This window comes from Microvirga sp. M2, from assembly GCF_047497095.1.
GTDB lineage: Bacteria > Pseudomonadota > Alphaproteobacteria > Rhizobiales > Beijerinckiaceae > Microvirga.
Window position 1 is genome coordinate 3,359,176 of record NZ_CP134063.1, and the last position, 57,671, is coordinate 3,416,846.

Annotated in this window: 47 protein-coding genes and 1 pseudogene (1 of these 48 running past the window's edge); 32 read left to right on the plus strand and 16 right to left on the minus strand. The window is 66.0% G+C overall.

What is annotated here, in order from left to right; genetic code table 11:
* Window positions 1–323 precede the first annotated feature (323 nt).
* The 3 genes from RE429_RS15995 (at window position 324) to RE429_RS16005 (ending at window position 5,654) form a co-directional block, all read left to right on the plus strand.
* Window positions 324–2,450, plus strand: coding sequence for a S9 family peptidase (locus tag RE429_RS15995; RefSeq protein ID WP_414471710.1), 2,127 nt, complete (start codon window positions 324–326; stop codon window positions 2,448–2,450).
* A 61-nt stretch (window positions 2,451–2,511) separates the two neighbouring features.
* Window positions 2,512–4,881, plus strand: coding sequence for a PAS domain-containing protein (locus tag RE429_RS16000; RefSeq protein WP_414471711.1), 2,370 nt, complete (start codon window positions 2,512–2,514; stop codon window positions 4,879–4,881).
* Between the two features lie 218 nt (window positions 4,882–5,099).
* Complete coding sequence (locus tag RE429_RS16005) at window positions 5,100–5,654, plus strand: hydrolase (protein WP_414471712.1); 555 nt, start codon at window positions 5,100–5,102, stop codon at window positions 5,652–5,654.
* Here RE429_RS16005 and RE429_RS16010 read toward each other — a convergent pair.
* Complete coding sequence (locus RE429_RS16010) at window positions 5,647–6,639, minus strand: hypothetical protein (RefSeq protein ID WP_414471713.1); 993 nt, start codon at window positions 6,637–6,639, stop codon at window positions 5,647–5,649. The two genes, RE429_RS16005 and RE429_RS16010, sit on opposite strands and share 8 nt — an antisense overlap.
* Before the next feature lie 174 nt (window positions 6,640–6,813).
* On the opposite strand from RE429_RS16010, the gene RE429_RS16015 reads away from it, so the two are divergent.
* On the plus strand, window positions 6,814–7,413 hold the full coding sequence (locus RE429_RS16015) for a superoxide dismutase (RefSeq protein ID WP_414471714.1): 600 nt from the start codon (window positions 6,814–6,816) through the stop codon (window positions 7,411–7,413).
* Between the two features lie 59 nt (window positions 7,414–7,472).
* Here the strand turns inward: RE429_RS16015 and RE429_RS16020 are convergent, their stop codons facing one another.
* On the minus strand, window positions 7,473–8,315 hold the full coding sequence (locus RE429_RS16020) for a ChbG/HpnK family deacetylase (protein WP_414471715.1): 843 nt from the start codon (window positions 8,313–8,315) through the stop codon (window positions 7,473–7,475).
* A 282-nt stretch (window positions 8,316–8,597) separates the two neighbouring features.
* Between RE429_RS16020 and RE429_RS16025 the strand changes: the two genes are divergently transcribed.
* Together RE429_RS16025 and murJ are read left to right on the plus strand one after the other, a co-directional pair.
* Window positions 8,598–9,614: a glycosyltransferase family 2 protein gene (locus RE429_RS16025; protein ID WP_414471716.1), complete on the plus strand. Its 1,017-nt coding sequence runs from the start codon at window positions 8,598–8,600 to the stop codon at window positions 9,612–9,614.
* A gap of 3 nt (window positions 9,615–9,617) precedes the next feature.
* The gene (gene murJ, locus RE429_RS16030) at window positions 9,618–11,144 is read left to right on the plus strand and encodes a murein biosynthesis integral membrane protein MurJ (RefSeq protein ID WP_414471717.1); all 1,527 of its coding nucleotides are present in this window, start codon (window positions 9,618–9,620) and stop codon (window positions 11,142–11,144) included.
* On the opposite strand, the gene RE429_RS16035 is transcribed toward murJ, so the two are convergent.
* Both RE429_RS16035 and RE429_RS16040 read right to left on the minus strand, forming a co-directional pair.
* Window positions 11,110–11,313, minus strand: a complete 204-nt coding sequence (locus RE429_RS16035; protein ID WP_414471718.1) for a hypothetical protein — start codon at window positions 11,311–11,313, stop codon at window positions 11,110–11,112. The two genes, murJ and RE429_RS16035, sit on opposite strands and share 35 nt — an antisense overlap.
* 130 nt (window positions 11,314–11,443) lie before the next feature.
* The gene (locus tag RE429_RS16040) at window positions 11,444–12,328 is read right to left on the minus strand and encodes a branched-chain amino acid aminotransferase (RefSeq protein ID WP_414471719.1); all 885 of its coding nucleotides are present in this window, start codon (window positions 12,326–12,328) and stop codon (window positions 11,444–11,446) included.
* Between the two features lie 168 nt (window positions 12,329–12,496).
* Between RE429_RS16040 and RE429_RS16045 the strand changes: the two genes are divergently transcribed.
* Complete coding sequence (locus RE429_RS16045; protein ID WP_414471720.1) at window positions 12,497–13,171, plus strand: haloacid dehalogenase type II; 675 nt, start codon at window positions 12,497–12,499, stop codon at window positions 13,169–13,171.
* 107 nt (window positions 13,172–13,278) lie between these two features.
* On the opposite strand, the gene RE429_RS16050 is transcribed toward RE429_RS16045, so the two are convergent.
* Window positions 13,279–14,673 (minus strand): M20/M25/M40 family metallo-hydrolase, encoded by a 1,395-nt coding sequence (locus RE429_RS16050; protein WP_414471721.1) that lies wholly within the window; start codon window positions 14,671–14,673, stop codon window positions 13,279–13,281.
* A 206-nt stretch (window positions 14,674–14,879) separates the two neighbouring features.
* A complete protein-coding gene (locus RE429_RS16055; protein ID WP_414471722.1) occupies window positions 14,880–16,418 on the minus strand; it encodes a helicase HerA-like domain-containing protein in 1,539 nt (512 codons plus the stop codon).
* 132 nt (window positions 16,419–16,550) lie between these two features.
* Between RE429_RS16055 and RE429_RS16060 the strand changes: the two genes are divergently transcribed.
* From RE429_RS16060 to RE429_RS16090, 7 genes and pseudogenes are all read left to right on the plus strand, one after another.
* Window positions 16,551–16,931, plus strand: coding sequence for a DUF2267 domain-containing protein (locus tag RE429_RS16060; RefSeq protein WP_414471723.1), 381 nt, complete (start codon window positions 16,551–16,553; stop codon window positions 16,929–16,931).
* A gap of 43 nt (window positions 16,932–16,974) precedes the next feature.
* Window positions 16,975–17,130 (plus strand): hypothetical protein, encoded by a 156-nt coding sequence (locus tag RE429_RS16065; RefSeq protein WP_414471724.1) that lies wholly within the window; start codon window positions 16,975–16,977, stop codon window positions 17,128–17,130.
* Window positions 17,131–17,205: 75 nt separating this feature from the next.
* The gene (locus RE429_RS16070; RefSeq protein ID WP_414471725.1) at window positions 17,206–19,065 is read left to right on the plus strand and encodes a methylmalonyl-CoA mutase family protein; all 1,860 of its coding nucleotides are present in this window, start codon (window positions 17,206–17,208) and stop codon (window positions 19,063–19,065) included.
* 45 nt (window positions 19,066–19,110) lie between these two features.
* Window positions 19,111–19,500 (plus strand): hypothetical protein, encoded by a 390-nt coding sequence (locus RE429_RS16075; RefSeq protein WP_414471726.1) that lies wholly within the window; start codon window positions 19,111–19,113, stop codon window positions 19,498–19,500.
* A 127-nt stretch (window positions 19,501–19,627) separates the two neighbouring features.
* Complete coding sequence (locus tag RE429_RS16080) at window positions 19,628–19,996, plus strand: hypothetical protein (protein WP_414471727.1); 369 nt, start codon at window positions 19,628–19,630, stop codon at window positions 19,994–19,996.
* Window positions 19,997–20,198: 202 nt separating this feature from the next.
* Window positions 20,199–22,374, plus strand: a pseudogene (gene scpA, locus RE429_RS16085) (methylmalonyl-CoA mutase).
* Window positions 22,375–22,492: 118 nt separating this feature from the next.
* Window positions 22,493–23,860: a M10 family metallopeptidase C-terminal domain-containing protein gene (locus tag RE429_RS16090; protein ID WP_414471728.1), complete on the plus strand. Its 1,368-nt coding sequence runs from the start codon at window positions 22,493–22,495 to the stop codon at window positions 23,858–23,860.
* Window positions 23,861–24,177: 317 nt separating this feature from the next.
* Here the strand turns inward: RE429_RS16090 and RE429_RS16095 are convergent, their stop codons facing one another.
* A complete protein-coding gene (locus RE429_RS16095; protein WP_414471729.1) occupies window positions 24,178–25,155 on the minus strand; it encodes an alpha/beta hydrolase in 978 nt (325 codons plus the stop codon).
* 177 nt (window positions 25,156–25,332) lie between these two features.
* Here RE429_RS16095 and RE429_RS16100 point away from each other — a divergent pair, with 177 nt between their 5' ends.
* Both RE429_RS16100 and meaB read left to right on the plus strand, forming a co-directional pair.
* Window positions 25,333–26,088 carry a DUF3750 domain-containing protein gene (locus RE429_RS16100; protein ID WP_414471730.1) on the plus strand — a complete coding sequence of 252 codons (756 nt, stop codon included), beginning with the start codon at window positions 25,333–25,335 and terminating at the stop codon, window positions 26,086–26,088.
* A gap of 248 nt (window positions 26,089–26,336) precedes the next feature.
* Window positions 26,337–27,323 (plus strand): methylmalonyl Co-A mutase-associated GTPase MeaB, encoded by a 987-nt coding sequence (meaB, locus tag RE429_RS16105; protein ID WP_414471731.1) that lies wholly within the window; start codon window positions 26,337–26,339, stop codon window positions 27,321–27,323.
* A 233-nt stretch (window positions 27,324–27,556) separates the two neighbouring features.
* Here meaB and RE429_RS16110 read toward each other — a convergent pair whose 3' ends face one another.
* A complete protein-coding gene (locus RE429_RS16110; RefSeq protein WP_414471732.1) occupies window positions 27,557–28,564 on the minus strand; it encodes an asparaginase in 1,008 nt (335 codons plus the stop codon).
* A gap of 159 nt (window positions 28,565–28,723) precedes the next feature.
* Between RE429_RS16110 and RE429_RS16115 the strand changes: the two genes are divergently transcribed.
* Together RE429_RS16115 and RE429_RS16120 are read left to right on the plus strand one after the other, a co-directional pair.
* Window positions 28,724–30,028 (plus strand): UDP-glucose dehydrogenase family protein, encoded by a 1,305-nt coding sequence (locus RE429_RS16115; RefSeq protein ID WP_414471733.1) that lies wholly within the window; start codon window positions 28,724–28,726, stop codon window positions 30,026–30,028.
* A gap of 98 nt (window positions 30,029–30,126) precedes the next feature.
* A complete protein-coding gene (locus RE429_RS16120; protein ID WP_047189580.1) occupies window positions 30,127–30,363 on the plus strand; it encodes an Lrp/AsnC ligand binding domain-containing protein in 237 nt (78 codons plus the stop codon).
* Here RE429_RS16120 and RE429_RS16125 read toward each other — a convergent pair whose 3' ends face one another.
* The 3 genes from RE429_RS16125 to RE429_RS16135 form a co-directional block, all read right to left on the minus strand.
* Window positions 30,364–31,365 carry a transglycosylase SLT domain-containing protein gene (locus tag RE429_RS16125; RefSeq protein ID WP_414471734.1) on the minus strand — a complete coding sequence of 334 codons (1,002 nt, stop codon included), beginning with the start codon at window positions 31,363–31,365 and terminating at the stop codon, window positions 30,364–30,366.
* Between the two features lie 253 nt (window positions 31,366–31,618).
* The gene (locus RE429_RS16130) at window positions 31,619–32,065 is read right to left on the minus strand and encodes a Crp/Fnr family transcriptional regulator (protein ID WP_370438386.1); all 447 of its coding nucleotides are present in this window, start codon (window positions 32,063–32,065) and stop codon (window positions 31,619–31,621) included.
* The gene (locus RE429_RS16135) at window positions 32,062–34,707 is read right to left on the minus strand and encodes an ABC transporter transmembrane domain-containing protein (protein WP_414471735.1); all 2,646 of its coding nucleotides are present in this window, start codon (window positions 34,705–34,707) and stop codon (window positions 32,062–32,064) included. Before RE429_RS16135 ends, RE429_RS16130 begins: the two co-directional genes overlap by 4 nt.
* Before the next feature lie 214 nt (window positions 34,708–34,921).
* On the opposite strand from RE429_RS16135, the gene RE429_RS16140 reads away from it, so the two are divergent.
* Genes RE429_RS16140 through RE429_RS16180 form a run of 9 tightly spaced genes read left to right on the plus strand, consistent with a single transcriptional unit; the run spans window position 34,922 to window position 47,425 of the window.
* Window positions 34,922–36,199, plus strand: a complete 1,278-nt coding sequence (locus RE429_RS16140) for a glycosyltransferase family protein (RefSeq protein WP_414471736.1) — start codon at window positions 34,922–34,924, stop codon at window positions 36,197–36,199.
* Window positions 36,200–36,208: 9 nt separating this feature from the next.
* On the plus strand, window positions 36,209–37,480 hold the full coding sequence (locus RE429_RS16145) for a glycosyltransferase family 4 protein (protein WP_414471737.1): 1,272 nt from the start codon (window positions 36,209–36,211) through the stop codon (window positions 37,478–37,480).
* Window positions 37,477–38,619, plus strand: coding sequence for a glycosyltransferase family 4 protein (locus RE429_RS16150; RefSeq protein ID WP_414471738.1), 1,143 nt, complete (start codon window positions 37,477–37,479; stop codon window positions 38,617–38,619). Before RE429_RS16145 ends, RE429_RS16150 begins: the two co-directional genes overlap by 4 nt.
* Window positions 38,607–40,532, plus strand: a complete 1,926-nt coding sequence (locus tag RE429_RS16155) for a glycosyltransferase (RefSeq protein WP_414471739.1) — start codon at window positions 38,607–38,609, stop codon at window positions 40,530–40,532. The genes RE429_RS16150 and RE429_RS16155 overlap by 13 nt, the downstream gene beginning before the upstream one ends.
* Window positions 40,533–40,564: 32 nt before the next feature.
* Window positions 40,565–42,430, plus strand: coding sequence for an ABC transporter ATP-binding protein (locus RE429_RS16160; RefSeq protein ID WP_414471740.1), 1,866 nt, complete (start codon window positions 40,565–40,567; stop codon window positions 42,428–42,430).
* Window positions 42,430–44,355 carry an ABC transporter substrate-binding protein gene (locus RE429_RS16165; protein WP_414471741.1) on the plus strand — a complete coding sequence of 642 codons (1,926 nt, stop codon included), beginning with the start codon at window positions 42,430–42,432 and terminating at the stop codon, window positions 44,353–44,355. The genes RE429_RS16160 and RE429_RS16165 overlap by 1 nt, the downstream gene beginning before the upstream one ends.
* Window positions 44,352–45,371, plus strand: a complete 1,020-nt coding sequence (locus RE429_RS16170; protein WP_414471742.1) for an ABC transporter permease — start codon at window positions 44,352–44,354, stop codon at window positions 45,369–45,371. Before RE429_RS16165 ends, RE429_RS16170 begins: the two co-directional genes overlap by 4 nt.
* Entirely contained in the window at window positions 45,368–46,531 is a 1,164-nt protein-coding gene (locus RE429_RS16175; RefSeq protein WP_414471743.1) for an ABC transporter permease, read from the plus strand. Before RE429_RS16170 ends, RE429_RS16175 begins: the two co-directional genes overlap by 4 nt.
* A 12-nt stretch (window positions 46,532–46,543) precedes the next feature.
* A complete protein-coding gene (locus RE429_RS16180) occupies window positions 46,544–47,425 on the plus strand; it encodes an FkbM family methyltransferase (protein WP_414471744.1) in 882 nt (293 codons plus the stop codon).
* Between the two features lie 114 nt (window positions 47,426–47,539).
* Here RE429_RS16180 and ltrA read toward each other — a convergent pair whose 3' ends face one another.
* From ltrA to RE429_RS16195, 3 genes are all read right to left on the minus strand, one after another.
* Window positions 47,540–48,547 (minus strand): group II intron reverse transcriptase/maturase, encoded by a 1,008-nt coding sequence (gene ltrA, locus RE429_RS16185; protein ID WP_414471745.1) that lies wholly within the window; start codon window positions 48,545–48,547, stop codon window positions 47,540–47,542.
* The gene (locus RE429_RS16190; protein ID WP_414471746.1) at window positions 48,517–48,783 is read right to left on the minus strand and encodes a hypothetical protein; all 267 of its coding nucleotides are present in this window, start codon (window positions 48,781–48,783) and stop codon (window positions 48,517–48,519) included. The genes ltrA and RE429_RS16190 overlap by 31 nt, the downstream gene beginning before the upstream one ends.
* Before the next feature lie 593 nt (window positions 48,784–49,376).
* Complete coding sequence (locus tag RE429_RS16195) at window positions 49,377–50,870, minus strand: DEAD/DEAH box helicase (protein WP_414471747.1); 1,494 nt, start codon at window positions 50,868–50,870, stop codon at window positions 49,377–49,379.
* Between the two features lie 331 nt (window positions 50,871–51,201).
* Here RE429_RS16195 and RE429_RS16200 point away from each other — a divergent pair, with 331 nt between their 5' ends.
* Genes RE429_RS16200 through glpK form a run of 4 tightly spaced genes read left to right on the plus strand, consistent with a single transcriptional unit; the run spans window position 51,202 to window position 56,209 of the window.
* Window positions 51,202–51,837, plus strand: a complete 636-nt coding sequence (locus tag RE429_RS16200) for an HAD family hydrolase (RefSeq protein WP_414471748.1) — start codon at window positions 51,202–51,204, stop codon at window positions 51,835–51,837.
* Window positions 51,838–51,886: 49 nt separating this feature from the next.
* On the plus strand, window positions 51,887–53,119 hold the full coding sequence (locus RE429_RS16205; protein WP_414471749.1) for an MFS transporter: 1,233 nt from the start codon (window positions 51,887–51,889) through the stop codon (window positions 53,117–53,119).
* A gap of 54 nt (window positions 53,120–53,173) precedes the next feature.
* Window positions 53,174–54,694, plus strand: a complete 1,521-nt coding sequence (locus RE429_RS16210) for a glycerol-3-phosphate dehydrogenase (protein WP_414471750.1) — start codon at window positions 53,174–53,176, stop codon at window positions 54,692–54,694.
* A gap of 18 nt (window positions 54,695–54,712) precedes the next feature.
* Window positions 54,713–56,209, plus strand: coding sequence for a glycerol kinase GlpK (gene glpK / locus RE429_RS16215; RefSeq protein ID WP_414471751.1), 1,497 nt, complete (start codon window positions 54,713–54,715; stop codon window positions 56,207–56,209).
* 47 nt (window positions 56,210–56,256) lie between these two features.
* On the opposite strand, the gene RE429_RS16220 is transcribed toward glpK, so the two are convergent.
* Window positions 56,257–56,679, minus strand: a complete 423-nt coding sequence (locus RE429_RS16220) for an HIT family protein (RefSeq protein WP_414471752.1) — start codon at window positions 56,677–56,679, stop codon at window positions 56,257–56,259.
* A 566-nt stretch (window positions 56,680–57,245) separates the two neighbouring features.
* Between RE429_RS16220 and RE429_RS16225 the strand changes: the two genes are divergently transcribed.
* Complete coding sequence (locus RE429_RS16225) at window positions 57,246–57,440, plus strand: general stress protein (RefSeq protein WP_370438402.1); 195 nt, start codon at window positions 57,246–57,248, stop codon at window positions 57,438–57,440.
* Between the two features lie 77 nt (window positions 57,441–57,517).
* Here RE429_RS16225 and RE429_RS16230 read toward each other — a convergent pair whose 3' ends face one another.
* Window positions 57,518–57,671: the final stretch of a hypothetical protein gene (locus tag RE429_RS16230; RefSeq protein ID WP_414471753.1), read on the minus strand. Its footprint extends 398 nt past the window's final position; only the last 154 of its 552 coding nucleotides appear in the window; the start codon falls outside the window, past its right edge — the gene reads right to left on this strand; its stop codon occupies window positions 57,518–57,520.

Sequence of the window (57,671 nt, forward strand, 5' to 3'; positions counted from 1 at the left end):
GTAAACGCACGGCAATCGTTCCTGTCCGATCAGGTATGTCAAATTCGATTGAAACACAAGATCAATAAAAGGAAAACTTTGGAAAACTTGGGGTCAACTTTCAGTGTGCAATAAACCCAGGTTTAACGGATGGGAAACCCACCAACGCCCCGAAGCAGCACAATATTGAATTCGGTCCTCTCTGAATCAGAAGAAGTAGCTATAATGGCGCCGCCCTGCGGACAAGCCTATTGCCCGGCAACGCCCGGCACGGACCCCGCATGGGGAATCCGAGTTATGTATGCATAATCGCCCTGCCTTAAGCCTCCGATCCGGATGATTTCATGAAACTCGAGCACCCCCCGTCCAATCGCCTTCTGCCCCCCGCGCCGGTCACGCCCGCAAGGCCGCACAGCTTCGACGTGCACGGAGTGGCGATCCAGGATCCCTATGCCTGGCTCAAGGCCGAGAACTGGAAGGACGTGCTGAAGGACCCGGCTGCCCTCGATCCGGCCATCCGCAAGGCCCTCGAGCAGGAGAACGCCTATACCTCCGCAGCCTTTGCCGGATCCGAGGACTTCCAGGCCCGGCTCGTCGCCGAGATGCGCGGGCGCATCAAGGAGGATGATTCCACCGTTCCGCAGCCCGACGGCCCGTTCGCCTATTTCAGCCGCTACCGCGAAGGCGGTCAGCATCCTCTCGTCTGCCGCCAGCCCCGGGACGGCGGCGGCGAGGCCATCATGCTCGACGGGGACAAGGAGGCCGAGGGCTATGCCTTCTTCGACCTGGGCGGCGCGGATCATTCGCCGGACCACAGGCTCCTGGCCTGGGGCTCGGACGTGAAGGGCTCCGAATACTTCACGATCCGGGTCCGCGACCTCGGGTCCGGCAGGGATCTCCCCGGCGAGGTGCCCCAGACCTCCGGGGGCGTGGTGTGGCTCAACGACAGTTCCGGCTTCTATTATGTCGAGCTCGACGAGAATCACCGTCCGGTGCGCGTCAGGCGCCATCTCCTCGGTTCGGATACGGCCGATGATCAGACCATCTACGAGGAGAAGGATCCGGGATTCTTCGTGAAGCTCGGCGTGACCCAGTCGGACGCCTTCGTGCTGATCGAGGCCAGCGACCATGAAACCTCGGAGGTCTGGCTCCTCGACCGGTCCGACGCCGTCGCGCGCCCCCGTCTCGTCGAGGCGCGCACGCCTCAGCTGCAATACGACGTGGAGCATCACGGCGACCGCCTGATCATCCTCACCAATGCGGATGGGGCGGAGGATTTCAAGATCGTGACGGCCCCGGTGGACGCCCCTGCGCGTACGAACTGGACCGATCTCATCCCCTATCGCCCGGGAATCATGATTCTCTCGGTGGTGGCGCTCGCACGCTATCTCGTCCGTCTGGAGCGGGAGAACGCCAGCCCCCGGATCGTGCTGCGCGAGATCGCCAGCGGTCGGGAGGAGAGCATCGCCTTCGACGAGGAGGCCTATTCCCTCGGGTTCACGCCCGGCTACGAGTTCGACACGGACGTGATCCGCTACCATTACTCGTCCCTGACGACCCCGAACGAGGTGACCGACTACAATCTCCGGACGGGCGAGCGCACCCTGCGGAAGCGCCAGGAGGTTCCAAGCGGCCACAACCCGGCCGAATACGTCACCCGCCGCCTCTTCGCCACGGCGCCGGACGGAGAGCAGGTGCCGATCTCGATCCTGCACCGCCGGGAGACCGCGCTCGACGGCTCGGCCCCCTGCCTTCTCTACGGATACGGCTCCTACGGCATGTCGATGCCCGCGAGCTTCCGCACGAGCATCCTGCCCCTGGTGGACCGGGGCTTCGTCTATGCCATCGCCCATGTCCGGGGCGGCACGGAAAAGGGATGGCGCTGGTACCTGGACGGAAAGCGCGAAAAGAAGATAAATACTTTCAAAGACTTCATCGCCTGCGGCGAGGCGCTGGCCAAGGCCGGCTATACCTCCCGGGGGCGGATCGTGGCCCATGGCGGCAGCGCGGGCGGAATGCTGATGGGAGCGGTCGCCAACATGGCGCCGGACCTCTTTGCCGGAATCATCGCCGAGGTCCCCTTCGTGGACGTGCTCAACACCATGCTGGACGCCGAGCTGCCCCTCACCCCGCCGGAATGGCCCGAATGGGGAAATCCGGCCGCCGACGAAACGGCCTTCCGCACTATCCTGTCTTATTCGCCCTATGATAACATAATGCCCCAGGCCTACCCGGCGATTCTGGCGCTGGCCGGCCTGACGGATCCGCGCGTGACCTATTGGGAGCCCGCCAAATGGGTCGCACGGCTGAGAGCAAGGATGACGGGCGGAGGCCCCGTCCTGCTCAAGCTCAACATGGACGCGGGTCACGGAGGCGCTGCAGGCCGGTTCGACCGGCTCGAGGAGGTCGCGCTGGCCTACACCTTCGCGCTCGGATGCACGGAGGGCGCCGGGGGCCGACCGCAAGTCTGACCTAAGCCGGAGTTGCCGCGCGGGGAGTGTGAGCGGCTCCAATCTTCGGGAACGTACATTCATGATGAATCGAGTCGATTCAGACATAACGGACGACGTCACTCCGGAGCAGCGCCTCGCAGAGCTGGAACGGCGCGCGGTGCAGGCCGAAACGGCGCTTCGCCTCAACGCGGCGAAGCTGCGCATGGCGCTCGACGTGAGCCGGCTCGGCGCGTGGCAATGCGACCAGGAAACGGGCGAGGTCACCGGCACCCCGGCCTTCAAGGCCTATTTCGGATTGCCGCCGGATGCGCCCCTCACGTATGACGGGCTGCGGGCGATGTTCCATCCCGACGACGTGGCGCGGATCGATCAGGCGGTTTCCTATGCGCTGAAGACGAGGACCGATTTCAACATCGAGCACCGCATCATCCGCGCGGACGGACGCCCCGGCCGCATTCACGTCCGCGGCGGGGTGATCGCTCAGAACGGCAAGCCGGTCTATACGCTGGGCGTCGTGCAGGACATCACGGAGCGGGACAGAGCCAGGGAGGAGATCACCCTCGCCCAGCGCCGCCAGGAATTCCTGCTGGAGCTCAACGACCAGCTCGGCACCCTGGACGATCCGCACCAGATCATGGAGACCGCGGCGCGGCATCTGGCGCACTTTCTCGATATCGATGCGGCCAGCTACGGCGAGGTCTTCGAGGAGCGCGGCGACATCGTCGTCGAGCGCGAATGGTCGAAGGGCATCATCTCCAATGAAGGCAAGGTGGAGAAGTTCGATCAGCTCGCCGAGTTCGAATTGTCCGCCCTTCGGCACGGCGAGCCGGTGATCGTCGAGGACGTCAAGGCGGATCCCCGCCTGCGCGTCGCCGCCCATCAGGCGCGTTACACCAATATGAACATCAGATCGCTCGTCTGCATGCCCGTGCTCAGGAACGATCATCTCAAGGCGGTGCTCTCCACGAGCTCCGCCGCCCCGCGGGTCTGGACGGGCGAGGACGTGGCGCTCATCGAGGATGTCGCGGAACGGACCTGGCTCGCCATCGAGAAGGCGCGCGCGGAGCGGGGCCTGCGGGAGACCGAAACACGGTTCGGCATCATCGCGGAATCGCTGCCGGCGCTCGTCTGGATCGTCGACCCGCACATCAGCCTGACCTATGCCAACGAACGCTGGGCGAAGTATTCCGGCCTGCCGCCGGAAGAGGCCCTCGGCCACAGCTGGATGCAGGCGATCCATCCCGACGACATGGCGCGCATGCATGAAGAGTTGAAGAGCGTCATGGCGGACCGCACGCCCTATACGACCGAGGTCCGCTACCGGTCCCACACGGGCGCCTATCGCTGGCACCTGATCCAGGCGGAGCCGTTCTACAAGGAGGGCGAATTCAGCGGCTGGGTCGGCACCAGCGTCGACATTCACGACCTCAAGGAAACCGAAGCCGCCCTGCGCGTCAGCGAGGAGCGCCTTTCGCTGGCCCAACGCGCCGCCGGCATCGGTGTCTACGATTACGACATGGTGGCCGGCAAAGTGCTCTGGACAACGGAGCAGGAGCACCTGTTCGGCTTCGAGCCTGGCACGTTCAAGGGGGATTTTTCCGGATGGACGGAAAGGGTTCATCCCGCGGATCGCGCTTCCGTCCTCAAAACGATGGAAGACACCGAATCGCGCCGCGACACAGAATTCAACTTGTCCTATCGGATCGTCAGGCCCGACAAGAGCGTCCGCTTCATCGGCACCACATCGGTGTACTTCTACGACGACAACGGCACGCCGACACGCCTGGTCGGCGTCAATATCGACATTACCCGCTACAAGCAGGCCGAAGAGCGCCAGCACCTTCTGATCCGGGAACTCCACCACCGCGTCAAGAACACCTTGGCGACGGTGCAGGCCATCGTCGGCTCGACCGCGCGCACGTCGTCCAGCATCGACGAATTCTATCAGGGCTTCGTCGGACGAATCGTGTCGCTCGCACGCACGCACAACCTCCTGACGGAGGACCTCTGGCAGCGCGCCGATCTTCATCAGCTCGTGGAGACAGAGCTCGGCCCCTATGAAGACGAGGCCCGCAACCGCATCCTCATCGAGGGACCGCATGTGGACCTCCCGTCGGAGGCGGCCGTGCCCATCGGCATGGCGATCCACGAGCTCACCACCAACGCGGCCAAGCACGGTGCTCTCTCGACGTTCGGCGGGCAGGTGGAGGTTCGCTGGTCCATCGAGACGGACGAAGACGGCCCCATGCTCCACTTCGCCTGGACGGAGAATGGCGGGCCGCGCGTCGCCACGCCGGGCCGGCAGGGCTTCGGCTCGCGCCTGCTGCAGCGCGTGCTGTCGACGCAGCTCCAGGCTCAGGTGAACATGGACTTTCCGGAGGAAGGCCTCCATTTCACGATGAGCATGCCGATTCCGGGAGCGCCGCCCCTTTTCAACCCGGACGCCTAGCGCATCGAACGCGGGACGTGGGAACCGGTTGTGCGTGAAAAGATGCTTGAAAACAGAGACTGACGGCATCGGATGGGGGTTCGGTCTCACACCCGATGCTGGAGCAACGGCTCGCTGGATATCACTGACGCCGCCGTCGGCGACGCCGTCGATCCAGATAGCTTTCAGATGGCGGAGGAAGGCAGTCCGGTCATCCGCCGACGCGATGAGGAGACATCATGTTGTTGAGCGCAAACCGATCGCATCTTCTCGTGGTGGATGCGCAGGCCAGGCTCATGCCCGCCATTCACGAAGGAGAGGCGATGCTCCGGAACATCGGCATCCTGCTGCAGGCGGCCTCCCGGCTCGGCGTGCCCGTGACGGTCACGGAGCAATATCCGAAAGGTCTCGGGCCGACGGTCGAAGCCGTGTCCGAGGCTCTTCCGGCTTCGACGCCGGTTCTGTCGAAGACGAGCTTCTCCTCGGCCGGCGATCCGTCGATCGCGGAGCGTGTTTCGCTGCTTCGCGGGGAAGGACGCGGCCAACTCGTGATCTGCGGGGCCGAGGCGCATATCTGCGTGCTGCAGAGCGCGCTCGGCTTCAAGGAGATGGGTCTCGACATCTACGTGGTCGCCGACGGGGTTTCGAGCCGCTCGCCGCACAGCGTCCAGGCGGCCTGCGCACGCCTGCTTCATGCGGGCTGCCACTGGGTCACGACGGAGATGGTCGCGTTCGAATGGATGGAGAGGGCCGCGACCGAGGATTTCCGGGCCCTCGCGCCGCTGTTCAGGTAGCGGAGCTTTCGCCTTCCCCACCGGACGCGATAAAGGCCTTCAGCTCGTCGAGGGACTGGAAGCGGAAAACGCCCTTGGGGGTCTGAGCCTCGATGGAGCCGTCGGAGAACATGACGTAGGTATTGTCGCCGGAATTGTACGTGCCGACGACGGTGGCGCCGGAGGGCCGGGCCTCACCGGCCTTCTCCTCGGCCGTCTCTTCCCCAGGCGCGGCGGCAGGTTTCTCGCCTCCGGAAAACGGCTCGGGGCCGCGCTCCGCCTCGACGCCTTTCCCGTGCGTGTCCGCGTCCTGCTCGAAGGCCGGCAAGGGCCCGGCCGGAATCTCGCGGGGCTCGCCGCGCTCCCGCTCGTCGCGATGCTCCTCCTCTGGCTCCTCCTCCGGCTCCGCCGGCTTGGGCTCATCGGCGAACAAGGACGTCTCGGCCGGCCTGTCGCGGAGTTCGACGGTGGTCTCCTCCCGGCGTTCGGCGAGCAGGAAATCCGGAACCTTGACCTCGAATTCGTCCTCCTCCGGACGCGCCTTGTCGTCGAAGGTCGTTCCGGACGGACGGGTTTCGCCGGCTTTTTCTCCACCGGCCTCCACGGGGCTTCCGGCTGCGGGCTCGGACCCGTCGCCCTGCGGGAAAAGCGGCAGGTCCGGCTGAGCCTCCTCCGGCTCCGCGGTCTCGCCACGGCCGAACATGCGCCCGCCCAGCAGCCCCCCGGCGAGAGCGGCCGCCGAGAGCCCGCTCGTGGAGGCGGAGGCCTCCTCACGAACCGCTTCGTCGTAACCGATCTGAAGGCGGGCGAGCTCGGACTGAATGCGCGCGAGCTTCGATACCGCTGCCGTGATTCCGAGCAGCAGCGCGCCGCAACCGGCGCTGAAGCTGCCGGCGATCACCATCGTCCAGCCACGTTCTATCAGAACGATGTCCCATCCGAAGAAAGCAGCCAGCAATCCGCCAACGATCATCGCAAAAGCGAGAGCCAGAAGAGCGATGATCATGCAGTCTCCATCATACGCAGAACAAGGTTTTCAAACGGAAAGCTATGCCTCTATAGGCGAAAGGCAACCTCATGAAAAGATTGGGCAGAAAAAAGTCCCGGCCCGGGCCGTTGCTCTTGGGCGCGGGGCGCTTTAACTAACCATCACAGGTCGCTCAATCCAAAGGAGACGCCGATGTCGTTCACTCTGCCCGAACTGCCCTATGCTTACGATGCCCTGCAGCCCTACATGTCGCGCGAAACTCTCGAGTTTCACCACGACAAGCACCATGCGGCTTACGTCAACACCGGCAACAACCTGCTGAAAGGCACGGAATTCGAAGGCAAGAGCGTCGAGGAGGTCGTGAAGGGTTCCTACGGCAAGAACCAGGCTCTCTTCAACAATGCCGGCCAGCACTACAACCACATACACTTCTGGCTTTGGATGAAGCCCAACGGCGGCGGCGCGCTGCCCGGCAAGCTCGAGAAGAAGATCGTCGAGGATCTCGGCTCCGTCGACAAGATGAAGGAAGACTTCATTCAGGCGGGCGTCGGCCAGTTCGGCTCCGGCTGGGCCTGGCTCGCCGTGAAGGACGGCAAGATCACCGTCATGAAGACCCCCAACGGCGAGAACCCGCTGGTCCACGGCGCCCAGCCGATCCTCGGCTGCGACGTGTGGGAGCATTCCTACTACATCGATTACCGCAACCGCCGGCCCGACTATCTCAAGGCCTTCCTCGACAACCTGGTGAACTGGGAGCATGTCGAGGAAATGTTCGAAGCGGCGACGAAGTAATCCCTCGTTTATCGTTGCGTCATGCGGGCCCCCTTGCGGGGCCCGTTCCGTTTGCGGCGCTATGGCCCGGGAACGAGCCTGATCCCCTGCTCCTTCAGCAACGCCCCGAAGGCGTCGGACTTCAGATAATCCAGTTCGGCGACCCGGCTTTCGACCGCCGGATCGAGCCCGCGCAGTTCCTCGTCCACGTAGCCCGGATGGCACATGACGAGCGGGCTCGGCCCCATATGCGAGAAGGCGGCATCGAAGATCCGCCCGGCCGGAACGGACAGGTCGAACGGCGCGAATCCGGAAAAGCCCCGATTGGTCATGAAGCCCGCCGCATGGGCGTCGCGGGAAAAGCCCTGCGCGAAGCCTTTGACGACCAGCGCCTTGGCGCGTCCGACCGGGCGGCGCAGGATCGATGTCGCCGCGTCAGTGGGATCGCGCAGCCAGACGCGCCCGGCATAGCCCCTCTCCCGAAGCGTCCGGAGAAGAGCCCCCCTCACCCCGGGCAGCACATGCACGTGCTGATGCCCGTCGACGAAGGACGGCGGCTCCCCGTGCGCGTCTTCGAAGGCATCGAGCTGACGCGCGATCTCATCCCGGATCTCGGCGCCCTTCAGCCGCCCCCGGACCGCATGGGCCAGCAGCTCCTTGAGCGGGGGAAAGCGCCCGGCGGGGGCAAGCCGTGCCATGGCGCCCAGAGGCGCCCCGGTCGTGAGATTGAGATGAAGGCCGGTCCCGATCCGGCCCTTCAGCGGCGCGAGATCCCGCGCGGCCCGCCGCCAGCCGGGCATGCTGGTCATGGCGCCCGTCGCCGACAGGCGGCCCATCGCCGCGAGTTCCACGATCCCGCGGCTGACGCCGTCGCTCAGGCCATAATCGTCGGCGCAAAGAATGACGTCGCGGAATAAAGACATGGCTTTCCTGAAATCGGCTTTGCCGCACCCTAGAGCCTTTTCCGCGAAAGTGGATGCAGGTTTTGCGAAGAAAAGGCGTCTTTCTCGAACAACAGGAGCCTTTTCCAACAGGAGCCTTTTCCATGAACCGAAGTTCATGGAAAAGGCTCTAGAGCAGCGGACGTGAAAAGTGGGAACCGGTTTTACGACACGATCATGCGGCAACAGGAAGCCCCCGGCACGCGACATTCTGTTCCGAACCGGTCCATAGGCTCTTGAGCAAAGTCCCAAACTCGGCTCTTGATGCGCACAATCATAAAGGGTTTCCCAATCGTGGCCTCGCCCAAGCTCAGCGTCATCATTCCCGTCCACAACGAAAGCGCCAATATCCGGCCGCTCTGCGAGCGCCTGTTCCCGGTGCTCGACCGGATCGGCCTTCCCTGGGAGGTCGTGTTCGTCGACGACGGCAGCCGGGACGACACCCTGGACGCCATCCGCGCCTTGAGCCAGCGGGAGCCCCGGGTCGGAGCGATCTCCTTCAGCCGCAATTTCGGCAAGGAAATCGCCATCGCGGCCGGCCTCGACCACGCGAGAGGCCAGGCGGTCGTGATCATGGACGCGGATCTGCAGCATCCGCCGGAGATGATCGAGGCCTTCGTGGAGCGCTGGCGGCAGGGCTACGACATGGTCTACGGCCAGCGCACCGACCGTTCGGACGAGACCCGGGTCAAGCGCGGCTTCGCGCACCTGTTCTATCGCCTCTTCGCGCGCTTCGGCGAAATCGGGCTGCCCGAGGGCGCGGGCGATTTCCGCCTCATCGACCGGAAGGGCGTCGAGGTGCTGCGCGCCATGGGCGAGAAGGCCCGCTTCTCGAAAGGGCTTTACGCCTGGATCGGGTTCAAGAGCACCGGCGTGCCCTTCGTGGTGGAGGAGCGCCGCTTCGGCACCTCCAAATGGAGCTTCAGGAAACTCTTCCGCTTCGCCTTCGACGGCATCGCGGCCTTCTCGACGGTGCCCCTGCGCGTCTGGACCTATCTCGGCTTCCTGATCTCGTTCCTGTCGATCGCCGCCGCCCTCTACTTCCTGATCCGGACCCTCCTGTTCGGCACCGACCTCCCGGGCTTTCCGAGCCTCATCGTGTCGATCATGTTCTTCTCCGGGATCCAGCTGATGTCGCTCGGGATCATCGGCGAATATGTGGGCCGCATCTTCGCGGAGGTGAAACGCCGGCCGCTCTACGTGGTCGCCGAGCGGATCGGCGGCACCGCCGAGGTCTCGGACAGCCTCGTCCCCGTCCACGACCAGCCGCACCGGGCCTGACCGATGTTCAAGAAGATTCTCTCCGTCGGCGGATGGACGCTCGTGTCGCGCCTCACGGGCTTCATCCGCGACGTGGTGATCGCCGCCGTGATGGGCGTGGGGCCCGTAGCCGACGCGTTCTTCGTGGCCTTCCGCATTCCGAACCATTTCCGCGCCATCTTCGGCGAAGGCGCGTTCAACAACGCCTTTCTGCCCGCCTATGCCCAGGTGCTCGAAACCGGAGGCGAGAAGGCCGCGAAATCCTTCGCCGGACGCATCGTGACCCTGATGCTCATCGTGCAGATCGGGCTGCTCGTCGCGGCCTTTCTGGCCATGCCGGTCGTCGTGCGGCTTCTCGCGCCGGGCTTCTCGGAAGACCCCGCGAAATTCGATCTCGCCGTCTCGCTCACGCGGATCACGTTTCCCTATCTCCTGCTGATCACCATCGTGACGATCTACTCGGCGATCCTGAACGCCCACGACCGCTTCTGGGCCGCCGCGGCCGCGCCCGTTCTCCTGAACGTCGCGATGATCGCGGCGCTCGCGGTCGTGTTCCTGTTCCCGAATGCGGGCTATGCCGCCGCCTGGGGCGTGACGGTCTCCGGCGCGCTGCAGCTCGTCCTCGTCTGGTGGGAGACGAAACGCGCCCTCGCCTCGCCCGGGATCGAGCGCCCGCGCATGGACCGGCCGATGAAGACCTTCTTCAAGGCGCTCGGCCCCGCCGTGATCGGGTCGGCGGGCGTGCAGCTCGCCATCTTCGCGGACACGATCATCGCCTCGTTCCTGCCCACGGGCGCGGTGTCCTCCCTCTACTACGCGGACCGCCTCTACCAGCTTCCCCTCGGCGTCATCGGCATCGCGGCCGGGACCGTGCTGCTGCCGGAGATGAGCCGGCGCATCGCCTCGGGCGACGAAGCGGGCGCCTATGCGGCGCAGAACCGCACGATCGGCCTGACGCTCGCCCTGGCCGCGCCCTTCCTGGTGGCGTTCCTGGTGATGCCGGACCTCATCATGTCCGCCCTCTTTCAGCGCGGCGCCTTCGACGCCGAGGCGGCGCGGCGCTCGGGCGCGGTGCTGGCGGCCTACGGCCTGGGGCTTCCGGCCGCGGTTCTCATCCGCTCGGCCGTTTCGAGCTTCTATGCCCGCTCCGACACCGCGACGCCCCTGATCGCCTCGCTCACGGCGGTCGGCGTCAACGTCGTCGTGAAAATCCTGCTCATGGACACATACGGCGTGGTCGGCCTCGCCCTCGGCACGGCCATCGGCGTATGGGTCAACCTCGCCCTGCTCTTCGTGCTCGCCTATCGGCGCGGGTGGACGGCACCCAACCGCTCCCTCGGCAGGACATGCCTCGCCATCGTCGCGGCGAGCGCGCTCCTGGCCGTCTTCGCCCGGTTCGCGCCTGCGCCCCTCGAGGGCTGGACCGCCCTGCTCCCGGTCTGGCGGAACGAAGCCCTGCTCGGGGTGCTCGGCCTTGCGGGCGCGCTGATCTATGGCGGCGTTCTGCTGGCGGGCCTCAAGGCGATGGGCGTGAGGCTCGCGCGGCGCTGATCCCCGCCTGGCGCGTCGAGCTCCCCGGCCCGCCGATGACGTTTCGGGCGTAGTCATCCTCCAGCGGTTGGCCGCCGGGCCCGCCAGGCCGCCCGCTGCCCGGGCGGCGGATCGCGGGCGCATTGATGTTGAAGCCTTTCGAGAGCGCCTCCGCACGGGCGTGTTGCATTGACCTGCCGTTCCTATTCGGCCCGTCGCCCGACACGTCGATCCTCTGTTCACAACTTCGTTGCGGCTCCTATGGATCCCGGGCTTTCGCCATGCTCGCCCCGGGATGACGGTGGAGGATGGAGCGTCGCTCAAGCCGCCTTGGTCGCGGCCTGCGAATGGGCGTAGGCCCAGTAGAGTTCGCGCGCGCGGCGATAGGACGGGCCGGGCTGGAGATCGCGGGTGTCGATGCGCAGCACCGGCATCACCTTGGAATAATTGCCCGACGTGAAGATCTCGTCTGCCGTGGCGAAATCCTCGTAGCGCAGCGCGCCCTCGACGACCGTCACGCCGTCGTCGCGCAGGAGCTGGATCACGCGCTGACGGGTGATGCCGTTGAGGAATGTGCCATTCGGGAACGGCGTATGGACGACGCCCTCCTTCGCCATGAAGATATTGGTCGTACCGGTCTCGGCCACGTTGCCGAGGGCGTCGAGAACCAGGGCGTTGTCGAAGCCCTTCGCCTTCGCTTCGCGGATCACGCGGGCATTGTTCGGATAGAGGGCGCCCGCCTTGGAATCGGTGGGCATGGATTCCAGGGTCGGGCGGCGGAAGCTCGACTTCATCACCGACATGCCGCCGGGCACCGGCATGGGGGCCTCGAAGAGGGAGAGGCAGAACTGGGTCGATTCCGGATCGGGCGCGATGGTGGCCAGGCCCTCGGCTTCGCCCCAATACATGGGCTTCACGTAAAGCGCCGTGCCGGGAGCGAATTTCTTCACGCCCTCGCGCACCAGCTCGACGATCGCCTGGGGGTCCATGGTGGGTTTGAGACCGATGGTGGTCGCCGAGCGGTTCACGCGGGCGCAATGCAGGTCGATATCGGGCATGACGCCCTCGAACACGCGCGCCCCGTCGAACACCGAGGAACCGAGCCAGGATACGTGGGACCGGGGTCCGATCAGGGGCGGGTTGCCCTCATGCCATGCGCCGTTGAACCAGTTCCAGGTCTGCGAATACCAAGCCACTGTCCTCATCCTTTTGGGTCAGAATACTTTTGGGTCAGAATACCTGCCCTATCGAATCCCTTTGCGTCACCCTCGTCAATCGCCTGAGGAGCTTGGAGAGGATAAAGTCTTGTGATGAAATGCATGAGTGGGGATGATCAGTCCCGATCGACCTCCCCTGGTTCGAGGACCCGGAGCATGTCGCTGCCCCTCATTCCGCCCGGGAGCAAAGCCGTCGTCTTCGACGCCTATGGGACTTTGTTCGACGTGCATTCCGCGGTCGCGCGTCATGCGGCGCAGATCGGTCCGGAGGGGACGCGCCTGTCCGAGATCTGGCGCGCCAAGCAGCTCGAATATTCCTGGGTGCTGTCTCTGGCCGGGCGTTACCGGACGTTCTGGTCGCTCACCGAGCGGGCCCTCGATTACGCTTTCGCCCGCTGCGCGACGGCGGATTACTCGGTCCGCCCTCTCCTGCTCGACGCCTACCGCACTCTCGATTCCTATCCCGAGGTGCGCCCGACCCTGGACGGCTTGCGGTCGCGGGGCCTTCGCACGGCCATCCTGTCGAACGGCGACCCCGGGATGCTCGGCTCCGCGGTGGCCTCGGCCGATCTTGCCGCCCATCTCGACGCGGTGCTCTCGGTGGATGGCGCGAAGGTGTTCAAGACGAGCCCGGATGCCTATCAGCTGGCGATCGAGGCTTTGTCCCTCAACGAGGACGAGATCGTCTTCGTCTCCTCGAACCGATGGGACGTCGCGGGCGCGGCGGCCTTCGGCTTCACGGCGATCTGGGTGAACCGGCTCGGGCTGCCAGACGAGTACGAGGACCTCGCGCCGCACGCCGTCATCGACGCTTTGGACGGGCTCCTGTGAGGATCGTCGGCGGCCGCTTCCTTACCGTCATGCGCGGCCTTGTGCCGGGCACGACGGCAAGGGAAGGAACACCGGCGCGACGCAGGGGGTAAGCCTGCCGGGTGGAATTAACCCGCCAGGGCCGCGAGGATGCGGGCCCAGGAGCGCGTGCCCTTGTGGAAGCTCTGGAGGTCGTATTTCTCGTTCGGCGAATGGATGCGGTCGTCGTCGAGACCGAAGCCCACGAAGAGCGTGTCGAGGCCCAGGATGCGCTTGAAGTCGCCGCCGACCGGGATCGATCCTCCCATGCCGATGACGATCGGCTCCCGGCTCCACTCGTCGTGCAGCGCGGCCTTCGCGACGGTGAGCGCCGGAAAATCGTGCGGCAGCGCGAGCGCGGGCGAGCCCTTGTGCCTGATGAACTCCACCGAGCAATCGGCGGGGATTCGTTCCCGCACGAAGGCCTGGAAATTCTCGGAGATCGTCGCGGGATCCTGATCGCCCACGAGGCGGAAGGAGATCTTGGCCCGCGCCTCCGCCGCGATCACGGTCTTGGTGCCCTCGCCCGTATAGCCGCCGATGATGCCGTTCACGTCGCAGGTGGGGCGCGACTGGATCTGCTCGATGAGCATGCGGCCCTTCTCGCCGGCCGAATGCTTCAGGCCGATCTGGCCGAGGAACTCCTCCTCCGTCAGGTTGAGGCCCTTCCACTGCTCCAGAACCTGCGTCGGCGTCTCGGGAACGCCGTCGTAGAAGCCCGGTATCGTGATGCGGCCGTTCTCGTCATGGATGGCCGCGATGATCTTGGACAGCACGTGGATCGGGTTGCGCGCCGCGCCGCCGAACGTGCCCGAATGGAGGTCGCGGTCCGCGCAGCGCACGATCACTTCCTCGTACACCATGCCGCGCAGGGACGACGTGATGGCGGGCGTGTCCCGGTCCCACATGCCCGTGTCGCAGACGAGCGCCACGTCGGTCTTCAGCTCGTCCTTGTTGGCCTCGATGAACTCGGGAAGAAACTTGGAGCCGTCCTCCTCCGCGCCTTCCACCAGGAAGGTGATGTTGATGGGCAGCGATCCGGTCACCGCCTTCCAGGCGCGGCAGGCCTCGACGAAGGTCATGACCTGGCCCTTGTCGTCGGAGGAGCCGCGGGCGCTGATCGCCTTGCGCCCGTCGGGCAGCGTGATGATGCGGGGCTCGAAGGGCGGCTCGTCCCACAGCTCCAGCGGGTCGACCGGCTGCACGTCGTAATGGCCGTAGAAGAGCACATGCGGCTTCGCCGCGCCCTTGGCATGACCCTTGGCATGAGCCACGACGGCGGGATGCCCGCCCGTCTCGCGCAGGGACGCCTCGATGCCGATGGTCTTCAATTCGTCCACGAGCCACTGGCCGGCGATGCGGCAATGGTCCTTGTAGGCCGGATCGGTGGAGATCGAGGGCACTTTGAGCCACTGGAACAGGCGCTCCAGGGAAGCGTCGAGATCGGAATCGATCTTGGAAAGCACTTGGTCGAGCTGGGACATGGCGGTCCTTTGGGTTGGCAGAATCTGTCCGGTTGCGCCGCAAGGTGCGCCGAAGATGGACAGCCCGCAAGGGGTAAGGAGCGGAGGCGGGCATGCACTCCCCTCACGGATCGTGCCGGAGGCAAGCGGGTGCTGCCGCGCTCTTTCCCTAGACCTCAGCAGATGGATTCCCGCCTGCGCGGGGATGGGAGGAGGGAGCCTGTACGCTACCGCCTCAGCAGCCCGCCCAAGGTCCCCCGCACGATGGCGCGGCCGATGGAGCCGCCCTGGCGGCCGCCGATGGATTTGCCGATCTCCGCCGCGATGGTGCCCATCGTCTGGTTGACGACGGTGCGCGTCACCTCGCGGGTGACCCGCTGGCCGACCGTGAGGCTTCCCTTGCGCTGGCCCGAGGTTCCGAAGAGGCCTCCGAGCATGTCGAGGATGCCGCCTCCGCCCTCGGCCGCCTTGGCGTCGGCGGCCGCCTTCTCGGCGCGCTTGGCGAGCATCTCGTAGGCCGATTCCGGATCGATGGGCTGGTCGTATTTTCCCTTCAAGGGGCTCGCCGCGACGATCTGCTGGCGCTCGGCCTGATCGATCGGACCGACCTGGGCCATGGGGGGCGCGATCAAGGTGCGCTCCACCATGGAGGGCGCGCCCTTGCCTTCGAGCATGGAGACCAGGGCCTCGCCGACGCCGAGCTCCATGATCGCCTTCTCGGTGTCGAAGGCGGGATTCTGCCGGAAGGTCTGGGCCGCGACGCGCACCGCCTTCTGCTCGCGGGGCGTATAGGCCCGCAGGGCGTGCTGCACCCGGTTGCCGAGCTGCGCGAGCACGGTCTCCGGCACGTCGACCGGGTTCTGCGTGATGAAATAGACGCCCACGCCCTTCGACCGGATGAGGCGCACGACGCGCTCCACGGTTTCGAGCAGCGCCTTGGGCGCATCGCTGAACAGCAGATGCGCCTCGTCGAAGAAGAACACGAGCTTGGGCTGGTCGAGATCGCCCACCTCCGGCAGCTCCTCGAACAGCTCCGACATGAGCCACAGCAGGAACGTGGCATAGAGGCGCGGATTGCTCATGAGCTTGTCGGCCGCCAGGATGTTCACGACGCCGCGCCCGTCGCGGTCCGTGCGCATGAGGTCCTTGATGTCGAGCGCGGGCTCGCCGAGGAACTCGTCCCCGCGCTGGTTCTCGAGCACCAGAAGCTGGCGCAGGATCGTGCCGATGGTGGCCTTCGACACGTTGCCGTAGGTCGTGGTGAGTTCGCCCGCATTGTCGGAGATGAGCTGCAGCAGCGCGCGCAGATCCTTCAGGTCGAGCAGCAGCAATCCCTGCTCGTCCGCGACCCGGAAGGCGATGTTGAGCACCCCTTCCTGGGTATCGTTGAGATCGAGCAGGCGCGAGAGCAGCAGCGGGCCCATCTCGGAGATCGTGGCCCTGACGCGGTGGCCCTGCTCGCCGAAGATGTCCCAGAACACGACCGGGAACTTGTCGGGCCTGTATTCGATCCCGATATCCTGCGCACGCTTGACGAGAGGCGCCTTGCCGTTGCCGGGAGCCGCCATGCCGGAGAGATCGCCCTTGATGTCGGCCGCGAAGACGGGAACGCCGGCGCTGGAAAAACCTTCCGCCAGCACCTGCAGCGAAACCGTCTTGCCGGTGCCCGTGGCGCCCGTGATCAGTCCGTGGCGGTTGGCGAGCGCCAAATCCAGGTATTCCGGCTTGGTGCTTTTGCCGATGAAGATCTTGCCGTCCTCGAGCATGCTGTCTCTCCCGATTCCATCGAAGGATCTTAGAAGTCCTGTCGCTAGTTTCCACTCCGGGACTTTTCGATTGGGGTTTTCCCCATAAATAGTTTAGAACTAAACTATCACATCGGAGCACAGGAGAATCGCATGGACGAGCTCATCGAACGGATCACGCAGAAAACGGGCCTCGATCAGGCCACGACCCGCAAGGCCATCGGCCTCATCCTCGGCTATCTGCAGAAGGAAGGGCCCCAGAACGAGGTCAACCAGCTGATCGCCGCCCTCCCCGGCGCGCAGGAAGCCATCGACGAGGCCAATTCCGGCGGCGGAGGCGGCATGATGGGCATGATCGGCTCCCTTGGCGGCGGCGTGATGGCGCTCGGCGGCCAACTCATGGGAATCGGCGTGTCCATGGGCCAGATGCAGCCGCTCGGGAAGGAACTCTTCGCCTATGGCCGCGAGAAGGCCGGCGAAGACGCCATGGGAACCATCATGGGCTCCATTCCCGGCCTGTCGCAGTTCGTGTGAGGCCGGCCGAAGCGCTCATGTCCCAGAGCATCGGACGTGAAAAGTGGAATCCACTTTCGGGATCGATGCGATGCCCCGTCTCGGGGCCGCAGCGCCAAAAAACGTGGATCCCCGGGACGAGCCCGGGGATGACGAGGAGGGCGCGGGACCGAACGCTGCGGACATGCGCGTGACCGCGCCTTTCGTGCTCGCCCTTTAGGGCATTCCCACATCCCGTCCGAGGCACTATCTTCCGGCGCAACCCACGCTGCGCCCTATCCGGACGGGGACCCCCATGGACGATGTGTCGTTTGCCGCCGATTTTCCTGAGGCCACCCGCGAGCAGTGGCTTGCGCGGGTCGCGGGCGTGCTGAAGGGGGCGGATTTCGCCAAGACGCTCGTCGCGCGCAGCCAGGACGGGCTGGCGATCGGGCCGCTCTATCCCAAGGCCGAGGGCGCGGCCGGAATCGCGCGTGCGCAGGCCGGGCGCTGGCTGGTGGCGCAGCGCATGGACCATCCCGATCCCGATGCGGCCCGCGACCTCGCCCTGCGCGATCTCGACGGCGGCGCGGATGCGCTCACCCTGGTCACCCGCCGGGCCCCGGCCGCACGCGGCTTCGGCGTGACCGTCGCGACGGTCGAGGATCTCGACCGGGCGCTCGCCGGCGTGATGCTCGACCTCATCCATCTGCGCCTCGATGCCGGCGGCCAGGGCCGGGTCATGGCCGAGCGCCTCATCGCCCTTGCCGAACGGCGCGGCCACACGCTGGCGGAGCTGTCGCTCGATCTCGGCCTCGATCCGATCGGCGCCCTGGCCTCCCAGGGAAGCCTTGCGGTCGCGTGGAACGAAGTCTCGGCCCGCATGGGCGCGGTGCTCGCGGATCTGAGCGCGAAAGGCTTTGCCGGCCGCGTCTTCCTGGCCGACGGGCGCGCCTATCACGAGGCGGGCGCGAGCGAGGCGCAGGAGCTGGCGGCGGTGCTCGCAACGGGCGTCAGCTATCTGCGGGCGCTCGCGGCGCAGGGCCACGCCCTCGAGGCCGCGCGCCACAGCCTGTCGTTCCTGCTGGTGGCGGATGCGGACGAGTTCCTGACGGTCGCGAAGTTCCGGGCGCTGCGCCGGCTCTGGGCCCGGATCGAGCAGGCCTGCGGCCTGGAGCCGCGCCCGCTGCGGCTGCACGCGGAGACCGCCTGGCGCATGACCACGCGGCGCGATCCGTGGGTGAACCTGCTGCGCGCCACGGTGGCCACCTTCGCGGCCGGGATCGGCGGCGCGGATGCGATCACGGTCGTGCCGTTCACGGCGGCGCTGGGCCTGCCGGATGGGTTGGCGCGCCGGCTGGCGCGCAACACGCAGCTGATCCTGCTCGAGGAAGCCCAGCTCTGGCGCGTGGCCGATCCGGCTGCCGGGGCCGGCGGCTTCGAGGCGCTCACCGAGGGCTTGTGCGAGACCGCTTGGGGCCTGTTCCAGGCGCTCGAGCGCGAGGGCGGCCTCGTCGAGAGCCTGCGGCAGGGCGCGCTGCAGGGCCGGATCGCGGCCGTGCGCACCCGGCGGGACAAGGCCGTTGCCACCGGCCAAGAGCCGATCACCGGCACGAGCGCGTTTCCGAACCTTGCCGAGGCGCCCGTGACGGTGCTGCTGCCGGCCGTGCGGGAGGCGCCGCCGGAGCCCGGCCCGGCCGCCGTGGCGGTCACGCCGCTGCCGTCGCTGCGCACGGCCGAAGGCTTCGAGCGCCTGCGCGACCGGTCGGACGCGCATCTGGCCCGGACGGGCGCGCGCCCGCGGGTGTTCCTGGCCAATCTCGGCCCGGTCTCCGCCTTCACGGCGCGGGCGACCTTTGCCAAGAACTTCTTCGAGGCCGGCGGGATCGAAGCCCTGATGAACGATGGCTTTTCCGATCCAGCCAAGCTTCGCCAAGCTTATATCGAGAGTAAAGCAAAGCTTTCATGCATCTGTTCATCCGATGACATTTATGTGGCACATGCGGAAGAAGCATCGAAGACCTTGCGGGACGCAGGATCTTCGGTTATCTACATGGCCGGCCGCGCGGGCGAACGCGAAGAACAGCTGATCCGCGCCGGCATCACCACTTTTATCTATACCGGGTGCGACACCCTTGAGCTTCTGAGCGAGGCCCTCGAGAAGGCCTGCGCCTGAGCTTACGGCGTCTTCCCGGCTGCGACACCGGGAGGACCACGGTTCATGAACTTCATCAAGTCGACGGCGCTGGGCCTGAGCCTCGGCCTCATCATCGGCGGCGCCGCCGTTGCTGCCCCCAAGCACAAGCATGACGGAACCTGGCAGGTGCAGCTGGTGACGGATTCCGGGATCTGCGGCACGAACACCTACGCCATCACGGTCGAACAGGGCAATGTCCGCTACCAGGGCTCTCCCGGAACCGCTCCGGCCGTGATCAACGGGCAGATCGGCTCCAACGGCGCCATCAATCTCGCCATCCGCAGCAGCGCCGCCCAGGGCCAGGCCTCGGGCAGCCTGTCGACCCAGTCCGGCTCCGGCGTCTGGAAGGTCGACAGCTATGGCTGCTCGGGCCGCTGGAGCGCGCAGAAGCGTTCCAGCTTCGCGCAGAGCTAAAGCCGAACCGGCAGCCTGAGGCCGCCGCATCCGTCCGATGCGGCGGCTTTTTCATGCCGCCTCGCTCCAGGAACCCCTCCCTCGACCTCACGTTATCCAGGCCTGTCTTGGCAGCATGGAGTTTTCGATGCGGATGATGGTTTGGCTCGGCGCGACGGTCTTGGCGGTTTCCGCTCTCGCGCCCGAGGCCCACGCGCAGACGAAGAAATTCGACGGCACCTGGAGCGTGGAGGTCGTGACCGAACAAGGGGCCTGCGACCGCGCCTATCGCTACGCGGTGATCGTGCAGAACGGCCGCGCGCGCTATGGCGGACCGGAACGCTTCGACGTGAACGGCCAGGTCCGCCCGAACGGCTCCGTCTCCGCCAGCATCGTGCACGGCCAGGACCGCGCCCATGTCATAGGGCAGCTCTCGGAGGGCTGGGGCCGCGGCACCTGGACGACGTCGGGCGGGCGGGCCTGCTCCGGCACCTGGAACGCGGAGAGGCGAGGCTGAACCCTCGACCTTGCGCCGATAGCCTCCCGTGAGCGGATGCCCTCCAGCATCGGACGTGACATCGAACCCACATCCGATGCCGTCAGTCTACGGCCGTGAGCATCTTTTCACGCAAAACCGGTACCCACTTTTGCGTTCGATGCTCTAGAATGCCGGAACACCACCCTTTCTGCCGTTCGATGAGGGCATTCGCTTCAGGGCCATGACACGCATACCGGATTTTTCGCAGCTTGGCTGGGCGGGCGCCCCCGAAGTCTCGAGCGTCCTGCCGCCCGCCGGCGAGCCCGAGCCGTGGCTGACGCCGGAGGGCATCGCCGTGAAGGGCTCGTACGGCCCCGCCGACCGGGCCGGGCTCGACTGTCTCGACACCTTTCCGGGGCTCGCGCCGTATCTGCGCGGGCCCTACCCGACCATGTACGTCACCCAGCCCTGGACCGTGCGCCAGTATGCCGGCTTCTCCACCGCCGAGGCCTCCAACGCCTTCTACCGCCGCAACCTCGCGGCCGGCCAGAAGGGCCTCTCGGTCGCCTTCGACCTCGCCACCCATCGCGGCTACGATTCCGACCATCCCCGCGTCGCCGGCGATGTCGGCATGGCCGGCGTCGCGATCGACTCGCTCTACGACATGCGCACCCTGTTCGCCGGCATCCCGCTCGACCGGATGAGCGTGTCGATGACCATGAACGGCGCCGTGCTGCCGATCCTGGCGCTCTTCATCGTGGCGGCCGAAGAACAGGGCGTGCCGGCCGCCAAGCTCTCCGGCACGATCCAGAACGACATCCTCAAAGAGTTCATGGTGCGCAACACCTACATCTACCCGCCGCACGGGTCGATGCGCATCATCGCGGACATCTTCGCCTATACCGCGGCCCACATGCCCAAGTTCAACTCGATCTCGATCTCCGGCTACCACATGCAGGAGGCCGGCGCGACCCAGGACCTCGAGCTCGCCTACACGCTCGCCGACGGCGTCGAGTACATCCGCGCCGGGCTCGCGGCCGGGCTGGCCATCGACCAGTTCGCGCCGCGGCTGTCGTTCTTCTGGGCGATCGGCATGAACTTCTTCATGGAGGTCGCCAAGCTGCGCGCCGCGCGCCTGCTCTGGGCCAAGCTCGTCGCGGGCTTTGCGCCCACGAGCGAGAAGTCGCTTGCCTTGCGCACGCACAGCCAGACCTCGGGCTGGTCGCTGACCGCCCAGGACGTGTTCAACAACGTCACCCGGACCTGCCTCGAGGCGATGGCGGCGACCCAAGGCCACACCCAGTCGCTGCACACCAACGCGCTCGACGAGGCGCTCGCCTTGCCGACCGACTTCTCGGCCCGGATCGCCCGCAACACCCAGCTGTTCCTGGCCCAGGAGAGCGGCACCACCCGGATCATCGACCCGTGGGGCGGCTCGTATTACGTCGAGCGCCTGACGCACGAGCTCGCCGGGACGGCCTGGCGCCATATCCAGGAGGTCGAGGCGCTCGGCGGCATGGCCAAGGCGATCGAGGCCGGCATCCCCAAGCTCAAGATCGAGGAGGCCGCCGCGCGCACCCAGGCGCGCATCGATTCGATTCCGGCAGCAGAAGATCATCGGGGTCAACGCCTATCGCCCGCACGACGAAGCCGCGATCGAGATCCTGAAGGTCGACAACGCGGCCGTGCGGGCGAGCCAGATCGCCCAGCTCGAGCGGCTGCGCGCCGAGCGCCGCCAGGCCGATGTGGACGCGGCCCTCGCGGCCTTGTCGGCGGGCGCGGCCGGCACCGGCAACCTGCTCGCTCTGGCCGTGCAGGCCGCGCGCGCCAAGGCGACGGTGGGCGAGATCTCGGCCGCGCTGGAAAAGGTCTGGGGCCGCCACCGGGCCGAGATCCGGGCGATTGCAGGCGTGTACAAGCGCGAGGTCGGCCTGGCGTCGCCCGCCGTCGAGACGGTGCGCCGGCTGGTCGAGGCGTTCGAGCGCGACGACGGCCGCCGGCCGCGCATTCTGGTCGCCAAGATGGGCCAGGACGGGCACGACCGCGGCCAGAAGGTGATCGCCTCGGCGTTCGCCGATCTCGGCTTCGACGTCGATATCGGGCCGCTGTTCGCCACCCCGGCGGAAGCCGCGCGCCAGGCGGTCGAGAACGACGTGCACATCGTCGGGGTGTCGTCGCTCGCGGCCGGGCACCTGACCCTGGTGCCGGAGCTGAAGCGCGAACTGGCGAAGTTCGGGCGCGAGGACATCATGATCGTGGTCGGCGGCGTGATCCCGCCGCAGGATTTTGCGGCGCTCACCGAGGCCGGCGCCGCGGCGATCTTCCCGCCCGGCACGGTCATCGCGGACGCCGCCGCCGGCCTCATCGACGACCTCAACCGCCGCCTCGGATACGGCCCCAAACACGCCGCGGAATAGCCCCGCTCATCCCCGATCGTCGTCCGCCGGACCGGCCCCTTCGCCATGTGTGCTCCCGCACAGCGGAACTTGCAGGATGCGATACGTATGTTATCACGTATCGTCAAAAGAGCGCATCATGAGCAGAATCAAGCAGATCACGAAGACCGGCAATGCCTTCATCGACGGTGTCCTGGCCGCCGGCAGCGTCTGGGACATGTCCTCGGGGCCGGTCAGGATCAAGATCGGGACGGCCAACGGCGCCAACGGCGACGGGAGCTGGTTCAGGGCGGTCGACGTCAAAGGCCGCGAGATCATGGATTGGGATGCGATCGCGAGGAACGGAACCGATACGCAGCCCTGGACGACGGGCGACGAGCAGTCCCTGATGCAGGCGGCCCACACGCTCGAGGCGTTCTGCGGGGTGAAATTCCAGTTCACGAATGCCTTCGAAGGGGCCGATGCGGTCTGGTGGAGGGTCTTGGGCGGCCAGTTCGTGGACCACAACATCAGCGGCCAGTTCGTCCATGAAGCGCCGGTGGAGCCCATCACGGGCGTCCAGCAATCCTGGGGATACCTCGTGAACCTCCACGACGGTTTCCAGAATTACACACCGGGCGGCGTGGGCTTCCAGACAATCCTCGGCCTCGCCGCGCAAGCCGTCGGCCTGAACTGGGCCCACCAGGAAGGGCTGCCGGGGGCGTTCGACAGATCGCCCTACACGCTGATGAGCGTCAACAACCTGCCCACCGATCACTCCTTCTTCGGCAACTACGGCTTCCTCAAGACCCCGAGCGCGATCGACACGGCGGCCCTCCAGGAGATCTACGGCCGCAACATGGAGACCGCGACCGGCAACAATGTCTACTCGCTGCCGACCGTCAACGTCCAGGGCACCGGCTGGACGACGATCTGGGATGCGGGCGGGATCGATACGATCTCGGGGGCGAAATCGACGGTCCCGGTCAGCATCAACCTGAACGAAGCATCCCTGAAGGCCGGAGACCCCAATGCCGGCGGCTATTTCTCGCGGCAGATCAACGTCTATGGCGGTTTCACCATCGCCAAGGGGGCCGTCATCGAGAACGCCATCGGCGGAAGCAGCAACGATCTCATCGTCGGCAACGGCGCCGCCAACGTGATCAACGGCGGTCGCGGCAACGACACCTTGAAGGGCCTCGGTGGAAACGACGTCTTCCTCTTCAAATCGACGCCGAACAGCAGGACCAACTGCGACAAGATCCTCGATTACACCGTGGCGAACGACACCATCCAGTTGTCGCGGACATATTTCAGCAAGATCGCGACCAAGAGCGGAACCTTGAAAAGCGGCGAGTTCTTCAAGGGGAAGAAGGCGCATGACGGGAATGACCATATCATCTACGATTCCGGCACAGGCGCTCTCTATTACGATCCCGACGGCATCGGATCGGTCTCCGCCATCAAGTTCGCGACGATCGGCAAGAACCTGAAGATGACCGCGGCGGAGTTCGTGATCGTCGCCTGATCGGGAAGCGGGCCGCGGAGGAAGGCGCCTCAACCCGCCTTCGCCGCCGGCCGCGATCGTTCCAGCGCCGCCGGCGCCTCCGAGAGGCGTCTCCTGGCGCGCTCGACCTCATTGTGCTTGAGCGCATCGAGATTGAGAAACAGGTCGGGTCCGGTCACATGCTCGATGACGACCTACCAGGGTCGGTGGACGATGTCGGGAACCTCCGTCGAGTTCAGGGATCCTCAGTTGCTGAACTCGTTCAACAAGCTCGTGACGAACCTCGCCTCCAAGGCGCAAGGGGCCGTCGAGAGCCAGAAACGTCGTCGAACGACGTTCTACCGCGCCCGCTCGATCGCCCGCTTGATCACCTGCTGGACCTCCTGGTTCGACAGAAAGAGATCGTGATTGATGATGCCGCTGCCGAATTCCGAGGCATCGGCCACGCGCACGCCCAGGGCTTCGAGGCGATCGCGGTCGGCCGCGCCCGCGCGGATGATGCCGCCGGCGAGGCGGCTCGACACCGCGAGCGCGCGATCGTTGGTGGAGCTGATCACGGTGATCTTCTTCGCATCCGGCCCCAGCCGCTCGAGTCCGCGCGCGAACAGGTCGATATCGATATCGGGTGCGGCCAGCACGATGGCGCCGATGCGCTCCATGACGCTCCCGCCGCCATCCGCGCGCAGCATGCGCAGCGCCTCCAGGGTCAGCAGCGTGCCCATGCTGTGCGCCACGATGTGAATGCGCCCGCCGCTCGGCGTCTTGGCGATGGCCGCCAGGACGTCCTCCAGGGCGTCGCGCGACCACATGGCGCTCTCGCGGTCGGCCACGTAGCTGAAGGTCGAAGCGGCGGAAGGCCAGGTGAAGAGCCCCGTGGCCCCCGGGAACTTGATGCCTTCCGACAGGTCGATCGTGGAGGCGGCCGCCGTCTCGAAGCTCTCGCGATAGCCGTGGATGTAGAGCAGCAGGTCGCGCCCGAAGGCGGCCTGCGCGAAGGCTTGCGCCGCATTGGAGCGCTCGACCGAATCGACCTTCGTGATGGCCCATCCCGAACTGCCGATGAAGGATCCCGACGGCGGGCTCAGGCGCGCCTGCGCGTAAATGAGGTCGGGAGCGCGGTCACTGCTGAACCAGGGCTTCTTCGGCGGATCGCCTACCGGCAGGCGCGTGGTGGCGACCAGAAGCGTCGGGTCCTTCTCCAGGCCCGGACGCGGCGAGGTCAGGGGGCTCGTCAGGACATTGTCGTCGCCGATGCACCCGGAGAGCGTCACGGCGGCAAGGCAGACGATGGCGAGGCGGGTCAGGGAGAGCTGCATGAGGCCGGAAAATCAAACCGAGAGGAGGGGCACTGCTGTGTTGCCGCCGATCATGGCATACGCAAGGCAGAGCCGGTCGATGCCCCCATTCCGCACCATCCAGGGTAAACCATTGGTGAACGCCGCGGAACGTTCGGTGCCTTGAAGGAGCTCGTCTCCCATCGCTACTGTGACGTCATGAGAGCCCTCGCCCGCCTCCTCCTCCTCTTTGTCGGCCTTTTCCTCCTGCCGCTCGGCGCCCACGCTCTGTGGTGGGCCATGCGTGAAGATGTCGCGCCGAACTGGCGGGCCGCCGACTGGTCGAGCGCGAAGCTGCTGCCGCAGCCTTCCGCGGCGCCGCAGGCGATCGTCGCGGTCTATGCGGCGCGGGTGGGTCGCTGGCGCGGGATCTTCGCCCACCACACCTGGATCGTGGTGAAGGAGGCGGGCGCCAGCCAGTATACCCGCTACGACAAGGTCGGCTGGGGCAGTCCCGTGCGCACGAACGGCTGGGCGCCGGACGGGCGCTGGTTCGGCAATGCGCCGCATCCGGTCGCCCTCATCGAGGGAGACGCCGCCGAGCGCCTGATTCCGCAGATCCGCAAGGCCGTCGCGAGCTATCCTTACGCCTCCTTCGGGGCCTACAGCGCCTGGCCGGGCCCCAACTCGAACACCTTCGTGGCCCATGTGCTGCGCAACGTGCCTGAACTCGACGCCGCCCTGCCGCCGACGGCGCTCGGCAAGGACTGGAGACCGCTCCAGGACATCGTCGGCCTCACGCCGAGCCGCACCGGCATCCAGATCTCGCTCGTCGGCTATGCGGGCCTGGCGCTCGGCTGGGTCGAGGGCGTCGAGATCGATTTCATGGGGCTCGTCGCCGGAATCGACATCCGCCGCCCCGCCCTCAAGATCCCCGCCTGGGGACGGATCGGGATGGATCCGATCACGTGGTGACAGCAGCCCGTGAATCCGCCTGAACCGTTTCCCCTGGGGCGCAACCGGCTCTTTTCTTTGGGCGGCCGCATTTTCAACGGCGAACCGGATCCCCTTCGCCGAAAAATGCTCCCTTCTTGGAATGAGCGCATCGTTCCTGCGAAAAACCGGGTCCACTTTTTCGCACGATGCTCCCTTCTTGGAATGAGCGCATCGTTCCTGCGAAAAACCGGGTCCACTTTTTCGCACGATGCGCTAAGCCTTATCCCATGACCGGGGGTACTCACCGAAAGACCGATGTGACGGCCGACGCCGTGGCGCAGGGCGACCGCGCCGCGCTGGCGCGCGCCATCACGCTCATGGAATCGCGCCGTCCCGACCACCGGGAGGCCGCGCGCGCCCTGCTCCAGGAGCTGATGCCCCGCACCGGCAAGGCCGTCCGCATCGGCATCACGGGCGTTCCCGGGGTCGGCAAGTCCACGACCATCGACAGCCTCGGCAGCATGCTGACGGAGAAAGGCCACAAGGTCGCGGTGCTGGCCGTCGACCCCAGCTCGACCCGCACGGGCGGTGCGATCCTGGGGGACAAGACCCGGATGGCGCGGCTCGCGGTCGATCCGAACGCCTTCATCCGTCCCTCCCCGTCCTCCGGGACGCTCGGCGGCGTCGCGGCCAAGACCCGGGAGACGATGCTGCTGTGCGAGGCCGCCGGATTCGACGTGATCCTGGTGGAGACGGTGGGCGTGGGCCAGTCGGAAACCGCCGTGGCGGACCTGACGGATTTCTTCCTCGTTCTCATGCTACCCGGCGCGGGCGACGAGCTGCAGGGAATCAAGAAGGGCATTCTGGAGCTTGCGGACCTGATCGCCGTCAACAAGGCCGACGACGCGGGGGTCAAGGCCAAAGCGGCCGCCGCCGAATACAAGGCCGCCCTTCACATCCTGGCCCCGGCCTCCTCCGCCTGGACGCCTCCCGTCCTGACGATATCGGGGCTGACCGGCCAGGGCCTCGACGAGATCTGGGCCAAGGTGCTCGACCACCGCAGGCGCCTCGAGGCCACCGGCGAACTCGCCGCCAGGAGGCGCGGCCAGGACACGAAGTGGATGTGGGCCCTGGTCCATGAACGCCTGCACGAGCGCCTCACGCAGGATCCGGCGCTGAAACAGCGCGTTCCGGATATCGAGAGGGCCATCGGCGAGGGCACCTTGTCCCCCGATGCGGGCGCAAGCGAGATCGTGAAGCTTTTGGGGCTTTAGAGCATCGGACGCAAAAGTGGGCACCGGTTTTGCGTGAAAAGATGCTCAAGCAAGGAGAGCATCGGACGTGAAAAGTGGGCACCGGTTTTGCGTGAAAAGATGCTCATGGCCGTAGACTGACGGCATCGGATGTGGGTCCGATGCCGTAGCGGTTGTGAATCCCGGGCTCTCGCTATGCCCGCTCGGGATGACAGGAGGGACGTCAGACGGAGACGGCCAGGCCCGGAAGTGGCTTATCCCTGCACCATCGGAGTCAGGCGGAGCCCGCCGACCTCGATGCCGTTCCAGTTCTTGAGGACCGGCTGGGCCATTTTTCCGACGGCCGCGCGCATCTCGTCGTCAAGGGGCAGGAAGCGGAGAATGAGCCCCGCCATGATGGCCTCGGCGGCGCGCGCATTCCCGTCGTCGGCCTTGAGGGCGATCCCGTAGCCGAGTTCGGGGAGCGCGGCGCAGTAGACGCCCTCCGCGCCCACCTTCACGAAGGCGCGCTCCTTGAGAAGCTCCATCAGCCGGGTGTCGAAGCGCCCCGTGCCGGCCACCATGAAGGGGTGCGCGGCCACGGCCTTGCGGATGCGCGCGGCGGCCGCCTTCCCGTCCGCGGACAGGCCCGCGCCGCTGCCGAACTTGGCAAATCCGAACGCCAGCGACGGCAGCGGGATCGCATAGCTCGGGATCGAGCAGCCGTCGATGCCGCTGTTTTCCATGGTGTGGCAGGCGCCCGTGGCATCCTCCAGGGCCTCGCGCACCATGCGCTGCACCGGGTGGTTCGGGCTCACATAGCCCTTCGGGTCCTCCCCGAGCCCGCAGGCCAGGCAGATGAATCCCGCATGCTTGCCCGAGCAGTTGTTGTGGAGGGCGTTCGGAGTGCCGCCCTGCGCCGCCAGGGCGCGGTTGGCAGCCTCGCCCATGGGCCAATGGACGCCGCATTCGAGGCAGCCCACGTCGCGACCGGCCTTGGCCAGCATGGATTGCGCCACGCGCACATGCTCAGGCTCGCCCGAATGGGACGCGCAGGCGAGCGCGATCTCTTCGTCGGTCAGGCCGTAGGTGTCCGCCGCCCCGCTCTCGAGGAGCGGCAGCGCCTGAAGGGCCTTGACCGCCGAGCGCGGGAAAACGCGCCGGTCGACATCGCCGATCGAGAGAACGGTCGAGCCATCCGCATCGACCACGGAAACGCTGCCCCGATGGCGCGATTCGACGAGTGGCCCGCGGGTAACCTCGACAAGGAAAGGGTTGTCCATGAATGCCCCGTTTACGAAACGGCGGTCTTTTGGGCGCGGTTTGAGCGGATGTCAAAGGGAGTTTTGTGACAGAAAGGCTCCCGCCCCTTTCCAGCTTCGGCTTGCGGCCAAGTCTTTAGCGCCTTAAACCCTCGGACTCATGACAGAGGAGAGATCCTGATGCGCATTGCGATGATCGGGTCGGGCTATGTCGGCCTGGTGTCCGGGGCGTGCTTCGCCGATTTCGGACACGAGGTGTGTTGCGTCGACAAGGACCCGGGCAAGATCGAGGCCCTCAATCGCTGCGAGATTCCCATCTTCGAGCCGGGCCTCGCCGAGCTTGTCGCCAAGAATGCGCGCGAAGGCCGCCTGACCTTCACCACCACCCTGCCCGAAGCGGTCAAAAGCGCCGAGGCCGTGTTCATCGCGGTCGGGACCCCGTCCCGCCGCGGCGACGGCCATGCGGACCTCTCTTATGTCTATCAGGCCGCCCGCGACATCGCGGGAGCCATGGACGGCTACACCGTGGTGGTCACCAAATCGACCGTGCCCGTGGGCACCGGCGACGAGGTGGAACGGATCATCCGGGAAACCCGCCCCGATGCGGAATTCGCCGTCGTCTCCAACCCGGAATTCCTGCGCGAGGGCGCGGCCATCGCCGATTTCAAGCGTCCCGACCGCATCGTCATCGGCACGGACGACTCGCGGGCGCAAGCGCTGATGAACGAGGTCTATCGTCCGCTCTACCTCAACCAGTCGCCCATCCTGGCGATGTCCCGCCGCACGGCGGAACTGACCAAGTACGCGGCCAACGCGTTTCTGGCCACCAAGATCACCTTCATCAACGAGATCGCGGATCTGTGCGAGCACGTGGGCGCGAACGTCCAGGACGTCGCCCGCGGCATCGGCCTCGACAACCGCATCGGCTCCAAGTTCCTCCATGCCGGGCCGGGCTATGGCGGCTCGTGCTTCCCCAAGGACACGCTGGCCCTGATCAAGACCGCGCAGGATTTCGAGGCGCCCACGCGTCTCGTGGAGACCGTGGCGGCCGTCAACAGCCAGCGCAAGCGCGCGATGGGGCGCAAGGTGATCGCGGCCTGCGGCGGCTCGGTGCGGGGCAAGACGATCGCGATGCTGGGCCTGACCTTCAAGCCCAACACCGACGACATGCGCGAGGCCCCCTCCATCGACGTCATCACGGCCCTGCAGGATGCCGGCGCCCAGGTGCGGGCCTATGATCCGGAGGGCATGCAGGCGGCGAGCGCGATGCTCGCCGACGTGGAATACGCCCGGGACGCCTATGACTGCGCCCGCGGCGCGGACGCCCTCGTGATCGTCACCGAATGGGACATGTTCCGGGCGCTCGACCTCAAGCGCCTGAAGGCGCTTCTCGCCGAACCCGTGGTGGTGGACCTGCGCAACGTCTACCGTCCCGACGAGATGCGCCGGAACGGCTTCACCTACGTGAGCATCGGACGGCCGTGAGATTTCGAGCAAGCGGGATGTTCACGCGGACCGCATCCCGTGGCATACGTCTCCCATCATCTCGCCTTTGTTGAAACCGACGCCTTTCGGAGCGCCCCATGCAGACTTTCTTCGTCGAGATCAAATGCAAGCTCGGGAAGACCTACGCGGTCGCCAACGCCCTCGCCGACCGGGAAATCGCCTCGGAGATCTACTCCACGGCCGGGAATTACGACATCCTCGCCAAGTTCCACGTGGATGACGGCGTCGATATCGGCCACTTCATCGCAGAAAACGTGCAATCCATCCCCGAGATCGCCGACACGCACACGATCATCACGTTCAAGGCGTTCTGATCAGCGCGTGAGGGCGCTGGTTTCCGTGATCTCGGCGGCCGGACGGGTGATTTCGGCCAGATACGGGCCGATGCCTTCATAGCGATCCAGGCGGCGCACGATCTTCGAATCGATCTTGTTGTAGAGCTCGGCCACCGAGACCGGGCGGCGATTGCGGCCCTTGCCTTCCATGAAGAGGCCGGCATTGGCCTTCGCGGCCTTCGGGAAGAGCTTGGACGCCTTCATGTTCGGGTCCTGGTCCAGCACTTCCAGGAAGCGCACGGCGCTCTGCGCGCCCAGGAAATGCGCCAGATAGAGCTCCGCCTCGGCGATCTCGCGCTCGCCTTGGGCGATGAGCGCACGCTCCACGTCCTTGATCAGCTCGCCCGCCATCAGGGCCGAGAAATACGGATCGGTCCGAAGGTCCATGATCCACCCCCGGTCCTTGCCGCTCACCTCCGGTTCCCCGTCGACGATTCGGACGGCTGCGGCTGCGGCGGTAAAGCCGTAATCGGCCGCATGCATGGCGACCACCTCGAGCCACGTGCGGTCGATGAACTGGAACAGCCCTTCGGCGGACGAGGTCGGCGCCTTGGCCTCGGGCGAGAGGCTCGATTCCACGTCCGCGAGCGTCATCATGTAGACCGGGTCCACGCCCGTCACATGCGCCGCCTTGAGAATCGAGTGAACCAGCCAGCGCGGGATGTTGCGCCCGTTGAAGGGGATGATCTCGTCCGGATTGGCCGTTTCGGCGAGCGCCTCCTCGGGCGCGGGCTTCGGCGGGCGCTTCTTGGCGAGCGAGAACGCTCCGTTGAGGATTTCCCCGAAGAGGCCGGGCTGCTTGAGGAGTTCCGGCGTGTAGGCGACCGATGCCAGGACGGGATCGGCCAGCCTCACGGTCTTGGCGTGAGCCGAATGGTTGTCCCCCATCATGGCGGTCGGCAGGGTGGCGACGGCGGCGGGTCCCGCCGTCAGCCCCTGGAACCCGACCATCAGGCCCAAAGCAAGGGCCACGCGAACCATCTGGCGGCCTCGGCCGCCTTGGCGCGGATCCGCAACAGGTTGCGGCACGGCGCACAGCAGCGTTCTTGCATTACTCGGCATCACACTTGTTCCCGCAGGGTTCGGCTTGAATGCCGAACCACCCCTTGTGTCATTCTGGGACAAGAGTTGACGGGTAGTTGTGTCGAGAATCGGTCAGCTTGGCCGTAAGACCGCGATCTTACTCAATTTGAGGGTGTCTTTTCCCCGGGAAAGTAACCCTAAAAGCGAGCTTTCACGAGGAAGATTGGGCTACGAGCTGCGCATTGGTGCGCTCGAGACGCTGCGCCAGCTCCCGCATCACCGCCAGGGACATCTGCGGAAACTGGGCCAGCAGTTCCAGAAAGACGCGCTTGTCGATGCGCAGAGCCGTGGTCGGCTCGGCCGCCATGATCGTGGCCGAGCGGGGCGTATCGGACAGGATTCCCATCTCGCCCACGAGGGCGTTGCCGGCGAGCTCCGCCACCTGGATTTCCCCTCGGGGCGTATTGAGGAGCACGCCGGCCCGCCCGTCGAGAAGCACATAGGCGGCATCGGACGGATCGCCCTGCGAGAAGAATCGCTGCCCGGCGGCGAACTGCACCCGTTCGCTCGTGAAGGCGAGCAGCTTCAGACGGGCCGGATCGACATCCCGGAACATCGGGACCTGCCTCAGGGACTGAACCTCGGTCTCAAGGGTCATGCCACCTCTCCTGCAACATTGCGGGCGCTCTCCACCTCGGGCCTCTGCGCCCGTCCCTGCGAATCCGCCGTTTTTTCCGTGACAATCGTGTCGTCTTGAAAGCGCATCTGAACATCGAAAGCCCCGGCCTGTCGATCATTGGACAGCACCATGAACAGGCTTTGTTGCTCGAGATACGCGAGAAGCGCCCGGAGGATCCTCTCGGCGCGCTCCTCGTCGAAGGGCGCCAGGGCTCCGTCGATGACGAGAATATCGGGACGCTTCACCAGGCAGCGCACCAGGTTGATGCTGGCGCGCTCCTGCGGCGACAGGAGGCGGCCCGCGGCGCCGACCTCGTGATCGAGCCCGATACGCTCCACGTCCTCCAGGAGGTCGAGTTCCCGCACGACGGCCGCGATGGCCTCCGCGACCCGGTGGCGGGCATCGGCCACCTGATAATTGACCCGGCCGAAGAGAAGATTGTCCCGGAGGGGAGCCGCCATGCAGATCCCCTCGGGATCGTAGAACTCCACCCCGGTCGCGTCGTCTTTCTCGAGCGTGTCGCGCACGAAGCTGCGGGCCTCGACGATCCGCCGCCGCAGCTCGTCGTCGAGCAGGCCGAGACGGTGCCTGGCCTCGATATAGGCGAGCGGCAGGGCCAGAAGCCGTGTCCGCTCCTCCTGCCGCAGCCCGGAGCCGCCCCTCGCCAGGCGGCGCAGGGTGGCCTGGAATTCCGGCAGCTCGTCCGCGCCGATGAAGGAGAATTGCGCGAAGAGGGAATGTCCCGGCGGCAATCCCTGGAAGATCTCGGTCATCGTCTCCGCGATCTGCAGCCCCATCTCGGTGAGCTTGTCCGTGAGCCCCGCCCGGTCGATGGCGCTGCGGAACCGCGGATTGTCCGCGAGATTGCGGCCCACGAACTCCTCGGAGACGGGAACGCCGAAGAGCAGGTTCTCGGCGATCGTGGCCTGATCGTTGTAGCGGTCGATGTCGAAGGGCTCCACGAGATCCGCCATGCCGTTCGACCGGAAGTTCTCCCGGAGCCTGTTCCGGGCCTCGACCAGACGCTCCGCAAGGGCGGCATGCCGCTCCGGATCGATCTGCCCGACGAGTCCGAACAGATAGATGGATTCACCCATCCCGACCTGGTTCAGCAGCCCGACCAGGACCCGGTCGAGATCGTGCTCGTCCTTCAGGCCGAGGCGCTCGTAGTCGACCCAGCGGTCGGCGATGCTCTCGAAGGGATTGCCCGTCCGCGCGGCCTCGGCGATGCGGCGCGTCACATCGCGTCGCTCGGCCTCGCGGTCCATGGGCTTGATGCGCAATCCATAGACGAGGTTGTCGCGAATGCTGCCGGGAAAGATGATGGGATCGACGCCCGCATAGGCGATCCGGCGCCCGGCGACCGATACGGGAAGATGCGCGAGATCCCGGTCGGCGATACGGATGCGCCCCGAATAGCCGGGGATGCGCCGGGCCAGGATGCGGGCCAACATGCTCGCGGCGGGGCTGCCGTTGGAAATCAGCGCCACCGTGGCCGGCAGCTCCAGCGAGAAGGAGGCGTTGTCGATCACCAGGTCGCCGTGAGACCCGGCCAGACTGAGACCCTCGGCCACGAGCGGGCCGACGAGCGGCTCGTCCTCGGCGGCCTCCTCGGCATCGATCATCGGCCCCAGCCGCTCTTCCGCGAAATGCTGGGTGACCTGGTCGTACTTCACCTGCACGTCGAGGCGCTGCTGATCCCAATCGATCAGCTCCTTCAACGGAGGCGGCAGCTCGCGATAGGCGCTGATCACGGCCACGAGCTGACCGATGTCGAGCGTACCGCGCAGCGCGAAATAGCCGCCCACCGCGTAGAACAGGAAGGGCGTGACCTGCGACAGGAAATTGTTGAGGAATTTGACCGCGAATTTCCTGTTGTAGATCTTCAGGCGGATGGCGAAGAGGCTGAAGAGGCGGCTGCCGATCTCCGTCCGCTCCCAGGCATAGGCGTTGTGAACGTGCACGACCTCGATGCCGTCGAGCACCTCGCCGATTCGTCCCGCGAGCTCTCGGGATGCCAGCTGGCGCTGCTTGCCGAGGTGCAGCAGTTCCCGCCGCAGGCGCGGAATGATGGTGAACTGCACCGCGATCACGGCCAGCGCCATGAGGCCGAGCCACACGTTCTGCACCATGATGAAGAACAAGGCCGTCAGGGCCTGCAGGCCGAGCAGGACCGGCGTGATGAACGCATCCCCGATGAACCCGCCGATGGGCTCGACCTCGTCCTTGATGATCGTCGCCGTCTCGGACGATTTGACGGTGCGCAACGCCTCCGGCGTGAAACGCAGGACCATCGCGAAGAGGTCGAATCGCATGCGCCGGAGCATGCGCTCTCCGAGAACGCCCTTGGCGAGATTGATCCAGTATTTGAAGCCGTTGTTGATGATGACGAAGAACAGGAACAGGCACGAGAGACCGATCAGGAGTCCGACGCGGCCGACCTGAAATCCCTCGAACAGCTGAAGGGATCCGCCGCCGAGCCATCGCGGCCAGTCGATATGCAGCCGCAGGAAGGGCGCCGTAATGTTGCCGTCCTTGAACGCGTCGCCCTGAATGGCCTCGTTCACGATCTGGCGAGGCAGGTCGAGGGAGATAAAATAAAATGGTTGAGACAGCAGCACGACAAAGCATATGAACAGCTGGTCGCGCTTGGAATGAGTCCAGATATACCGAAAGAGGCTCTTTTCCATTGCCGTAGAGTTATAACCTTCAAAGCTGAAGAGAACCTCTTCCCGATCTCCGATCCTGCCTTATGTGATCGGTGGGGGCTTGAGAAGAGGTAGAGACGGAAGATGCGTCGTCAACCGATGCGCCTTCCTGCCAAGAGGCGTCCGGATGGCGGATTTGGTGACCAGTTTAAGCAAGGAGCCCGATTCACGCCTCCCCCGGGGCCTCCCGGCCCGAGGTCCACGGGTCCTCATCTACAGCCACGACACCTTCGGTCTCGGCCATCTGCGCCGGTCGCGGGCGATCGCCAACGCCATCGTGGCCGACCGGCCCGACGCATCGGTGGTGATCATCTCGGGCTCGCCGGTCATCGGCAATTTCGAGTTCGGCAGCGGCGTCGACTACATCCGCATCCCGGGCGTCACGAAGCTGCCGGACGGCGATTACCGCAGCCTCAACCTCAACGTGAACCTTGACGAGGCGGTCGGCCTGCGTCAGGCGCTCATCCTTCAGACCGCGAAGGCCTTCCGGCCCGACGTGTTCATCGTCGACAAGGAACCCACGGGATTTCGCGGAGAGGTCCTGCCCGCCCTCGACTATCTTCAGGCGGCGGGCTGCCGCCTCGTGCTCGGCATCCGCGACGTGATGGACGAACCGAGCCTTCTCGTCCCCGAATGGGAGCGAAAGGGAGCGAAGGCGGCCCTCATCCGCTACTACGACGAGATCTGGGTCTATGGCCTGAAGGACGTCTACCGGCCGCTCAAGGCCCTCGACCTGCCGGAGGAGGTGAGCGAGCGCGTCACCTATACTGGCTATCTGCGCCGCGAGGTGCCCCCTACCCCCTCGCTGACGCGGTATCCGAAGATCACCAAGCAGCCCTTCATCCTCGTGACCACCGGCGGCGGCGGAGACGGAGACGACCTCATCGACTGGGTGATCTCGGCCTACGAAGCCGACCCCGCCCTGGAGCAGCGCGCCCTGATCCTGTTCGGCCCGTTCATCGACCGCGACAAGCGCCGCGCCTTCGTGGAGCGCATCGCCCGGCAGCCGAAGCTCGACGTCATGTCCTTCGACAACAAGATCGAACGGCTCATGAAGAAGGCCGACGCCATCGTGGCCATGGGCGGCTACAATACGTTCTGCGAGGCGCTGTCCTTCGACAAGCGCACCCTCATCGTGCCGCGCACCCGTCCGCGCCTCGAGCAATATATCCGCGCCGTCGAGGCCGAGCGCCTCGGTCTCGTGCGGATGCTGAGCGATTACAAGGAGCCGCGCACGCCCGAGCGGATGGCCACGGCCCTGCGCAACCTCGCCTCGCAGCCGCGTCCGTCCGAAGTGACCATTCCCGGCCTCCTCGACGGGCTTGACCGGGTGCAGGAGCGGCTTAAGGCTCTCCTCGAACCGACACCTCAGTTTGAGCCCGCCTATCGTCAGGCGGCCGGGTAAACCATTCCGATGCCTCCCTCACCTGAATCCCGGCGGATCGCCATCGTCGTGAAGGGCTATCCGCGCCTGTCCGAGACCTTCATCGCGCAAGAAATCCTGGCCCTCGAAGGCCGGGGTCTCGATCTCGAGATCTGGTCCCTCCGCCACCCGACGGAGCGGGCCGTGCATCCCATGAACAGGAAGATCAGGGCGCGGGTGACCTATCTTCCGGAATATCTCTACGAGGAGCCTTTGCGCGTTCTCAAGGGCGCGTTCTGGAGCATCCGACAACGGGGTTTTCGCCCGCTGCTCAAGGCCTTCCGGCGCGATTTGAAGCGGGATTTCACGATGAACCGCGTGCGTCGCCTGGGACAAGCCTTCGTCATGGCGCGGGAACTGCCCGCGAATGTCGGCCATCTCCACGTTCACTATCTCCACACGCCGGCCTCCGTGGTGCGCTATGCGGCGCTGCTGACCGGCCGCACCTGGACCTTCTCGGCCCATGCGAAGGACATCTGGACGACGCCCGACTGGGAAAAGCGCGAGAAAATGCAGGAAGCCGTCTGGGGCGTCACCTGCACGGCGCATGGCGCCGGAAACCTGCAGGCCCTATCGGCCCCGGGCCGCGTCTCGCTCGTCTATCACGGCCTCGACCTTTCCCGCTTTCCGGCTCCCCCCGAAAGCCGCCCGGCGCGCGACGGCGCCGATCCCCAGGATCCCGTGAGGATCGTTTCCGTCGGGCGGGCGGTGGCCAAGAAGGGCTACGGCGACCTCATCCAGGCGCTGGCCGCCCTGCCGGGCGATCTGCACTGGCGCTTCGCCCATGTGGGCGGGGGCGACCTGCTGAACAGCCTCAAGGCGCAGGCCCAGCAGGCGGGCATCGCCGACAAGGTCGCCTTCCTGGGCGCGAAGGCCCAGCCCGACATCGTCGCGCTGCTGCGCGAGGCGGATCTCTTCGTGCTGCCGTCCAAGAAAGCGGCCTCCGGCGACCGCGACGGGCTGCCGAACGTGATCATGGAGGCGGCGAGCCAGAAGCTCGCCATCGTGGCGACCGACTTTGCCGGCATTCCGGAATTCATCCGCGACGGCGCCGAGGGCGCGCTCGTGGCTCCCGGCGACTGGGAGGCCCTGTCGAACGCGCTCAACCTTCTCGCGCGGGAGCCCGCGAAGCGCAGGATGCTGGGCGAGGCGGCCTATCAGCGCCTTCGTCGGGACTTCTCGACGGAAGGCGGCATCGACGTGCTGGAAGCCCGCTTGCGCACCCTCGTCGGCAACCCGTCGAAACAGCCGGAGCCCGTGTGAGCGCCCGTCGGCCCGTCGCGTTCTATGCCCCCCTGAAAAGCCCGGACCATCCCCTGCCCTCGGGCGACCGCACCATGGCACGGCTCATGATGCGGGCTCTCGGTCAGGCAGGCTTCACGCCGCAGCTCGCGAGCGGATTGCGCACGCTCGACAAGGCGGGTGACGGACGGGTTCAGGAGGATCTGAAGCGGCAATCCATGGCCGAGGCCTCCCGCCTCATCGCCCATTACCGGGCCCTTCCCGAGGATCGCCGGCCCTGCCTGTGGTTCACCTATCACGTGTACTACAAGGCTCCCGACTGGATCGGCCCGCAGGTCAGCGAGGCTCTGAGCATCCCTTACGTGATCGCCGAAGGCTCGCGCGCCGCCAAGCGTGCGCAGGGTCCCTGGGCCTTGGGGCATGCGGGGGCGGAGGAAGCGCTCGACCGGGCCGACGCGATCTGCGTGATGACGGCCAAGGACCGGGTCGCGCTGGAGCGCGCACGCCCGGCGCACCAGACGCTGGTCGACCTGCCGCCCTTCATGGATAGCGGAGAATGGCCGAAAGCCTCCGCCATGAGAGGCTCCGCCGAGCCGCAGCTTCTCGCCGTCGCCATGATGCGTGACGGCGACAAGCTCGCATCCTATCGGATTCTCGCGGATGCGCTTTCGCGCATGGCGCATCTCCCCTGGCGCCTCGCCATCGTGGGCGACGGAGAGGCGCGCCCGGAGATCGAGCGGCTGTTCGCGCCGCTTTCACGACGCGTTCGCTTCCATGGACAGATCGAGGACCGGAGCGATCTCGCCGCGCTCTACCGAAACGCCGATCTGTTCGTCTGGCCCGCGGTGAACGAGGCCTACGGCATGGTGTTCCTGGAAGCGCAGTTCTTCGGCTGCGCGGTCGCGGCGGGCGATTTCGGCGGGGTCGCCAGCGTCGTGAAGAATGGGGAGACGGGAGTCTTGACTGCGCCGGGGGATCCGGCTGCATTCTCAGCGGCCATGAAAGACTTGCTTGAACACCCGGAACGGCTCCGGACGCTCGGCGCCAACGCGCAGCGCTTCGTGAGCGAGGAACGCAACCTCGACGGCGCCGCCCTGCGCCTGCAGGCGGCGCTCTCGTCCCTTTCGAAATCGGGAGGGGCACGACCTTGCGCGTCCTGATCGTCGTCACCCACCTCCTGGGAGCGGGCCACCTCACGCGCGCCGCCGCGCTCGCGCGCGCCTTCGCCGAGGCGGGCCATGCCACCACCCTGGTGTCCGGCGGCGGCCCCGTTGAACCGGCGGGCCTCGACGGCGTCACCTTCGTGCAGCTGCCGCCCGTCCGCATTCTGGGCACGGACTTCGGGACCCTGCTCGACGAGGAGGGCGCCTCCGTCCATCACTTCCGGCTGGCGGAGCGGCGCATCCTGCTTCTCGAGACATTACGGACGCTCCGCCCGGACATCCTCGTCACCGAACTCTTTCCCTTCGGCCGCCGCGTGCTGGCGGAGGAGTTCATGACGCTCCTCAAGGATGTGCGGAGCCACTCCCCGCGTCCGCTCGTCCTCTGCTCGATCCGCGACATCCTCGCCTCGCCCTCGAAGCCCGGCCGTATCGAGGAGACCCATGCGCGCATCCTCGAAGGCTACGACGCCGTGCTCGTCCACGGTGATCCCCGCATCGTGCCCCTGGACGCCACATGGCCCGTCGACGAGAGGATCCGCCCGCTCATCCGCTATACCGGCTACGTGGACGAGAATCCGGAGCCGCTCGACAGGAGCGAAAGCCGGGGCATCCTCGTTTCGGGCGGATCGAGCGCAGCGAGCCTTCCGCTCTATCGCGCGGCCCTCGCGGCCGCGCAGGAGATCACCGACGAACCCTGGCGCATCCTGGTCGGGCGCGGTGTCGGCGAGGCCGATTTCCTGGCGCTTCGCGACCAGGCTCCGGCCCATGCGACGGTGGAGCGCGCGAGATCCGATTTCCGGGCGCTTCTGGCCCGGGCGGAAGTGTCGGTCAGCCAGGCCGGCTACAACACGGTCGTCGATCTTCTGCGCAGCAAGGTCAAAGCGGTCCTCGTCCCCTTCGAGACCGGGAACGAGACCGAGCAGCGCCTGCGGGCGGAACGGCTGAAGGCCCTTGGGCTCGCCGAGATCGTGCCGGAGGCGGAGCTCTCCCCCCGCCGCCTCGCCGATGCCGTGCGGCAGGGCCTGGCGCGCCGCCTCCATCCGGCCCCGCCTATCGCCCTCGACGGTGCGCGAGAGAGCGTCGCCATTGCGGAAAGCCTGGTGCTCGCCCGCCCCGCCCTTCACCGCCGCATCGACTGGTCGCCCGTGGACGAGGCGCTCGACCGGGCGAGGGATCGCGGCTGCCGGATCCGGTTCTGGTGGCGCGACGACGACGCGGTGGCCGAGACGCCCGGGCTCGACCGCCTCCTCGCCCTGAGCGGCCGCGCCCAGGCCGGCCTCGCGCTCGCCGCCATTCCCGCCGGTCTCAAACCCTCCCTCGGCGAACGCCTCCGGAACGAGAGGCGCGTCTTCGCCCTCGTGCATGGCTGGTCTCACACCAACCATGCCCCCGCCGGTGAGAAGAAGGCGGAATTCGGCCGTCACCGCCCCCTCGACGCGATGGAAAAGGAAGCGGAGCAGGCCCTGCACGCTGCCCGGGAGAAGCTCGGCCGCAAGGTCCTTCCGGTCTTCGTCCCGCCGTGGAACCGGATCTCGCCCGAGCTGGCGCGGCACTTGCCCCGTTCGGGCTTCACGGCGCTTTCGTCCTTCGGCGAGCGCAAGGCGGCTTCACCTGCCGAAGGACTGACCCAGGTCAACACGCATGTCGATCCGATCGACTGGCACGGGACCCGGAGCTTGGCCGATCGGGAGCGGATCGTGGCGGGGATCGCCGCCGCCATCGAGCGGAGAGCCAGTGGCGAGGCGGACCGGGACGAGCCCATCGGATTCCTGACGCATCATCTGGTTCACGACGAGGCCGTCTGGGCGTTCTGCGAGGCGCTGATCATGCATCTCGCCATCCGGCAGATCCCTCTTCTGCGCCCCGACGAAGCGTTTTCGGCAACAAACAGGATCGCAGCCTTGGCCTGATGCGTTATGATCATTGCCAACCGGAGGAGCTCATGGATGCGCCGCTCCTGTCGATCCGTCAGCTGACGGTCGACTTTCATACCGATACCGGGGATTTCCGGGCGGTGGACGGCCTGTCCTTCGACATTCCGAAGGGCCGGACGGTGGCGCTCGTGGGTGAATCCGGCTCCGGCAAATCGGTGACGGCCCAATCCATTCTTCAGATCCTGCCGAAGAAGGCGCACATCTCCGGCGGATCCATCCTCTTCAACGACCCGACCTTGGAGGCGCCTGCGGATATCGCGTCCCTCCAACCCGAGAGCGACGCCATGCACCAGCTGCGCGGCGGGCGCATCGCCATGATCTTCCAGGAGCCGATGACGTCGCTCTCGCCGCTGCACACGATCGGCGATCAGATCTCGGAAGCGCTCCTGATCCACGCCCGCGTGAGCAAGGCGAAGGCGCTGCAGCGCACAACGGAGGTGCTGGCCCGGGTCGGCTTTCCCGATCCGAAGCGGGCGCTCCGCACCTATCCCTTCGAATTGTCGGGCGGCCTTCGCCAGCGCGCCATGATCGCCATGGCGCTGATCACGCGCCCGTCCCTCCTGATCGCGGACGAGCCCACCACCGCGCTCGATGTGACGACGCAGGCCCAGATCCTCGACCTCATCAAGGAGCTCCAGGCCGAAACCGGCATGTCGGTCCTGCTGATCACCCACGATCTCGGCGTGGTGGCCAACATCGCCGACGAGGTCGTGGTCATGTATCGCGGCCGGGTCATGGAGGCGGGCTCGCGCGAGGATATCTTCCGCAATCCCCAGCACCCCTATCTCCAGGCGCTCATGCGCGCCGTCCCGCGCTTCGCCATGGCGGAGAACGAGCGCCTGACCCCCATCCGCGAGGTGAAAAGCTCCGCCCTGGCGCGGGTGCACGCTCCCGAGAGACCGCAGCCCAAAGGGCCGATCCTCCAGGCCGAGGGATTGACGAAGTGCTTCACGCTCCGGTCCGGCAGCTTCTTCGGCCAGCCGCGCACCATCCACGCGGTGAACGGAGTCGATCTCGCATTGCCGGTCGGGCGGACGCTGGGGCTCGTCGGGGAATCCGGCTGCGGCAAGACCACGGTGTCCAAGATGATCATGCGCGGGCTCGAGCCGGATGCCGGCCGGGTCCTGTTCGACGACGGCACCGGCCCGAAGGACGTTCACCGCCTCGAAGGCGAGGATCTGACGACCTATCGGCGCTCCGTGCAGTTCATCTTCCAGGATCCGTTCTCGTCCCTCAATCCGCGGATGACGGTCTACGAGCTTCTCACCGAACCTCTGCGCATTCACGACATCGGCACCTCCGACGAGCGCTATCAGCGCGTGAAGCAGCTGCTCGACATGGTGGGTCTCGACCGGCGCTCGCTGCGCCGCTACCCGCATTCCTTCTCGGGCGGCCAGCGCCAGCGCCTCGGCATCGCCCGGGCGCTGGCGCTCGAACCGCGCGTCCTTTTGTGCGACGAGCCGGTCTCGGCCCTCGACGTCTCCGTGCAGGCCCAGGTCCTGAACCTTCTGAAGGATCTCCAGGCGGCGCTCGGACTCTCCTATCTGTTCGTGTCGCACAACCTCGCCGTGGTGGATTACATCGCCGACACCATCGCGGTGATGTGCCGGGGCTACATCGTCGAAGAGGCCCCGAAATCCTCGCTCTTCCGCAACCCCGCTCATCCCTATACGCAGGCGCTCCTTGCGGCCGTGCCGGATCCGGACCTCGATCGCCCGCTCGATTTCGGAAAGCTTCGGGCCGACCGCTTCTCGAATCCCGCGGAATGGCCCGAGCCCTTCCGTATCCCGGACGGCGAATTCGGCACGATGGAAGAGATCGAACCCGGCCATCGGATCCGCCTGGGACGCGCCCCGGCACTGGAGGTCGCGTGATGATGACCTGGCTGCGAACGGCGCCCCTCGCCCTCTCTCTCGCCCTCTCTCCCATCTTGGCCTGCACCTTCTTCGCGATGCCCGCCCGGGCGCTGGAGCTGCAGGAGACGCCCTATTTCAAGAACCAAGACAGGACGCTGCCGCCGGTCGCGGAGCGCCTTCCTTCGACGCCGCTCGTCGTCGATGCGACGGGCGAGCCCGGCGGCGAGATCGTGACGCTCGTGCCGCGGGCCCGCGACATCCGCTACATCTCGACCTACGCCTATACTCGCCTCGTCGGCTACGACAGGCATCTGGAGCTTCAGCCCGATCTGCTCGAGTCGTTCGACAACCAGGACGACATGGTCTTCACCTTCACCCTGCGCGAGGGCCATCGCTGGTCCGACGGAACGCCCTTCACGACGGAGGACTTCCGGTATTACTGGGAGGATGTCGCCCTCAACAAGGACCTTTCTCCCGCTGGCCCTCCCGAATTCATGCTGGTGGACGGAAAGCCGCCGCGCGTCGAGGTGCTCGACGAACGCAGGATCCGCTACACTTGGGACACGCCCAACCCGCGCTTCCTGCCGCAGCTCGCGGGGCCCATCGATCCCGGGATCTACCGGGCATCGAAGTACCTCAAGCAGTTCCACGCGAAATACGCGGACGAGGCGTCCCTGGACGAGAAGGCCAGGCAGCAGAAGCTGAAATCCTGGGCCGCCCTTCACAACCGCATGGACGACATGAAGGAGCAGACCAACCCGGACCTGCCGACCCTCATGCCCTGGCGCGTGACGAACGCCGCGCCCGCCAACCGCTTCGTGTTCGAGCGCAATCCCTATTATCACCGCGTCGACAGGAAAGGGCATCAGCTTCCCTATCTCGACCGCGTCCTCATGGACGTCTCCGCCGGCGGGCTCTTCGCCGCCAAGGCCAATGCGGGGGAAACGGATCTCCTGTTCCGCGGCCTTACCATGAGCGACATCCCGGTGCTCAAGGAGGGCGAGAAGATGCAGGGCTACAGAACGCTGCTCTGGCCCTATGCGCGCGGCACGGAGCTGGCGCTCTACCCCAACCTCAACGCGGTCGACCCGGTCTGGCGCCGGCTCAACCGCGATGTCCGTTTCCGCCGCGCCCTGTCGCTGGGCATCGACCGCAATACTTTGAACAACGCCCTGCTCTTCGGGCTCGGAACGGAGGGCAACAACACGGTGGTGCCGGAAAGCCCACTCTATTCGCCCGAGCTGCGCACGCTGTACGCCGAATACGACCCCGCCCAGGCCTCGCGTCTCCTCGACGAGGTCGGCCTGACGGAGCGCAACGGCGCGGGCTTCCGCCTGCTGCCGGACGGGCGCGAGCTCGAGATCATCGTCGAGACCGACGGCGATAGCAGCCTCGTGGTGGACGGACTGACGCTGATCGGCGAGTTCTGGCGCGAGATCGGCGTCAGGCTGTTCGTGAAGCCGCAGGACCGCACGGTCCTGCGCAACCGCGCCTTCGCCGGATTGACCATGATGGTCGCGGCCCCCGGCCTCGACAACGCCTTGCCCACCGCGATCATGCCCCCGACGGATTTCGCCCCCAAGCGCCAGGACAACTACGCCTGGCCCAAATGGGGCCAGTACATCGAGACCAAGGGCATGAACGGCGAGGCCATCGATGTGCCCGAGGCGAAGCGCCTCGCGGAACTCTACGAGGCCTGGATGGGGACGGCCGACAAAGCCGAGCAGACCCGGATCTGGGAGGAGATGCTCCGCAATCACGCGGAGAACCAATGGGTGATCGGCACGGTGTCCGGCGCCCTGCAGCCGATCGTGGTCAGAAACGGATTGCGGGGCCTTCCCGAAAAAGCGCTCTACAGCTGGGAACCCACGGCCATGCTCGGCATCTACCGGGTCGACGAGATCTATTGGAACAAGGCCGCGGGCAAAGAGGCGCGCCGATGATCCGTTTCCTGCTGCGCCGCGTCGTCACCATGGCGGTCACGCTCTTCATCATCTCGGCCCTCGTGTTTTTCATCATCAAGCTGCCGCCCGGGGACTATCTCTCCAACCTGATTTTCGAGCTGCGCGCGCAGAACGACAACGCCTCGATCGCCAAGGCCGAGTTCCTGATCAAGCAATATGCCCTCGACCGGCCGGCCTGGGAGCAGTACCTGATCTGGATCGGCGCGATGCCGGGGCCGAATGGTTTCTCGGGCCTGCTTCAGGGCGACTGGGGCTGGTCCTTCGAATATGACAAGCCCGTCGTGGAGGTCGTCGGCGACGCCCTTTGGCTGACGTTGCTCGTGAACCTCGCGGCGGTCATCTTCATCCACCTGGTCTCGATCCCCATCGCGATCTATTCCGCGACGCGGCAATATTCCGTGGGCGATTATCTGGCGACCTTCGTCGGCTATATCGGGCTTGCGACCCCGAGCTTCCTGCTCGCCCTCATCCTTCTCTACTACCTGAACCGCTGGCTCGGCATCTCCATCGGCGGCCTCTACGACGCGAGGTTCGCCGGCGAGCCCTGGGACTGGCCCAAGATCCAGTCCCTTCTCGCGCATCTCGTCGTCCCGACCATCGTCATCGGGCTCGCGGGCACCGCCTCGATGATCCGGCGCATGCGCGCGAACCTGCTCGACGAGTTGGGAAAGCAGTATTACGTGACCGCGAAGGCCAAGGGCCTGGGGCCCACCAAGGCCCTCCTGAAATATCCCTTCCGCATGTCGCTCAACCCCTTCGTCGCCGATATCGGCAACCTGCTGCCGCATCTGGTGTCGGGGTCGGTGCTGGTCTCGCTGGTGCTGAGCCTTCCGACCGTGGGACCCATTCTCCTGAGCGCGTTGAAGAACCAGGATCAGTTCCTCGCCGGCTTCATCCTCATGTTCGTCGCGGTGCTCACCGTCGTGGGCATGCTGATCTCCGATCTCCTGCTGGCCTGGATCGATCCCCGGATCCGCATGGGAGGCGGGCGATGAACACGGTCTCCGCGCGCGCACGGCACTATGTGGATCCCACGCCCTTCGATCCGGGCGCCACGGAACCCATCGGCACGGAAAACGAGAGCTTCTACCGCGCCTCCTCGTGGCAGCTCATGTGGTGGAAATTCCGGCGCCACAAGGTGGCGGTCGCGGCGGCCTTCGTGCTGCTCGCCTTCTATCTCGTCGTGCCCTTCGTCGAGATCATCGCCCCCTACAACCAGACGAAGCGCCACGGCGACTTCCTCTACGCGCCGCCGCAGCCGATCCATCTCATTCACGAGGGCCGCTTCATCGGCCCCTACGTGTACCCCTACAAATTCACCTTCGATCTGGAGACGTTCCGCAGGGTCTACACCGTCGACCGATCCCAGCCGCAGCCGATCCGATTCTTCTGCCGGGGCGATGCTTACGAATTCTGGGGCGTCTGGAACATGGATTTCCATCTCGTCTGTCCGCCCGAGAACGGCACGATGTTCGTCCTCGGCACGGACCGGCTGGGGCGCGACCTCTTCTCGCGCATCGTCTACGGCGCGCGCATCTCGCTCACCATCGGCATCATCGGCATCGCGGTCTCCTTTGCGCTGGGCCTGTTCTTCGGCGGGCTGGCCGGCTATCTCGGCGGCTGGGTGGATCACGTGATCCAGCGCATGATCGAGATTCTGCGCTCCTTGCCGGAGCTGCCCCTCTGGCTCGCGCTGTCGGCGGCGCTTCCGCCGAACTGGAGCCCGATACTCGTCTTCTTCGGCATCACGATCATCCTGGGCCTCCTCGACTGGCCGGGCCTGGCCCGCGCCGTCCGGTCCAAGCTCCTGGCTTTGCGCGAGGAGGATTTCGTGAAGGCCGCCGAGTTGATGGGCGCCTCCAAGAAGCGCGTCATCGCGCGCCACCTCATCCCGAACTTCATGAGCCATCTGATCGCCTCGGCGACGCTCTCGATCCCCTCCATGATCCTCGGCGAGACCGCCCTCTCCTTCCTGGGGCTGGGCCTTCGTCCGCCGGTGACGAGCTGGGGCGTCCTGCTCAACGAGGCCCAGAACCTCGCCGCCGTGCAGCTTCATCCATGGCTGCTCTTTCCCATGGTCCCGGTCATCGTGGTGGTGCTCGCCTTCAACTTCATGGGCGACGGCCTGCGCGACGCGGCCGATCCGTATCATTGATCGGACGGTGACGTGCTCGAGCGTCTCAAAGACAGGCTCGCCGACTGGCTCGGCATCCCGCGCCTGAACCATGCGGTCTCGTTCCTGCTGATGCGGGACCTGAACGTGCTCTCGGCGGCTCCCAAAGGCCCGGAAGGCCATGCGGGGCTGCGGACCGCGTTCCTGCACCTCATCGACGTCCTGAAGCCCGACATGGTCTGCGACATCGGCGCGCTCGACGGGTCGCTGGCCCTGGCCGTGCGCGACAACGCCCCGGGCTGCGAGATCATCGCCTTCGAGGCCGATCCCAAGACCCATGCGCATCACGCGCCGGCGCTCCGGGCGCGCGGCGTCGATTACCGCAACATCGCCGTCTCCGACACGGATGGGCGCGCCACGATCCACGCGCCGCGCGGACGCCCCGAGGGGAAGTCCTCGCTGCTGCTGAGGAGCGAAGAGGCCGCCTATGACGATTACGATGTCGAGATGCGCACCCTCGACAGCCTGTTCGGAGATCGCCCGAACCGGAGCTTCTTTCTCTGGATCGACGTGGAAGGCGCGGCCGAACTCGTCCTGGCGGGCGCGGGCCGCGTGCTGAACCGGACGCTCGCCGTCTTCGTCGAATGCGAGACAATCCCCTTCTGGCAGGAGGGCGGCAGTGCGGGCCATGTGGCCGAGACGCTGATGAAGGCGGGTTTCGTGCCCGTGGCCCGGGATCGGGAATACGGCGACGACCAGTTCAACGCCCTGTTCGTGGCGGGCCGCGTGGCCCATCGGCTCGCGCCGTCGCTGTTCCAGGCGGGTTCGCCGTTGAGGAGAAGTCTGGCTGCTCCTCCTGCATCACGAGACCGCCGCGCGCAGCCGGAAAGCGACGCGGCGCATCCCCCGGCCCGGGCGGGAGAGAGGCAGGGGTGAAGGACGCAAGCCTGCCTGCACGAAACGACACGCAATCGGGATAGGGGGGAACCTCGCGGTTCCTCCCCTCCCACACCACCGTACAAACGGGTCCGTATACGGCGGTTCGCTAGATTACTCGGCTCGGCGGGCATAGACGGAGGCAAGACCGAGGTCTCTGAAGTAAGCGTTGGGGAAGGCAAAGGAGAGCGCAGGGCTGTTGCTGAGCCGCCAGACACCGTGGGGACTGCCGGCGGCTTTCGCCGCCAGATCCTTTCCGATCCCGTGGCGGCGCAGTTCCGCAAAGCGGGTAGTCCCGTACTTCCACTGCTTCCAGACGATAGCGCGAAGCCGTCGCCTGATCCATTTATCCAGGTGCCGCAACGCCGTTGGAGTCTCGCAGAAGCCGAAGTAGCCGCGCCATCCAACGAGATAGCGCGATAGCTCCGGGATGATCTGCGCGAGGCTGCGCCCACCCGACCGTGCCGTGAGTTCCCGCACCCGCCCCTTGAACCTGACCAGCGCCTGCGGCGCGATGCACCGCCGGAATCGGCCCTGGTCCACGAAGCTGAAGCCGAGGAACTTTCGCTCGGTTGGAGAAGCGACAGCGCTCTTGGCCGTGTTCACCTTCAGCGTAAGGCGCCGTTCGAGGAACCGGGTGACGCTGGCCATGACCCGTTCGCCTGCGCGAGGACTGCGGACATAAATGTTGCAATCGTCGGCGTATCTTGCGAACCGGTGGCCGCGCCGTTCCAGCTCCTTGTCGAGCACATCGAGCATCAGGTTTGAAAGCAGCGGCGAGAGCGGACCCCCTTGCGGGACTCCCTCATCCATCGGATCGACCATGCCACCCACGAGCACACCTGCCGTCAAATAACGGCGGATGAGCCGGAGCAGTTGCCGATCCTGCACCCGTTTGGCCACCAGTCCCATCAGGATGTCATGGTTCACCCGATCGAAGAATTTCTCCAAATCGAGATCGACGACGGTGTGGCAGCCGTCAGCGATGAACTGCTGAGCGGCAGCCACGGCCTGATGTGCCGAGCGTCCGGGCCGGAACCCGTAACTCGACGACGAGAAGGTCGGGTCCCAATCCTCTTGCAGCACCTGCATCACCGCCTGCTGGAGGAAGCGGTCGAGCACCGACGGAATGCCGAGGCTCTAGTGCCTCCCGATGCCTTCGGAATTTCGACGCGCCGTACCGGCTGCGGCTGGTAGGTGCCGTTGAGAAGTTGAGCCCTGATCTCGGGCCAGTGGTCTTTCAGGTAGGCGGCCAGATCGTCGACAGTCATGCCGTCGACGCCGGGCGCGCCCTTATTGCGTCTGACCTGGGCCAGCGCCTTCTTCAGGTTGTCGCGAGCGACAATCCTCCCCATCATTGATCCTACCGGGATCACTGGGCTTTCGGGGGCGGGTGCCGCCGACAGGACTTCGGCTCCTCCAGCAAGCGGGCTCGGGGTTTCACCCTCTGCCGCCTCGCCGAAAGCCAACTCAAGTTGGTTTTGCTGCCGCTTGGTCCGTCGAGACACCTGCTCTACTTGCCCTCTCTAACGTTCAGGCCTTCGGTCTTGCGACCTACTATGCCGTCTGCTGACCTCTCCGCCACGGTCACGGGCCTTGCGACCCGCTCAGTCCGGATGACCGGACATGGTGGAGATCTCCCGAGGTAAGTTCGACCGCCTTCCCCGCACACCTGCCGGATTTACCGCCTCGGTCTTTGATGACCCTGGACTTCGCAGTCTTCAGCCTGCTCGTCCGGCCGCGGCGGCCTCATATCCGGTTCTTGTTCATCAGGTCGCGGTTTTGCTCCACGCTTCCTTCAGACCCCGCCTCACGACGACGCCCTTGCCCTTTGCTAACCCTTCGCCGTCATCAGGCTGGGTAGAGGACTTGCACCTCCGAGCTGTCGAACATGCTCGGCACACTGAAAAAGGGCGCCTCACGGCGCCCTTCTCATTTCTCTCGATGCCTTTTACCGGCGGCGCGGGCTCTTTTCGAGCCATGCCACCTGGGCTCCGTCGCGTCGTCCTTCCGCGGAGCGGGAGGCGGGACGGCCCTGCTGGGTGCGCTGGCCCTGGGCCGCGGGCTTCTGGGCCTGTGCGGGACGCTGCGGCTGCGTGGAACGCTGCTGCTGATGGCCGGCGGGATGGCCGCCCTGCGGCTGGGCGCCACCCGGCTTGCCGCCGCGGCGGCGGCGCTTGGGGCCGCTCGTATCGTTCGGGTCGGACTGGCGCGGCTGGCCGTGGCCCTGCTGGCCCCGGGAATGCGGAGCCGGACGCCCGCGCTGCGGCTCGCCGCGGCGCTCGGAATTCTCCGACGGAGGCGGAGCGGCAGGCAGGCCCTCCGGCAGGGGCATGACCGGCACCTTCAGGCGCGTCAGCTTCTCGATGTCCTTCAGGTAGGCCTTTTCCTCGTCGTTGCAGAACGAGATCGCGAGGCCCGAAGCGCCGGCGCGCGCGGTGCGGCCGATGCGGTGGACATAAGATTCGGGCACGTTCGGCAGATCGTAGTTGATGACGTGGCTCACGCCTTCGACGTCGATGCCGCGCGCGGCGATGTCGGTCGCCACCAGGACCCGGCACGAGCCGTCGCGGAAGCCGGCCAAGGCCCGCTCGCGCTGCGGCTGGGACTTGTTGCCGTGAATGGCGGCCCCCACGATGCCGGCCTTGTCGAGGCCGCGCACGACCTTGTCGGCGCCGTGCTTGGTGCGGGTGAAGACGAGCACGCGGTCGATGGCCGGATCGCGCAGGAGCGTTTCGAGCAGAACCTGCTTGCGGTTCGTGGGCACGAAGATGACGCTCTGGTCGACGCGCTCGGCCGTGGTGGCGACGGGCGTCACCGCCACATGGGCCGGATCGCGCAGGAAGGAATCGGCCAGCGTCGAGATCGTCTTCGGCATGGTGGCCGAGAAGAACAGGCTCTGGCGGTCCTTCGGCAGCAGGGTCACGATGCGCTTCAGCGCATGGATGAAGCCGAGATCGAGCATCTGGTCGGCCTCGTCGAGGACGAGGATCTCGATGTCACGCAGGAACAGCGACTTGCGGTCCACGAGGTCGATCAGGCGGCCGGGCGTCGCCACGAGCACGTCGATGCCGTTTGCGAGCGCCTTCTCCTGGCGGGAGATGGTAACGCCGCCGAACACCACTTCGGTGGTGAGCCGGAGGTTGCGGCCATAGGCCTTGAAGCTGTCGGCGATCTGGCCGGACAGCTCGCGGGTCGGGCTGAGCACGAGGACGCGGGGGCTCTTGGGCTTGCGCGGCTTCGGGTTCTGCGACAGGCGATGCAGGATCGGCAGCGCGAAGGCCGCCGTTTTGCCGGTGCCGGTCTGGGCGATGCCGCAGACGTCGCGGCCTTCCATGGCATAGGGGATGGTCTGGGCCTGGATGGGCGTGGGTTTCTCGTAACCCTCGGCGGCCAGCGCCTTCAGGATCGGCTGGGCCAATCCGAAATCGGTGAAGAGTGTCAAAGTGTATCTTTCGAACGGATGCGGTGAGCCGCAAAGCAAGTTCGGCTTAAGTCAAGCAAAGGCGCTTCAGGGCTCTCGTGGCGACAGCCCGCGTGATGGGGCCGTCGTATGGGTCAAGCGATTGAAGAAGGGGACCGGGCTTTCGCCGTCGAGGCGAATTTCCGTCACGCAGTCCCGCTCAAGCGGCTCGGATCGAGCGCTGACGCCGTGCCGTTCATATGAGGGCTAAAGGCCTATCCGTCAACCTCGGAGCCTGACATAAAGGCCTAAACCATCATCGCGGGCCCGACCGGAAGCCGGAGCCCGTGCTTCACAGGCCATGCGGGACATCATGCGGGGCAAAGTTTTCTTGTTCGATATGGACGGCACCTTGATCGATTCCACCGAGGTCATCGAGGAGATCTGGCATCGCTGGGCGGACCGGCACGGCATCGACGGGAACGCCGTGCTCGCCAAATCCCACGGACGGCAGGCCGCCGAAACCGTCCGCCTCTTCGCCCCCGAAGGGAGCGACCATGGGGCCGAAACGGCCTGGTTCAACGCGCAGGCTGAACAGGGAACGGCGAGGATCAGGGCCGTTGCGGGAGCGCGGGATTTCCTGTCCCGCCTGGAGCCGCACGAATGGGCCATCGTGACGTCCGGAAAGCGCTCGCTCGCAGAGGAATGGATGGCGGCGGCAGGGCTGCCGTTGCCCGAAACCTTCATCGCGGCCGAGGACGTGTCCCGGAGCAAGCCCGACCCGGAAGGCTACCGCAAGGCGGCGCAGCTTCTCGGTTTCGACGCGAACGACGCCATCGTGTTCGAGGATGCCCAGGCCGGCATGGAAGCGGGGCGCAAGGCCGGTGCGAGGGTCGTCGGGATCGGCCCCTCGAGCCACCTCTCGCACCTCGCCGATGCCTGGATTTCCGACTTCCGGCAGATCGAGCCGGTCAGGGACGATACGGGCGGCTTCAGGCTTCATCTCTAGGTCTTGCTAAGTATTGCCTCCCTCAAAAGACCACGGCTGAAGGATCGCCATGTCCGCTCCCGCCCGAATGCCCTGGGCCTTCGTCTCCGCACTGTCCCTGACGGTACTGATTTCCTACGGCACGATCTTTTATGCCTTCGCGCTCTTCGTGGATCCGATGGGCCGGGAGCTCGGCTGGAGCAAATCCGACCTGATGGCGGCCTATTCGCTCGCCCTCGGCATGTCCGCCTTCTTCGCCGTTCCGGTCGGACGGCTCATCGATCTGGGCTACGGCCGCACGGTGATGACCGGCGGCTCCGTCCTGGCGGCGGCGCTCCTGGCGCTCTGGTCCCAGGTCGAGAGCTATTCCGCCTTCGTGCTCATCTGGATGGCCATGGGGCTGTCCATGAGCAGCGTATTCTACGAGCCGGGCTTCGCGGTTCTGGCCCGCAGGCTCGGCTTCGTGGCCCGCCGGGGCATCACCTTCATGACCCTTGTCGGGGGCTTCGCGAGCACGGTCTTCATCCCCCTCACCCACGTCCTCATCGAATATCTGGGCTGGCGCAGCGCCCTCCTGGTCCTCGCGGGCTTCAACATCCTCGTCTGCGCGACGGTCCACGCGGTCTTCATCCCCCCGGCCCTGAAGGCCCATCCCCGCTCCGCCGGCGCCCCGTCCCGCGCCCTTCCGGCCAGCGCCCGCTCGGTCCTGCGCAGGGCGTCGTTCTGGTGTTTCGTGGCGGCTTCCGTGCTCCAGGGCCTGATCGCGGCGGGACTGCCGATCCATCTGATCCCGCTCCTCACCGAAAGGGGCTACGGCCTGGAGATGGCTGTCGCCGCCTTCTCGATCATCGGCCCCGCCCAGGTGGCGGGACGCATGGCCATGGCGGCGGGCGAGCGCGCCTTCGGCATGAAAGGCACAGGCATCGTCACCCTGGGCCTGGGCGTCCTCGCCTTCGCGCTCCTGCCCCTGCTTCCCGCCGGGTCCTGGCTGGTCGCCGCCTTCGCGGCGCTCTTCGGCGCCTCGAACGGGATGATGACCATCGTCCGCGCCCTCCTGCCGCCTGAGCTCTTCGGCCGCGAGAACTACGGCGTCGTCCAGGGCATGATCGCCATGCCCGTGCGCCTGACCACCGCCTCGGCTCCGTTTCTGTTCGGGACGCTGTGGGCCTGGTGGGGCAGTTACACGGCGGTCATGATCCTGTGCTTGGCCATTTCCATCGCGTCGCTCGGCTTCTTTCTGGCTGTCCTGTTGTTGCAAAAGCAGCGTGAAAAGCCTGAAAATTTGCTTGCGTTAGACGGCTAAAGAACTCATGTGCTCACTGACTGAAATGGCTTGGTTTAGAGAAAGACGCGTTCCGTGACGGCAGTAACTGATCTCCTCATCGTCGGCGGCGGCATCAATGGTGCGGGCATCGCCCGCGATGCGGTGGGCCGGGGCCTCTCCGTGGTGCTCTGCGAACAGGGCGATCTGGCCGGCTATACCTCTTCCGCCTCGACGAAGCTGATCCACGGCGGCCTGCGCTATCTGGAATACTACGAGTTCCGTCTGGTCCGCGAGGCCCTGTTCGAGCGCGAGCGCCTGCTCAATTCCGCGCCCCACATCATCTGGCCCCTGCGCTTCATCCTGCCTCACGAGAAGGGCATCCGCCCGGCCTGGTTCGTGCGCCTCGGCCTCTTCCTCTACGACCACCTCGCCCCGCGCAAGAAGCTGCCGGGCACGGAAACCATCAAGCTCACCACCCACCCAGCGGGCCAGGGCCTCAAGCCCGGCTTCGACACGGCCTTCGTCTATTCCGACTGCTGGGTCGAGGACAGCCGCATGGTGGCGCTCAACGCCATCGATGCCTTCGAGAAGGGCGCCGACATCCGCGTGCGCACCAAGCTCGTCTCCGCCCGCCGCGAGGGCAGCTTATGGGTGGCGACCCTCCAGAACGTGGAGACGGGCGCGACCCAGGAGGTCCGCGCGAAGGTCATCGTCAACGCGGGCGGGCCCTTCGTGGCCGATGTGCTCAACGCCAAGCTCGGCCTCAACACCACGAAGAACGTGCGCCTCGTGAAGGGCAGCCACATCGTGGTGCCCAAGCTCTTCGACACGAAGGAAGCCTTCATCCTGCAGAACACGGACAAGCGCATCGTGTTCGCGATCCCCTATCAGGAGAAGTTCACCCTCATCGGCACGACCGACATCCCGGTGGAATCGGTTCCGGACCGGAAGGTCGAGATCAGCTCCGAGGAGGTGCAGTATCTCTGCAACGTGGTGAACCACTTCTTCAGGAAGCAGGTCACCCCGGCGGACGTCGTGTGGAGCTATTCGGGCGTGCGCCCCCTCTTCGACGACGGCTCGTCCAACGCCTCCGCCGTGACCCGCGACTACGTGTTCGACATGGACGCCCCGCAGGGCCAGGCGCCGGTGCTGTCGATCTTCGGCGGCAAGATCACCACGTTCCGCAAGCTCGCCGAGCATGCCCTCGACGAGCTGAAGGCGGTCTTCCCGGCCATGAAGCCGGCCTGGACCGAAACCGCCAAGATGCCGGGCGGCGACATGCCGGACGCGGATTTCGACCGATTCTTCGCGGGCATGCGCCAGCGCTGGCCCTTCCTGGCCGAGCCGGTGGCCCTCCGCCTCGCCCGGGCCTACGGCACCCGCGTCGCCGAGCTTTTGGGCGAGGCCAGGTCCATGGCCGATCTCGGCGAGGATTTCGGCGCCGGCCTGACCGGGGCGGAAGTCGACTACCTCGTGCGCCGGGAATGGGCGCGCAGCGCCGAGGATATCCTGTGGCGGCGCTCCAAGCTCGGATTGCACGTGCCGGCTGGCGCTCCGGCCAAGATTGATGCCTATATAGCCAAGCAGAAAGCAGCATCCATCGCGGCCCAGTAAGCACCGGAAGGCATGCCCATGGCTCAGTATATCGGCGCAATCGATCAGGGCACGACCAGCTCGCGCTTCATCGTCTTCGACAAGGCCGGCAGCATCGTCTGCGTCGGCCAGAAGGAGCATGAGCAGATCTATCCCCGGCCCGGTCACGTGGAGCACGACCCGCTCGAGATCTGGCAGAATACGCAGAGCGTGATCCAGGAGGCCCTGGCGAAGAAAGGGCTGTCGCCCCGCGACCTCGCCGCGATCGGCATCACCAACCAGCGCGAGACCACGCTGATCTGGGACCGGCGCACCGGCAAGCCCCTGCACAACGCCCTCGTCTGGCAGGACACCCGGGTCGACCCGATCGTCGAGGAATTCGCCAAGGAAGGCGGCCACGACCGCCTGCGGGCGAAGACCGGGCTGCCGCTCGCGAGCTATTTCTCGGGCCTGAAGCTCCGCTGGCTCCTCGACAATGTTCCCGGAGCCCGGGAGAAGGCCGAAGCCGGCGACGTGCTGTTCGGCAATATCGACACCTGGCTCGTCTGGAACCTGACGGGCGGGGCGAACGACGGCTGCCATATCACCGACGTGACCAATGCCAGCCGCACCCAGCTCATGAACCTGAGCACCCTCGACTGGGACGAGGACATCCTGTCCCTGTTCGACATCCCCCGGGCCTGCCTGCCGGGCATCAGGTCGTCGAGCGAGGTCTACGGCGTCGCCAAGGACAACCTCGCGGGCGTTCCGATCGCGGGGATCCTCGGAGACCAGCAGGCGGCCCTCGTCGGCCAGGCCTGCTTCCAGCCCGGCGAGGCCAAGAACACGTACGGCACCGGCTGCTTCATGCTCATGAACACCGGCGAGACCCCCTACCCGTCGAAATGCGGCCTGCTGACGACCTTGGGCTACAAATTCGGGAACGAGAAGCCCGTCTACGTGCTCGAGGGCTCGATTGCGATCGCGGGCGCCCTGGTGCAATGGCTGCGCGACAATCTCGGCATCATCCAGGCGAGCCATGAGATCGAGACCCTGGCCCGCAGCGTCGAGGACAATGGCGGCGTCACCATCGTGCCGGCCTTCTCGGGCCTCTATGCGCCGCACTGGAACTCCCATGCCCGCGGCCTGTTCGGTGGCCTGACCCGCTATGCCACGAAGGCCCACATCGCCCGCGCGGCTCTCGAGGCGACCGCCTTCCAGACCCGCGAGGTGCTGGAGGCCATGACGAAGGATACGGGCATCGCCGTGAAGGAGCTGCGCACGGATGGCGGGATGGTGGTCAACGAACTGCTCATGCAGTTCCAGGCCGACATCCTCGACGTTCCCGTGGTCCGCCCGAAGGTCATCGAGACAACGGCTCTGGGCGCCGCCTATGCGGCGGGCCTCGCCGTCGGCTTCTGGGCAGGAAAGGACGACCTCGTGCGCAACTGGGCCATCGACAAGCGCTGGACGCCCGCCATGGAGGCTGCCCGCCGCTCCCGCCTGAACGCCGAATGGGACAAGGCCGTCGCGCGCTCCCTGGATTGGGCGGAATAAGCACGAAGAAGGGGCGAGCCCTCCGGCCCGCCCCTTCTCTCATCCCGTCACGCCTTCAAGGCGGCCCTGAGCTTCTCGGCATGCCCGGCCAGCACGTCGTTGGCCTCCATCTGCCCCGTGTGCGGCTTCAGCGGAACGCCCTCGAAGCGCGGGATGACATGGACATGCAGGTGAAACACCACCTGCCCGCCTGCGCTTTCATTGAACTGCTGAACCGTCAGGCCATCAGCCGAGAAGGCATGCTTCGCCGCCCGGGCCACGACCTGGACACCCTTGGCGAGTTCCGCGAGATCGTCGGGCTGCGCATCGAAAATGTTGCGGGCCTTCGCCTTGGGAATGACGAGCACATGCCCCTCGCCCCGGGGCATGATATCCATGAACGCCAGCACATGCTCGGTCTCGTAGACCTTGTGGCACGGCAGCTCGCCTCTCAGGATTTTCGCGAATATGTTCGTGTCGTCGTAGGTCATTCCGCCCTCTCGTCGCTGATGTCTGCCGGGACTCATACACCGCGCACCCCGCGCAATCACTCCCGCCGACAGGGCGCAGGCCCGCCCGGCCCCTAAACTTCACAGAAGAAAGCATCCGGGCCGGGATCGTAGGCTTGAGTCAATCGACCCCTGGGAGAGAAATCTCAGAGTCAAACAGGGCCATGCCCATAGTCACCCGGAACCGCCCGCAGAATATTGCGGCTGAATCGGATCCGATCTCAAGGGCAGCTCGACCATCGGAATCTTACAGGATCGCATTCTGGCACCCGTTAGAATCAAATACTAACGCGGCAATCGCGTTAACTTCTTAAATATTGCCATTAATCTTCTATGCTTTCACAACTTGTCGCACCCCTCGCCACAAAAGGTACAAACAACAGAGTATTGCCATTATTTAAGCGTAGCAATCAAACTGGAATACCTTCTCCCTCTACTTTGCTTTTTTTCATAAAAATTTTTTGCAAAGGTTCCAGCTCCCCTTCCGGAACCATCGAATTAGCGAGCGGTTGTTCAAACACGAACATCATTGGTCAAGGAGGCATAAGATGGCGCCAAGTGGTTCGACTTCGAAGCGCGGTTTCGCGTCCATGGATTCAGACCGGCAGCGTGAAATCGCAAGTAAAGGCGGCAAGAGCGTTCCTGCCGAGAAGCGCTCCTTCTCGCAGGACCGTGAGCTTGCTTCTGAGGCAGGCCGCAAGGGCGGCCAGGCTTCGGGCAACACCCGTGGCACTCAGGAATAGGATCGGTCGATCCGCACACGAAAAGGGGCCGCTGAGCGGCCCCTTTGTTTTTGGCGGATGAAACGAAACCCGTCGCGTCAAAGGCCCAAATGCAGCCCCGGCTTGCCGAAGGCCTCGACGAGGATCCCCTGCTCGTGCGCCTCGGTGCCGATCACGGACCTGAACTCGTCCACGTCCGGCATCGGGAAAACGATGGTTCCGAGACCGATCTGCCGCGCAAGCTCCCCGGCC

Excerpts from the sequence above, each read along its gene's own strand:
- RE429_RS15995 (WP_414471710.1), top strand. The coding sequence starts at position 324 with ATGAAACTCGAGCACCCCCCGTCCAATCGCCTTCTGCCCCCCGCGCCG.
- RE429_RS16000 (WP_414471711.1), top strand. The coding sequence starts at position 2,512 with ATGATGAATCGAGTCGATTCAGACATAACGGACGACGTCACTCCGGAG.
- RE429_RS16005 (WP_414471712.1), top strand. The coding sequence starts at position 5,100 with ATGTTGTTGAGCGCAAACCGATCGCATCTTCTCGTGGTGGATGCGCAG.
- RE429_RS16010 (WP_414471713.1), bottom strand. The coding sequence starts at position 6,639 with ATGATCATCGCTCTTCTGGCTCTCGCTTTTGCGATGATCGTTGGCGGA.
- RE429_RS16015 (WP_414471714.1), top strand. The coding sequence starts at position 6,814 with ATGTCGTTCACTCTGCCCGAACTGCCCTATGCTTACGATGCCCTGCAG.
- RE429_RS16020 (WP_414471715.1), bottom strand. The coding sequence starts at position 8,315 with ATGTCTTTATTCCGCGACGTCATTCTTTGCGCCGACGATTATGGCCTG.
- RE429_RS16025 (WP_414471716.1), top strand. The coding sequence starts at position 8,598 with ATGCGCACAATCATAAAGGGTTTCCCAATCGTGGCCTCGCCCAAGCTC.
- murJ (WP_414471717.1), top strand. The coding sequence starts at position 9,618 with ATGTTCAAGAAGATTCTCTCCGTCGGCGGATGGACGCTCGTGTCGCGC.
- RE429_RS16035 (WP_414471718.1), bottom strand. The coding sequence starts at position 11,313 with ATGCAACACGCCCGTGCGGAGGCGCTCTCGAAAGGCTTCAACATCAAT.
- RE429_RS16040 (WP_414471719.1), bottom strand. The coding sequence starts at position 12,328 with ATGAGGACAGTGGCTTGGTATTCGCAGACCTGGAACTGGTTCAACGGC.
- RE429_RS16045 (WP_414471720.1), top strand. The coding sequence starts at position 12,497 with ATGTCGCTGCCCCTCATTCCGCCCGGGAGCAAAGCCGTCGTCTTCGAC.
- RE429_RS16050 (WP_414471721.1), bottom strand. The coding sequence starts at position 14,673 with ATGTCCCAGCTCGACCAAGTGCTTTCCAAGATCGATTCCGATCTCGAC.
- RE429_RS16055 (WP_414471722.1), bottom strand. The coding sequence starts at position 16,418 with ATGCTCGAGGACGGCAAGATCTTCATCGGCAAAAGCACCAAGCCGGAA.
- RE429_RS16060 (WP_414471723.1), top strand. The coding sequence starts at position 16,551 with ATGGACGAGCTCATCGAACGGATCACGCAGAAAACGGGCCTCGATCAG.
- RE429_RS16070 (WP_414471725.1), top strand. The coding sequence starts at position 17,206 with ATGGACGATGTGTCGTTTGCCGCCGATTTTCCTGAGGCCACCCGCGAG.
- RE429_RS16075 (WP_414471726.1), top strand. The coding sequence starts at position 19,111 with ATGAACTTCATCAAGTCGACGGCGCTGGGCCTGAGCCTCGGCCTCATC.
- RE429_RS16080 (WP_414471727.1), top strand. The coding sequence starts at position 19,628 with ATGCGGATGATGGTTTGGCTCGGCGCGACGGTCTTGGCGGTTTCCGCT.
- RE429_RS16090 (WP_414471728.1), top strand. The coding sequence starts at position 22,493 with ATGAGCAGAATCAAGCAGATCACGAAGACCGGCAATGCCTTCATCGAC.
- RE429_RS16095 (WP_414471729.1), bottom strand. The coding sequence starts at position 25,155 with ATGCAGCTCTCCCTGACCCGCCTCGCCATCGTCTGCCTTGCCGCCGTG.
- RE429_RS16100 (WP_414471730.1), top strand. The coding sequence starts at position 25,333 with ATGAGAGCCCTCGCCCGCCTCCTCCTCCTCTTTGTCGGCCTTTTCCTC.
- meaB (WP_414471731.1), top strand. The coding sequence starts at position 26,337 with ATGACCGGGGGTACTCACCGAAAGACCGATGTGACGGCCGACGCCGTG.
- RE429_RS16110 (WP_414471732.1), bottom strand. The coding sequence starts at position 28,564 with ATGGACAACCCTTTCCTTGTCGAGGTTACCCGCGGGCCACTCGTCGAA.
- RE429_RS16115 (WP_414471733.1), top strand. The coding sequence starts at position 28,724 with ATGCGCATTGCGATGATCGGGTCGGGCTATGTCGGCCTGGTGTCCGGG.
- RE429_RS16120 (WP_047189580.1), top strand. The coding sequence starts at position 30,127 with ATGCAGACTTTCTTCGTCGAGATCAAATGCAAGCTCGGGAAGACCTAC.
- RE429_RS16125 (WP_414471734.1), bottom strand. The coding sequence starts at position 31,365 with ATGGTTCGCGTGGCCCTTGCTTTGGGCCTGATGGTCGGGTTCCAGGGG.
- RE429_RS16130 (WP_370438386.1), bottom strand. The coding sequence starts at position 32,065 with ATGACCCTTGAGACCGAGGTTCAGTCCCTGAGGCAGGTCCCGATGTTC.
- RE429_RS16140 (WP_414471736.1), top strand. The coding sequence starts at position 34,922 with ATGGCGGATTTGGTGACCAGTTTAAGCAAGGAGCCCGATTCACGCCTC.
- RE429_RS16145 (WP_414471737.1), top strand. The coding sequence starts at position 36,209 with ATGCCTCCCTCACCTGAATCCCGGCGGATCGCCATCGTCGTGAAGGGC.
- RE429_RS16160 (WP_414471740.1), top strand. The coding sequence starts at position 40,565 with ATGGATGCGCCGCTCCTGTCGATCCGTCAGCTGACGGTCGACTTTCAT.
- RE429_RS16165 (WP_414471741.1), top strand. The coding sequence starts at position 42,430 with ATGATGACCTGGCTGCGAACGGCGCCCCTCGCCCTCTCTCTCGCCCTC.
- RE429_RS16170 (WP_414471742.1), top strand. The coding sequence starts at position 44,352 with ATGATCCGTTTCCTGCTGCGCCGCGTCGTCACCATGGCGGTCACGCTC.
- RE429_RS16175 (WP_414471743.1), top strand. The coding sequence starts at position 45,368 with ATGAACACGGTCTCCGCGCGCGCACGGCACTATGTGGATCCCACGCCC.
- RE429_RS16190 (WP_414471746.1), bottom strand. The coding sequence starts at position 48,783 with ATGATGGGGAGGATTGTCGCTCGCGACAACCTGAAGAAGGCGCTGGCC.
- RE429_RS16200 (WP_414471748.1), top strand. The coding sequence starts at position 51,202 with ATGCGGGGCAAAGTTTTCTTGTTCGATATGGACGGCACCTTGATCGAT.
- RE429_RS16205 (WP_414471749.1), top strand. The coding sequence starts at position 51,887 with ATGTCCGCTCCCGCCCGAATGCCCTGGGCCTTCGTCTCCGCACTGTCC.
- glpK (WP_414471751.1), top strand. The coding sequence starts at position 54,713 with ATGGCTCAGTATATCGGCGCAATCGATCAGGGCACGACCAGCTCGCGC.
- RE429_RS16220 (WP_414471752.1), bottom strand. The coding sequence starts at position 56,679 with ATGACCTACGACGACACGAACATATTCGCGAAAATCCTGAGAGGCGAG.
- RE429_RS16225 (WP_370438402.1), top strand. The coding sequence starts at position 57,246 with ATGGCGCCAAGTGGTTCGACTTCGAAGCGCGGTTTCGCGTCCATGGAT.